The sequence below is a fragment of the uncultured Microbacterium sp. genome, from assembly GCF_937927635.1.
In the GTDB taxonomy this organism is placed as follows: Bacteria; Actinomycetota; Actinomycetes; order Actinomycetales; family Microbacteriaceae; genus Microbacterium.
In genome coordinates this window covers 56049-112401 of record NZ_CALBRW010000013.1, presented here as the reverse complement: position 1 = coordinate 112401, position 56353 = coordinate 56049, and the positions used below count along the sequence as shown (strand labels likewise).

The 56353-nt window shown below is 67.0% G+C and carries 47 protein-coding genes (1 of these 47 running past the window's edge); 35 read left to right on the top strand and 12 right to left on the bottom strand.

The window, feature by feature from the left end:
• Positions 1 to 494 precede the first annotated feature (494 nt).
• Positions 495 to 1418: a hypothetical protein gene (locus Q0568_RS04280; protein WP_298862776.1), complete on the top strand. Its 924-nt coding sequence runs from the start codon at positions 495 to 497 to the stop codon at positions 1416 to 1418.
• Positions 1419 to 1737: 319 nt separating this feature from the next.
• On the opposite strand, the gene Q0568_RS04275 is transcribed toward Q0568_RS04280, so the two are convergent.
• Positions 1738 to 2841 carry an LLM class flavin-dependent oxidoreductase gene (locus Q0568_RS04275; RefSeq protein ID WP_298862773.1) on the bottom strand — a complete coding sequence of 368 codons (1104 nt, stop codon included), beginning with the start codon at positions 2839 to 2841 and terminating at the stop codon, positions 1738 to 1740.
• Between the two features lie 83 nt (positions 2842 to 2924).
• Here Q0568_RS04275 and Q0568_RS04270 point away from each other — a divergent pair, with 83 nt between their 5' ends.
• The 7 genes from Q0568_RS04270 to Q0568_RS04240 all read left to right on the top strand — a co-directional run bounded on the left by Q0568_RS04270 (position 2925) and on the right by Q0568_RS04240 (position 10234).
• Positions 2925 to 4100, top strand: a complete 1176-nt coding sequence (locus Q0568_RS04270; RefSeq protein WP_298862771.1) for an ROK family transcriptional regulator — start codon at positions 2925 to 2927, stop codon at positions 4098 to 4100.
• Between the two features lie 116 nt (positions 4101 to 4216).
• Positions 4217 to 5329, top strand: coding sequence for a sugar ABC transporter substrate-binding protein (locus tag Q0568_RS04265; RefSeq protein ID WP_298862767.1), 1113 nt, complete (start codon positions 4217 to 4219; stop codon positions 5327 to 5329).
• Between the two features lie 59 nt (positions 5330 to 5388).
• Positions 5389 to 6207, top strand: a complete 819-nt coding sequence (locus Q0568_RS04260) for an ATP-binding cassette domain-containing protein (protein ID WP_298862765.1) — start codon at positions 5389 to 5391, stop codon at positions 6205 to 6207.
• Entirely contained in the window at positions 6204 to 7466 is a 1263-nt protein-coding gene (locus tag Q0568_RS04255; RefSeq protein ID WP_298862762.1) for a sugar ABC transporter permease, read from the top strand. Before Q0568_RS04260 ends, Q0568_RS04255 begins: the two co-directional genes overlap by 4 nt.
• An 88-nt stretch (positions 7467 to 7554) precedes the next feature.
• The gene (locus Q0568_RS04250; RefSeq protein WP_298862759.1) at positions 7555 to 8043 is read left to right on the top strand and encodes a nucleotidyltransferase domain-containing protein; all 489 of its coding nucleotides are present in this window, start codon (positions 7555 to 7557) and stop codon (positions 8041 to 8043) included.
• Positions 8040 to 8393: a HepT-like ribonuclease domain-containing protein gene (locus tag Q0568_RS04245; RefSeq protein WP_298862755.1), complete on the top strand. Its 354-nt coding sequence runs from the start codon at positions 8040 to 8042 to the stop codon at positions 8391 to 8393. Before Q0568_RS04250 ends, Q0568_RS04245 begins: the two co-directional genes overlap by 4 nt.
• A 128-nt stretch (positions 8394 to 8521) precedes the next feature.
• Positions 8522 to 10234, top strand: coding sequence for a cation:proton antiporter (locus Q0568_RS04240; RefSeq protein WP_298862752.1), 1713 nt, complete (start codon positions 8522 to 8524; stop codon positions 10232 to 10234).
• Between the two features lie 54 nt (positions 10235 to 10288).
• On the opposite strand, the gene Q0568_RS04235 is transcribed toward Q0568_RS04240, so the two are convergent.
• The 4 genes from Q0568_RS04235 to Q0568_RS04220 form a co-directional block, all read right to left on the bottom strand.
• Positions 10289 to 11695: a dicarboxylate/amino acid:cation symporter gene (locus tag Q0568_RS04235; RefSeq protein ID WP_298862749.1), complete on the bottom strand. Its 1407-nt coding sequence runs from the start codon at positions 11693 to 11695 to the stop codon at positions 10289 to 10291.
• A gap of 255 nt (positions 11696 to 11950) precedes the next feature.
• Entirely contained in the window at positions 11951 to 12361 is a 411-nt protein-coding gene (locus Q0568_RS04230; protein WP_298862746.1) for a type II toxin-antitoxin system VapC family toxin, read from the bottom strand.
• On the bottom strand, positions 12354 to 12590 hold the full coding sequence (locus Q0568_RS04225) for an AbrB/MazE/SpoVT family DNA-binding domain-containing protein (RefSeq protein ID WP_298862743.1): 237 nt from the start codon (positions 12588 to 12590) through the stop codon (positions 12354 to 12356). The genes Q0568_RS04230 and Q0568_RS04225 overlap by 8 nt, the downstream gene beginning before the upstream one ends.
• Before the next feature lie 56 nt (positions 12591 to 12646).
• Complete coding sequence (locus Q0568_RS04220; protein WP_298862740.1) at positions 12647 to 12880, bottom strand: helix-turn-helix transcriptional regulator; 234 nt, start codon at positions 12878 to 12880, stop codon at positions 12647 to 12649.
• 141 nt (positions 12881 to 13021) lie between these two features.
• Between Q0568_RS04220 and Q0568_RS04215 the strand changes: the two genes are divergently transcribed.
• The 7 genes from Q0568_RS04215 to brxL are packed head-to-tail and all read left to right on the top strand — an operon-like array spanning position 13022 to position 25366.
• Entirely contained in the window at positions 13022 to 13771 is a 750-nt protein-coding gene (locus tag Q0568_RS04215) for a hypothetical protein (RefSeq protein ID WP_298862736.1), read from the top strand.
• Positions 13768 to 14325 (top strand): BREX protein BrxB domain-containing protein, encoded by a 558-nt coding sequence (locus Q0568_RS04210; protein ID WP_298862733.1) that lies wholly within the window; start codon positions 13768 to 13770, stop codon positions 14323 to 14325. Before Q0568_RS04215 ends, Q0568_RS04210 begins: the two co-directional genes overlap by 4 nt.
• Positions 14322 to 14678, top strand: coding sequence for a hypothetical protein (locus tag Q0568_RS04205; protein WP_298862730.1), 357 nt, complete (start codon positions 14322 to 14324; stop codon positions 14676 to 14678). The genes Q0568_RS04210 and Q0568_RS04205 overlap by 4 nt, the downstream gene beginning before the upstream one ends.
• Positions 14675 to 17779 (top strand): BREX system P-loop protein BrxC, encoded by a 3105-nt coding sequence (gene brxC / locus Q0568_RS04200; RefSeq protein ID WP_298862727.1) that lies wholly within the window; start codon positions 14675 to 14677, stop codon positions 17777 to 17779. Before Q0568_RS04205 ends, brxC begins: the two co-directional genes overlap by 4 nt.
• Before the next feature lie 2 nt (positions 17780 to 17781).
• Entirely contained in the window at positions 17782 to 20982 is a 3201-nt protein-coding gene (locus Q0568_RS04195) for a hypothetical protein (RefSeq protein ID WP_298862724.1), read from the top strand.
• Positions 20979 to 23312: a BREX-1 system phosphatase PglZ type B gene (pglZ, locus tag Q0568_RS04190; RefSeq protein ID WP_298862719.1), complete on the top strand. Its 2334-nt coding sequence runs from the start codon at positions 20979 to 20981 to the stop codon at positions 23310 to 23312. Before Q0568_RS04195 ends, pglZ begins: the two co-directional genes overlap by 4 nt.
• A complete protein-coding gene (brxL, locus tag Q0568_RS04185; RefSeq protein WP_298862716.1) occupies positions 23309 to 25366 on the top strand; it encodes a protease Lon-related BREX system protein BrxL in 2058 nt (685 codons plus the stop codon). Before pglZ ends, brxL begins: the two co-directional genes overlap by 4 nt.
• A gap of 58 nt (positions 25367 to 25424) precedes the next feature.
• On the opposite strand, the gene Q0568_RS04180 is transcribed toward brxL, so the two are convergent.
• Together Q0568_RS04180 and Q0568_RS04175 are read right to left on the bottom strand one after the other, a co-directional pair.
• Positions 25425 to 25829, bottom strand: a complete 405-nt coding sequence (locus tag Q0568_RS04180; RefSeq protein ID WP_298862711.1) for a hypothetical protein — start codon at positions 25827 to 25829, stop codon at positions 25425 to 25427.
• A gap of 4 nt (positions 25830 to 25833) precedes the next feature.
• Positions 25834 to 26508, bottom strand: a complete 675-nt coding sequence (locus Q0568_RS04175; protein ID WP_298862708.1) for a DUF433 domain-containing protein — start codon at positions 26506 to 26508, stop codon at positions 25834 to 25836.
• A 113-nt stretch (positions 26509 to 26621) separates the two neighbouring features.
• On the opposite strand from Q0568_RS04175, the gene Q0568_RS17170 reads away from it, so the two are divergent.
• On the top strand, positions 26622 to 26834 hold the full coding sequence (locus Q0568_RS17170) for a type II toxin-antitoxin system VapB family antitoxin (protein WP_366941342.1): 213 nt from the start codon (positions 26622 to 26624) through the stop codon (positions 26832 to 26834).
• Here the strand turns inward: Q0568_RS17170 and Q0568_RS04170 are convergent.
• Entirely contained in the window at positions 26806 to 28584 is a 1779-nt protein-coding gene (locus tag Q0568_RS04170; protein WP_298862704.1) for a hypothetical protein, read from the bottom strand. The two genes, Q0568_RS17170 and Q0568_RS04170, sit on opposite strands and share 29 nt — an antisense overlap.
• Positions 28585 to 28690: 106 nt before the next feature.
• Here Q0568_RS04170 and Q0568_RS04165 point away from each other — a divergent pair, with 106 nt between their 5' ends.
• Entirely contained in the window at positions 28691 to 29599 is a 909-nt protein-coding gene (locus Q0568_RS04165; protein ID WP_298862701.1) for a virulence RhuM family protein, read from the top strand.
• A gap of 105 nt (positions 29600 to 29704) precedes the next feature.
• Here Q0568_RS04165 and Q0568_RS04160 read toward each other — a convergent pair whose 3' ends face one another.
• Both Q0568_RS04160 and Q0568_RS04155 read right to left on the bottom strand, forming a co-directional pair.
• Positions 29705 to 29944, bottom strand: a complete 240-nt coding sequence (locus tag Q0568_RS04160; RefSeq protein WP_298862698.1) for a helix-turn-helix domain-containing protein — start codon at positions 29942 to 29944, stop codon at positions 29705 to 29707.
• Complete coding sequence (locus tag Q0568_RS04155) at positions 29941 to 30705, bottom strand: hypothetical protein (RefSeq protein ID WP_298862694.1); 765 nt, start codon at positions 30703 to 30705, stop codon at positions 29941 to 29943. The genes Q0568_RS04160 and Q0568_RS04155 overlap by 4 nt, the downstream gene beginning before the upstream one ends.
• Before the next feature lie 509 nt (positions 30706 to 31214).
• On the opposite strand from Q0568_RS04155, the gene Q0568_RS04150 reads away from it, so the two are divergent.
• The 4 genes from Q0568_RS04150 (at position 31215) to Q0568_RS04135 (ending at position 35905) form a co-directional block, all read left to right on the top strand.
• Complete coding sequence (locus Q0568_RS04150) at positions 31215 to 33737, top strand: ATP-dependent Clp protease ATP-binding subunit (RefSeq protein ID WP_298862692.1); 2523 nt, start codon at positions 31215 to 31217, stop codon at positions 33735 to 33737.
• A gap of 318 nt (positions 33738 to 34055) precedes the next feature.
• Positions 34056 to 34574 carry an amino-acid N-acetyltransferase gene (locus tag Q0568_RS04145; protein ID WP_298862690.1) on the top strand — a complete coding sequence of 173 codons (519 nt, stop codon included), beginning with the start codon at positions 34056 to 34058 and terminating at the stop codon, positions 34572 to 34574.
• Between the two features lie 9 nt (positions 34575 to 34583).
• On the top strand, positions 34584 to 35258 hold the full coding sequence (locus Q0568_RS04140) for a hypothetical protein (protein ID WP_298862688.1): 675 nt from the start codon (positions 34584 to 34586) through the stop codon (positions 35256 to 35258).
• 236 nt (positions 35259 to 35494) lie between these two features.
• A complete protein-coding gene (locus tag Q0568_RS04135; protein WP_298862686.1) occupies positions 35495 to 35905 on the top strand; it encodes a dehydrogenase in 411 nt (136 codons plus the stop codon).
• 1 nt (position 35906) lies between these two features.
• On the opposite strand, the gene radA is transcribed toward Q0568_RS04135, so the two are convergent.
• Together radA and Q0568_RS04125 are read right to left on the bottom strand one after the other, a co-directional pair.
• Complete coding sequence (gene radA / locus Q0568_RS04130) at positions 35907 to 37274, bottom strand: DNA repair protein RadA (RefSeq protein WP_298862683.1); 1368 nt, start codon at positions 37272 to 37274, stop codon at positions 35907 to 35909.
• A 94-nt stretch (positions 37275 to 37368) separates the two neighbouring features.
• The gene (locus Q0568_RS04125; RefSeq protein ID WP_298862680.1) at positions 37369 to 38592 is read right to left on the bottom strand and encodes an MFS transporter; all 1224 of its coding nucleotides are present in this window, start codon (positions 38590 to 38592) and stop codon (positions 37369 to 37371) included.
• Positions 38593 to 38764: 172 nt separating this feature from the next.
• On the opposite strand from Q0568_RS04125, the gene Q0568_RS04120 reads away from it, so the two are divergent.
• From Q0568_RS04120 to Q0568_RS04055, 14 genes are all read left to right on the top strand, one after another.
• Entirely contained in the window at positions 38765 to 42487 is a 3723-nt protein-coding gene (locus Q0568_RS04120) for a nitrate reductase subunit alpha (protein ID WP_298862678.1), read from the top strand.
• A gap of 13 nt (positions 42488 to 42500) precedes the next feature.
• Positions 42501 to 44171 (top strand): nitrate reductase subunit beta, encoded by a 1671-nt coding sequence (narH, locus tag Q0568_RS04115; protein ID WP_298862675.1) that lies wholly within the window; start codon positions 42501 to 42503, stop codon positions 44169 to 44171.
• Positions 44168 to 44902: a nitrate reductase molybdenum cofactor assembly chaperone gene (narJ, locus tag Q0568_RS04110; protein WP_298862672.1), complete on the top strand. Its 735-nt coding sequence runs from the start codon at positions 44168 to 44170 to the stop codon at positions 44900 to 44902. The genes narH and narJ overlap by 4 nt, the downstream gene beginning before the upstream one ends.
• 5 nt (positions 44903 to 44907) lie before the next feature.
• On the top strand, positions 44908 to 45660 hold the full coding sequence (gene narI / locus Q0568_RS04105; RefSeq protein ID WP_298862782.1) for a respiratory nitrate reductase subunit gamma: 753 nt from the start codon (positions 44908 to 44910) through the stop codon (positions 45658 to 45660).
• A 54-nt stretch (positions 45661 to 45714) separates the two neighbouring features.
• Positions 45715 to 46365, top strand: a complete 651-nt coding sequence (locus tag Q0568_RS04100) for a helix-turn-helix domain-containing protein (protein WP_298862669.1) — start codon at positions 45715 to 45717, stop codon at positions 46363 to 46365.
• Between the two features lie 179 nt (positions 46366 to 46544).
• Positions 46545 to 47291: an IclR family transcriptional regulator gene (locus tag Q0568_RS04095; RefSeq protein ID WP_298862666.1), complete on the top strand. Its 747-nt coding sequence runs from the start codon at positions 46545 to 46547 to the stop codon at positions 47289 to 47291.
• 240 nt (positions 47292 to 47531) lie between these two features.
• Positions 47532 to 48428 (top strand): ABC transporter substrate-binding protein, encoded by an 897-nt coding sequence (locus Q0568_RS04090; RefSeq protein ID WP_298862663.1) that lies wholly within the window; start codon positions 47532 to 47534, stop codon positions 48426 to 48428.
• On the top strand, positions 48428 to 49345 hold the full coding sequence (locus Q0568_RS04085) for an amino acid ABC transporter permease (protein WP_298862660.1): 918 nt from the start codon (positions 48428 to 48430) through the stop codon (positions 49343 to 49345). The genes Q0568_RS04090 and Q0568_RS04085 overlap by 1 nt, the downstream gene beginning before the upstream one ends.
• A complete protein-coding gene (locus Q0568_RS04080) occupies positions 49342 to 50115 on the top strand; it encodes an amino acid ABC transporter ATP-binding protein (RefSeq protein WP_298862657.1) in 774 nt (257 codons plus the stop codon). Before Q0568_RS04085 ends, Q0568_RS04080 begins: the two co-directional genes overlap by 4 nt.
• A 76-nt stretch (positions 50116 to 50191) precedes the next feature.
• Positions 50192 to 51859, top strand: a complete 1668-nt coding sequence (locus Q0568_RS04075) for a histidine ammonia-lyase (RefSeq protein WP_298862654.1) — start codon at positions 50192 to 50194, stop codon at positions 51857 to 51859.
• Entirely contained in the window at positions 51856 to 53637 is a 1782-nt protein-coding gene (locus Q0568_RS04070) for a urocanate hydratase (protein WP_298862651.1), read from the top strand. The genes Q0568_RS04075 and Q0568_RS04070 overlap by 4 nt, the downstream gene beginning before the upstream one ends.
• Positions 53624 to 54841, top strand: a complete 1218-nt coding sequence (hutI, locus tag Q0568_RS04065) for an imidazolonepropionase (RefSeq protein ID WP_298862648.1) — start codon at positions 53624 to 53626, stop codon at positions 54839 to 54841. The genes Q0568_RS04070 and hutI overlap by 14 nt, the downstream gene beginning before the upstream one ends.
• A 1-nt stretch (position 54842) precedes the next feature.
• Positions 54843 to 56174: a formimidoylglutamate deiminase gene (locus Q0568_RS04060; protein WP_298862645.1), complete on the top strand. Its 1332-nt coding sequence runs from the start codon at positions 54843 to 54845 to the stop codon at positions 56172 to 56174.
• On the top strand, positions 56171 to 56353 hold the beginning of the coding sequence (locus tag Q0568_RS04055; RefSeq protein ID WP_298862642.1) for a M20/M25/M40 family metallo-hydrolase. The gene runs 936 nt beyond the window's last position; 183 of the gene's 1119 nt are visible here — the first part of the coding sequence; it begins with the start codon at positions 56171 to 56173; its stop codon lies beyond the right edge, outside the window. Before Q0568_RS04060 ends, Q0568_RS04055 begins: the two co-directional genes overlap by 4 nt.

The window sequence follows — 56353 nt, the reverse complement described above, 5'->3', positions numbered from 1 at the left end:
GCTCCCGTGCTCCCGTGCTCCCGTGCTCCCGTGCTCCCGTGCTCCCGTGCTCCCGCGCTCTCGCGCTCCCGCGCTCCCGCGCTCTCGCGTCCCCGTGCGCCCGTGCGCCCGTGCGCCCGTGCTCCCGTGCTCCCGTGCTTCCGTGCTCAGGCGCTCTCGTGCTCCGGCGCTCAGGCGCTCTCGTGCTCCCGCGTACTCCGCGCTTCGTCCCCGGTGCATTTGTGATCCACTCCGCAACCTGGATCGAAACTGCAGCCGCCTCCGCGCTGCGCGGTGCTTTTGTGATCCAGCCCGATGCGCGCGGGTGCGTTTGTGATCCAGTCCGATGCGGGCGGGTGCGTTTGTGATCCAGTCTGATGCGAGTGGGGGCGGGTGGATGAGGCGGGCGGATGCGGGGTGCGAGTCCTCCTGCACAATCGGGCAGATCGACGAGTTGTCCACGGATGCTGGGTTTCCGGGGATCACGGGATGCGCGCGTCGGCGAGCATGGGCGGATGCGACACAGAGTCACACTCCCGGAGCAGTTGGGCCGGCACTTCAGCGTCAGGCAGGCGGCGTCCGCCGGCGTCGGTCGGGGCAGAGCGGATGCCCGTGACCTGGCGCGCCCGTTCCACGGCATCCGCTCTCTGAAGGAGCCGGAGACGTTCCACGATCGGGTGCGCAGCTATGCGCCGCGGATGCGCCCGGGGCAGGTGCTGGTCGGGCGCAGCGCGGTGCGCTGGTGGCGGATGCCCTGCCCTCGCGGATGGGATGCAGATGCGGACCTGGAGATCGCCGTGCCGCAGCAGCTGAGTCCGCCGCGCACCGCCGGTGTCGCCGGCCGCCATCTTCAGGCGTCGCGGGCTCAGCCCTGGACCGTCGGATCGGTCGCGGTGGTCGATCCTGTCGCGGCGGTGTTCAGCTCTGCCGGGCACCTGAGCGTGGCCGACGCCGTGATCCTGCTGGATGCCCTGCTGACCGACGCCGACAACTATCCGGGGCTGGTGGACAAGCATCCGATCTGCACCGTCGCCGAGATCGAGGAGCGCCTTCGCTCGTGGAATCGGTTCAAGGGCAGCGCGACCATCCGCGAGGCGCTGCCGAGGGCACGGGCGCATGTGGAGTCGCCCAAGGAGACCGAGACTCGCCTGGCGATCGTCGATGCCGATCTGCCTGAGCCGGTCGTGCAGTTCGAGGTGAATGACGGTGACCGTCTGATCGCCCGCGTGGATCTGGCGTATCCGCAGTGGAGGATCGCCATCGAGTACGAGGGCGACGGCCATCGCACCGACAAGGAGCAGTGGCGGCGCGACATCCAGCGTCAGCGCGAGCTCGAGGACCGCGGCTGGATCGTCATCCGCCTCACCCAGGCCGATCTGAACGCTCCCGCGACATTCCTCGCCCGCATCCGCCGTGCGATCGCCTCACGCACGGTCTGATGCACGGCATCCGCCCCGCATGCTGGTGCGGGCTGGATCAGAAGTGCATCTCACTGCCTTGGGCTGGATCGAATCCGCACCCCGCAGCGCGGTGCGCGGTGGGTTTTTGATCCAGGTTGCGGAGTGGATCGAAAGTGCACGCGCGTTGTGGCGAGGTGCCAATGCGGGCTGCGGAGGGCTGCCACCAGGTGCCGGTGCGGGCTGGATCAGAAGTGCATCTCACCGACTCGGGCTGGATCGATTCCGCACCGCGCAGCGCGGTGCTGGGTGGGTTTTTGATCCAGACCGCGGAGTGGATCGAAAGTGCACGCGCGTGCTCTCAGCGGGCGAGCAGCTCCAGGGTCTGGATGCGGCCGGGGGCGGTGTCCAGGGGCTCGGAGTCGAAGGCGCCGGCGACCGGGGAGATCATGATCTCGTCGACCTCGTGCTGGGCGGCGAACGCCTCCAGCCGCGCGCGCACGTCGTCACCGGTTCCGATGAACCAGTTCGCGCGCATGCCGTCGATGAGAGCCTGCTCAGAGCCCGGAGCATCCGAACCGGCCTCCGCCAGCCCCGCCTGAGCGTGCTCGACGGTCTCCAGCGGGGTGAGCGGCCGATTCGAGCGCAGCCGCGCCATCATGCGCAGCTGCGGCAGGGCCCGCGCCGACGCCTCCTCGGCAGTCGGGGCGGCCACGACGTTCGCCGTCAGGAACGTCCGGGGCTCCGAAAGCGTCTCCGACGGCTGGAACTGCGAGCGGTACAGGTCGAGCGCGCGCTCCAGCCCGTGACCCGAGAAGTGGTTCGCGAACACGTACGGCAGACCACGGGATGCCGCCAACTGCGCCGAGTAGTCGCTGGAGCCCAGCAGCCAGAGCTCAGGAGAGCCGGATGCCGCGGGCGTGGCCCGCACGGTGTACTCGCCGCCGCTGGTGAACTGCAGCGTCGCGCCCTCGGCGTGCAGCATCAGGCCGATGTCGTGCACGTGCTGCGGGAAGCGCTCCACGTCGCCGGAGGTGCCGGACTGCCGCAGCAGCTGCGTGATCACCGGGTCGCTGCCGGGCGCGCGTCCGATGCCCAGGTCGATGCGCCCGGGAGCGAGCGCCTCCAGGGCGGCGAACTGCTCGGCGACGATCAGCGCGGCGTGGTTGGGCAGCATCACCCCGCCCGAGCCCACCCGGATGCGCGAGGTGCGGGCGGCCGCCGCGGCGATCAGCACCGGGGGAGTGGTGGAGGCCACCGACGGCATGTTGTGGTGCTCGGCGAACCAGTACCGCCGGTACCCGAGCTCATCCGCGCGCTGCGCGAGCGCCATCGAGGCGTTCACCGCCTGCCCGCTGGATTGCACGACGCCAGTTTCAGAAGCAGCGCCGGTTCCAGGATCACCACCGGAAGAGGCAGCGCGAACGGGAACGAGGTCGAGGACAGACAGCGCGAGAGAAGACATCATCCAGCCCAACGCGCGACGCGCACAGCGCATTCCAAGCGACGAGCGGATGCGCAGAACCCGTCCGTCTGTACAGTGTCCTTGTGTCATCACAACGACGTCCTCCAGGCTCACAGGCTTCATTGCGTGAAGCCAACCGGCGTCGTGTGGTGGCTGCGATCAAGAAGCAGGGCAGCCTCACCCAGGTGGAGCTGGCGGGTGCGACGGGCCTGTCTCCTGCATCCGTCTCCAACATCGTGAAGGAGCTCGCCGCGGCCGGCGTGCTGCGCACCACACCCAGCACCCGCAGCGGTCGGCGGGCCACCCTCGTGTCGTTCGCACGGGCGGTGGGCCTCGTCGCCGGCATCCACGTCTCCGCCCGTCATCTGCGCGTGATGGTGGCCGATGTCAACGGCACCGTGCTGGGCGAGAACCACATGCCGCTGGCGCGCGATCACCGCGCCGACAACGAGCTGGACCGCGCGTCGCTGCTGCTCTCCGACATCCTCGGGGGTCTGGAATCCGGTATCGACGAGCTGCGCGGCGTCGGCGTCGCGCTGTCGGCGCCCATCGATCGCGACACCGGTCGCGTGGCCGGCCGAGGGATGCTGCGGGGCTGGACCGGCGTGGACATCGTGGATGTCGTGCACCGGCGGCTGCGGCAGCCGATCTTCCTCGACAACGCGTCCAACCTCGCCGCGCTCGCCGAGTCCAGGCTGGGGGCGGCGCGCGGCCAGCAGAACGTGGTGTTCCTCGACGTCGGCGACGGCGTGGGCTCCGGTCTGCTGCTGGAGGGTCGGGTGCTCCGCGGGCACAACGGCATGGCCGGCGAGCTGGGGCACACCGTCATCGACGAGGACGGCCCGGTGTGCAGGTGCGGCAACCGCGGATGCCTGGAGGCGGTGGCCGGCGGCCCCGCCATCCTCGAGCGGCTCCGCGACGAGGGCGGGGTCACCAAGATCGGCGACATCGTGGTGCGCGCGATGGGCAACGACCCGGCGTGCCTGCGTGCGCTGGCGGAGGCCGGCAAGCACATCGGCGTGGCCACGGGCAACCTCTGCAACCTCTTCGATCCCGAGCGCGTGGTGGTCGGCGGCGACCTCGCCAGGGCCGGCGAGCTGCTGCTGGGGCCGATCCGCCAGGCGATGGAGGCCACGACGCTCGCGGGCGGCGACCTGGTGCCCGACGTGGTGCAGGGCCAACTGGGGCTGAGCGCCTCGGCGATGGGTGCCGTGGTACGCGCGATCGACGAGACGAATGTGAGCGGCGCAGTGCTCTGATCACAGTCCGGACACGATGTGTGCAAATCCTTGAGTTCAAGTCTTGACGTCAAAGTGTGAATGCTGTCATGCTCAGGATGTCGCCACAGTGGTCGGCACAGCAACGGAGGTTTTCGATGAAGATCACACCCATGCGGGCGCTCGTCGCGACGACGACGATCGCCCTCTCGCTCGGAATGCTCTCGGGGTGTTCCAACGGCACCCAGACCGGCGGTGACCAGCCCGCCGCCAGCGCGAAGGACGGCGCGGCCACGATCGGCCTGCTCCTGCCCGACAACGTCACCGAGCGCTACGCCAGTGCGGACAAGCCGTACTTCGAGAAGAAGGTCAAGGAGCTGTGCGCGGACTGCACGGTGCTCTACGCGAACGCTGACGGCGATGCCGCCAAGCAGCAGCAGCAGGCCGAGTCGATGCTCACGCAGGGCGTCGACGTGCTGGTCCTCGACCCGTTCGATGGCAAGGCTGCGGCGGCCGTCGTCAACCAGGCCAAGGCCAAGAACGTGCCGGTCATCTCCTACGACCGCCTGATCGACAGCGCCGACGTCTCCTACTACGTCTCGTTCGACAACGAGAAGGTCGGCGAGCTGCAGGCGCAGGCCCTGGTCGACCAGATGAAGAAGCTCGGCCTTCCCGCCGATTCCGGCATCATCATGGTGAACGGCTCGCCGACCGACCCGAACGCCGCCCAGTTCAAGAAGGGCGCGCACAGCGTCATCGACGCCTCCGGCCTGACGGTGCTCAGCGAGTTCGACACACCCGGATGGGAGCCGCCGAAGGCTCAGGACTGGGTGTCCGGCCAGGTGACCAAGTTCGGCAACAAGATCACCGGCGTGTACGACGCCAATGACGACACCGCCGGCGGTGCGATCGCCGCCCTGAAGGCCGGCGGCATCACTCCGCTGCCGCCCGTCACCGGTCAGGATGCCTCGCTCGCCGGCATCCAGCGCATTCTCGCCGGCGACCAGTTCATGACGGTCTACAAGGCGTTCCTGCCCGAGGCCAACCAGGCCGCCGAGCTGGCCGTCGCCCTGGCCAAGGGCGAGAAGCCCAAGGCCGACACCACGGCCGACACCGCCAGCGGCGCGTCCATCCCGTCGTTCCTGCTGAAGCCGGTCGCGGTGACCGTCGACAACATCAAGGACACTGTGGTGAAGGACGGTCTGTACACGATCGACCAGATCTGCACGGCAGCGTACGCCGACGCGTGCGCCGCGCACGGCCTGAAGTGACCAACCCCGCGGTGCCGGCTCCGGCCGGCACCGCGGTCTCACAGCGAAAGGGAGCCGCAGTGGCTTTAGCATCCGATCTCGATGAGCAGCACGACGCGGTGCGTGAGCCCGTGCTGTCCATCCGAAGCATCTCGAAGGGCTTCGGCGCCGTCCGGGCGCTGACCGACATCGACCTCGACGTCTATCCCGGCGAGGTCGTCGCGCTGGTCGGCGACAACGGCGCCGGCAAGTCCACGCTGGTGAAGATCCTCGCCGGCGTGCACCCCGCCGACAGCGGTGTGATCACCTTCAACGGCGCACAGGTCTCGATCCCGTCCCCGACCGCATCGCGCGAGCTCGGCATCGCCACGGTCTTCCAGGACCTTGCGCTCTGCGACAACCTCGACGTGGTGGCCAACCTGTTCCTGGGTCGCGAGCGCGGCGGGGTGCTCGTCGACGAGGAGCTCATGGAGGAGCAGGCCTGGACCCTGCTGCGCCAGCTCTCGGCGAAGATCCCCTCGGTGCGGATCGCGGTGGCGTCCCTCTCCGGCGGCCAGCGCCAGACGGTCGCCATCGCCCGTTCGCTGATCGGCGAGCCCCGCGTGGTGATCCTCGACGAGCCCACCGCGGCGCTCGGCGTCGCGCAGACCGCGGAGGTGCTGAACCTCATCGAGCGGCTGCGCGAGCGCGGGCTCGGCGTCATCCTGATCAGCCACAACATGGCCGACGTGCAGGCCGTCGCCGACCGCGTGGTGGTGCTGCGGCTCGGTCGCAACAACGGCGTGTTCCGCACGGCCGATGTCACCTACGAGGACATCGTCGCGGCGATCACCGGCGCCACCGACAACCCCGTCAGCAGCCGCAGTGCCGCCAACTCGGCCGGGAAGGACGCAGAATGAGCGAGCACACGAAGGACAACTCCGCGCCCACGACCATCGCCGTCGATCTGCAGGACGAGCGGGTCATGCGCGGCGAGGGGCTGGGCGGCGTGGTGCGCGGCTTCGGCACGCGTGTGCGCACGGGGGATCTCGGCTCGCTGCCGGTGTTCCTGGGGCTGATCGTCATCTGGGTCGTGTTCCAGATCCTCAACCCGCGGTTCCTATCGGCGACGAACCTCGTCGACCTCACGCTGCAGTGCGCGGCGCTGGGCGTGATCGCCCTCGGCGTGGTGGTCGTGCTGCTGGTCGCGCAGATCGACCTGTCGATCGGCTCGCTGGCGGGCCTGTCGTCGGCGATCCTGGGCGTGGCGTTCATCAGCTGGCAATGGCCGATCTGGGCTGCGGTCGTGGTCGCCCTGCTGGTCGGCGCCGCGATCGGATACGTCTACGGGTTCCTGTTCACGCGGTTCGGGGTGCCCACCTTCGTGGTGACTCTGGCAGGTCTCATGGGCTTCCTCGGCCTGCAGCTGTGGGTGCTGGGGCCCACCGGCACCATCAACCTGCCGTACAACTCGTGGATCGTGCAGTTCGCGACCACGTGGTTCCTGCCGCCGTGGCTCGCGTACACGGTCGCCGGGCTCGTCGTGCTGGCGATCGTCTTCACGGACGTGTCGAAGGCCCGTCGCCGTGCGAAGTCGGGGCTGTCCACCGGGCCGGTGTCGCTCATCGTGATCAAGGCCGTCGTCATCGCCGTCGTGGCCGCAGCCGCGATCACGTGGCTGGCCACCAACCGCGGCGTCGCGGTGTCGTTCCTGCTGTTCATCGTGCTCGTCGCCGTCATGGCGCTGCTGCTGACCCGCACGCGCTGGGGGCGCTGGGTCTACGCGGTCGGCGGCAACGAGGAGGCCGCGCGTCGCGCGGGCATCAACGTGAAGGGGATCTACATCTCGGCGCTGATGGTCGGCACCGTGCTGGCGACTCTCGGCGGCCTGATGCTGGCGGCGCGTCTGACGGCGGCGAGCATCTCGACCGGCGGCGGCACGACCAACCTCGTCGCCATCGCCGCCGCGGTGATCGGCGGAACCAGCCTGTTCGGCGGGCGCGGATCGGCCTGGTCGGCACTGCTGGGCATCTTCGTCATCCAGTCCATCGACAACGGATTGACGCTGCTGAGCCTCGACTCGTCCGTGCGGTTCATGGTCACCGGCGCGGTGCTGCTGCTGGCCGTGATCATCGACTCGCTCTCGAGGAGGTCCCGCGCGCAGCACGGTCAAGCCTGACCTGCTGACCCGGAGGGATGCCCCGCCACACCCGTCTCGGTGTGTGGCGGGGCTTCTGCATGCCGGTGGTGGTGATAGCATTTGCTATATGTCAATCGGCGGGGGAGTTCTCGAGGGCATCCGTGCGCAGTCGGTGGAGGCGGATGCCCTTCAGCGGCGTGCTCGGGATCTGCTGCTGGATGCCGTCCATCGAGCCGCTGCGGAGGGGCTCTCGCAGAGGGAGATCGCGCAGGTCGTGCGTCGAAGCCAGCCCGAGGTCTCGCGGCTGCTTCGGCAGAAGCCCCCGGGGCCGTTGGCGCTTCGAGTGTGGGATGAGCGTCGCGCGATGTCCACGGCACTGGCGAGGTACGGCATCACGAACGCGAGGATCTTCGGCAGCGTCGCCACGCGGTCGGAGCGGGAAGGATCGGATCTGGACGTACTGGTCGACACTCCGCAGGTGCTCAGCCTCGGGACGCTGTCTCGCCTCGAGCAGGAACTGTCAGCGATGGTCCACGCGTCTGTCGACGTGGTTCCCGTACGATCGCTCCCCGAGCATCTGCGTGACCGCGTGCTTGCTGAGGCCGTGCCACTGTGAGTCGCACCATCGACGAACTGGTGCGCGAGGCACTCTCGCATCTCGAAGCGGTGCACCGACACTTGGCCCGAGGGTCGGTGGAAGACGAGACCGTCGCATACGCCGTTTCGCTGCGCATCGCGGCGATGATCGAGACGCTCCATCGGGGCGCACCGGATCTGACGGACGGCTTCTTCGGCGATGAATGGGCGGTGATCTGGGGGATGCGCAACCGCATTGCGCACGGTTATGCGTGGGTCGACATCGAGACTGTGCGGGCGACCGTGGAGGAGGATCTTCCCGGTGTCGAGGCGAAGCTGAGGGCCTTGTCTGGAATGTCTGCCGACGCAGAGGCTGATCCGGAGGTCTGACCCTGCCCTCGTCGCCGAGAGCACGGTACCTCGCCGAGCGCACGGGTCGTTCGCGCGGATTTCCCGTGCGCTCGCCGAGATCCCGTGCTGTCGACGTCCAGCAAGGGTGCGCGCATTAGCCTCTTCTCATGGACGCGAGCATCTTCTTCGTCATCGTCGGAGCCGTCGCGGTGGCGGCGGTCGCACGATGGCGGGGCTGGCCCGCGCCCCTGCTGGTCACGGTGGTCGCGCTCGCGGCATCCTTCATCCCGATCGTGCCGAACATCTCGATCGACGGGCACGTGCTGCTGAACCTCGTGCTGCCGCCGCTGCTGTACTCGGCGGCGCTGGATGTCTCGTTCGTCAGCTTCGCGCGCGCGATGCCGCAGATCCGCCGGCTCGGGATAGGCCTGGTCGTGGCCACCACGATGATCGTCGGCCTGGTCGCCTACCTGCTGCTGCCGGAGCTCGGCGTGTTCGGCGCGCTGCTGCTGGGCGCGATCGTCGCGCCGCCGGATGCCGTGTCGGCCGCCGCCATCGGCCGCAAGCTCGGGCTGCCTCGGCGCATCATGACGGTGCTGTCGGGGGAGAGCCTGATCAACGACGCGACTTCCCTGACGCTGTACCGCGTGTTCGCGGCGGCGGTCGTCGCAGGGCCGGCGGCGTTCCACATCTGGTCGACGGTCTGGCAGTTCGTGCTGGCGGTGGTCGTGGGTGTGCTGATCGGCGTGGTGTTCGGCCTGGGCATGCACCAGCTGCGCATGCGCAGCGACGACGCCGTGATCAACGGAACCGTGGGGCTGCTGGCGCCGTTCGGGGCGTACGCGATCGCCGAGCAGCTGGGCGGCTCCGGCGTGATCTCGGTGGTGGCCATGGGGCTGTTCGTCGGGTTCAACGCCCCGCGCACGAGCTACACGACCAGGCAGCAGGAGGCGCCGCTGTGGCTGAGCGCCGACTTCCTGCTGGAGTCGTTCGTGTTCGCGTACATCGGCCTGCAGCTGCCGCGGGTGATCGGCGACCTGGCCGACGGCGAGGTTGGACCCGTGATCGTGCTGTCGATCGTGGTGCTGCTGGTGGTGCTGGTCGTGCGCCCCCTGTTCGTCTACCCCGCGAGCGTGTGGGGGCAGTGGTGGACGCGTCTCAAGCTGCGCAGGTGGCAGCGGATGCGGGAGTCCGGCGTCTCCGAGGCCATCGCGGAACGCCGCGGCCGGCATCCGCTCACCGAGGAGCAGTTGAGGCAGCAACTGGCCGAGACGAAACTGTCCTGGCGCGACAATGCGGTGATCTCGTGGGCCGGGATGCGCGGCGTGGTCACACTGGCGACCGCGCTGGCCGCGGCCGACCTCGCCCGGATCGGCGACCAGGCGTCGCATGCGATCGTCGTCGTCGCGTTCGTCGTGACGGTGGGAACGCTGCTGCTGCAGGGGCTGACGCTGCCGTGGCTGATCAAGGCGCTCGGGGTGGTGGACGGGCGGGAGGCCGCCCAGGATGCCAGGCAGCTGGCGGCCGTGCGCGTGCGCAGCCGTGAGGTGGGCAAGGCGTACCTGCGCGACATGCGCAAGCAGTGGGCGACACAGCACGGCGAGGAGTCGCTGAAGACGTTCGACGCGTTCGCGAAGCGGCTGATCCGGGTGGAGACGGATGCCGAGACCAGCCAGATCGACCTGACGCCGCGGCCGTCGTACGAGCAGTTCATGACCATGTCGAAGGGCTGGCTGTCGGTGCGCCGTCAGCTGCTGCTGACCGAGCGCGATGCCGGCAACCTCAGCGAGGAGGTCATGCACGAGCTGGTCACGGCGATGGATGCCGAGGAGCTCGCGCTCGACACCCGCGCCGCGACGAGGCCCCAGTCGCGGGTGTAGAAGCCCCCGGAGCGCCCCGCCCCTCGTGAGGGCAGGGCGCTTCGGCGAAGAAGGTCAGCGCGTGGCGGCCGGCTCGCCGGCATCCACGTCATCCGCCTCTTCGATGTCCTCCGCGAACGGAAGGCCGTTGCGGCGAGCGTTGTACAGGTCGAGGTCGAGGATGCCCTCGCGCTTGGCCACGATGGTCGGGACCAGCGCCTGGCCCGCGACGTTGACGGCGGTGCGGCCCATGTCGAGGATCGGGTCGATGGCCAGCAGCAGGCCGACGCCTTCCAGGGGCAGGCCCAGGGTCGAGAGCGTGAGGGTCAGCATGACGATCGCGCCGGTGGTTCCTGCGGTGGCGGCGGAGCCGAACACCGAGACGATGACGATCAGCAGGTACTGCAGCGGGCTCAGCGTGATCTCGAAGAACTGGGCGACGAAGATCGCGGCGATGGCCGGGTAGATGGCGGCGCAGCCGTCCATCTTGGTGGTGGCGCCCAGCGGCACGGCGAACGAGGCGTAGCCGGAGGGGACGCCGAGGTTGCGCTCGGTGACGCGCTCGGTCAGCGGCAGGGTGCCGATGGAGGAGCGGCTGACGAAGCCCAGCTGCACGGCCGGCCACACGCCGGAGAAGTACTGCTTGATGGAGAGTCCGTGGGTCTTCACGAGGATCGGGTAGACGACGAAGATCACCAGGGCCAGGCCGATGTAGATGGCGCCGGCGAACCAGGCCAGCGCGGTGAGCTTGTCCCAGCCGTACTTGATCACGGCGGAGCCGATCAGGCCGAAGGTGCCGATCGGGGCGATGCGGATGATCCACCACAGCACGCGCTGGATGATCTTCAGCAGCGACTCGGTGAAGGCCAGGAACGGCTCGGCTTTCTTGCCGGCCTTGAGGGCGGCGATGCCGACGACCGCGGCCACGACGATCACCTGCAGGATGTTGAATCCGACGTTGGAGGTGAGCGCGCCGGTCTCATCGGCGGAGGTCGAGACGGAAAGGCCCAGGAAGTTCTGCGGGATGAGTCCGAGCAGGAAGTTCCACCAGGTGCCGACGGTGTACGGATCGCCGGTCTTCAGGCCCGCGCCGGCCTTGCTGCCCGGCTGGATGACCAGGCCCAGCACGATGCCGATCGACACGGCGATGAACGCGGTGATCGCGAACCAGAGGAGGGTCTGACCGGCCAGGCGGGCGGCGTTCTGCACGCGGCGCAGGTTTGAGATGCTGGCGACGATGGCCGTGAAGATCAGCGGCACGACGGCAGCCTTCAGCAGGGTGACGTACGAGCTGCCGATGCGGTCGAGGGTGTCGGAGAGGATCGTGTGGTTCTCTCCGGTGGCTCCGGCGGCAGCGCCGATGAGCCCTGTGGCGATGCCGAGGACGAGGGCGGCCAGGATCTGGAACCCGAACGAGGTCAGCAGCTTGCGGACCGGTCCTCGGGTGTCGGGCGCCTTGGGAGCGCGTGCGGTGGTGGTCATCAGTTCTCCATGTTCAGGGAGTGGGGCACGCCAACGTTAGGAGCTTCCACAGCGCCCCGGGCGAGATGTGTCACCGCGTGACGTCACATTTCAGGCTGGATGCCGGGGACCGCCGCTCATTGAGCGAGCGCAGCGAGACGAAATGCGACCGATGCGGGCAGCTGCGTCGCTGACCCTGTCGCCAGTACTGAGCGATCTCAGCGAGCCGAAGTGAAGCGTTGTCCCGTCGTCCGGAGCACCCATCACTGGGTGAGGTCACGGCGTGACGAGCTGCAGCTTCGGGAAATACGTCGAGTAGCGGTTCCTGTCGCGCGTGAGCAGGGTGTAGCCGTGAACCAGCGCATGCGCACCGATGTAGAAGTCCGCGATCGGAGTCGGACGTGTCCCACCATTGCGTCGGTAGCGTTCGAATGCCTTGCCGGCGAGGAAGCCCGCGGGGTAGGAGAGCGGCTCTCGATGGAAGTACCGTTCGGGCAGCGCGTCATCGAGTTCTTCTGCACGCTCGAACCCGACGGACACCTCGGCATACACGATGGGATTGATCAGCACTCGACCGCGTTCGAACGCTGCTGTGAGTTGCTCCGTCGACCATTCGACCCAGCGCGGATCCTCATCGAAGACGTCCAGAAGCACATTCGTGTCGACGAGAGTGCCGTTGTCACTCATCGCGGAGCAGCGCCATGATCTCGTCGGTGCTCATGCGGCGCGTCTGGCTGGTCGCGCGCCCGCGCATTCGGGCCACCACTCGTTCTGCCGGGCTGAGGTCGGACTGCGTGTGGACGATTCGAAGGGTCGCGCCATCTTCGACGACCTCGATCTCGTCGCCCTCGACGAGTCCGTGACGGTGGCGCAGTTCGGCCGGGATCGTGACCTGTCCCTTGCTGTTGAGCTTCATGGCGGCTCCTTCTGGATGTAACACCATGATACGTCTACCACGTATTACAACGGAGTTCACCACCCGCTGCGCCGACGCCCATCCGTCGCCGACGTGATGAACATCTCCACGGTCACCTCGTTGAGCAGTTCTCCCGGATGCACGTTCAGCGCGTCCGCGACGCGGACCAACGTCTGCACGCTCATCATCGCGCGGCCCTTCTCGTAGCCGCGGATGTTCGACGAGTCGATCTGCGTGCGCGCCGCCAGCTCGTCCTGCGTGATGCCGCGGTGCTTCCGTGCTGCGGTCATCAGCTCTCCCATGCGAACAGCAGCAGGAGACGAGACGCGGGGCACCCCTCAAGCGTCGGCAATGTCCGTGACTTGTGCCAGGGTTAACAAACTCGGGTACTTGTACCTATTCGGTGAGATTGAAAGGCAGCGACGTGGCAAATGGTTGATGGATCGAACATTGATTCGCCACTTGCTGCGTTGCGGACCACAGCAAGCCACACCATCGCGGTTCCGCACCTGGTCGAGCTTCTCAGAGTCGTACCCGCGGGTGCGTCGTTGGAGGAATACCGCTCTGCGGTGGTGGACGAGAACGTGTTGGCACGCCCGACGCTGGCAGGCCGTCAGCGCAGCTTTCGACATCTCCGCGAGCTGTATCTTCTCGACCCGCGGCGGCGGTCCTTCGCTGCCTTGCGACGGGTTTGGGATGTGGATGTTGACGCACAGCCGTTGCTGGCCGGTGTCTTTGCGGTTACACGTGATGAGATCCTTCGTGCTTCCTACGCCGCCGTCGTTCGAACCCCGATCGGCGCAGTGGTGACGTCTGCCGCTCTGACCGAAGCAGTGCGGATGCAGATCGGCGACAGTCTGTCTGACTCGACCCTGAACAAGACCGGTCGGAACACGGCCGCTTGTTGGACGCAGACCGGCCACCTCATTGGTCGCACCAACAAGGTGCGTGCCGCAGTCGAGAGTCGCCCAGTTGCTATCGCGCTGGCGGCGTACCTCGGCCACCTCTCCGGAGGCCGCGGAGTGGGTGTCCTAGAGAGCCCGTCCTCACTCGTCCTAGACCTCCCTTCCGGAAGGCCGCTTGAAGTGCTGCGTCAAGCTCACGCCCAGGGGCTCCTTGACCTCCTTGTGGCAGGGAATGTCGTGGATGTGAGCTTCTCGATGCTGGAAGGCTCGCTATGAGTCGCGTCTCCGATCTCGTCTATGCCTACAAGGCTGAGTTGTCTCTGACCTGGAAGAGCAAGGTCTCGGGTGGCGAACGGGTTTGGATGCTTGTCTATCCACCAGGCCTGGAACGCCAGATGCGGCACGCTCAACCGGACATCGAGTTGGCGACTGCCCAGGCCGGCCGCGTCTGGGCTGTACTCGACGTCAGCGACGACTTCGGGCTTTGGCTGTCTGCTCACCGGCATGCGGAAGCGTTCTACGAGGACCCAAGCGACCTCACTCCGTCGATCCTGGATCAGTTTGAGACAACACTTGTCGCGCGCATCCGTCAGGCTCTCGAAGCGGCACCTGAGAACGCTGTCGTGGCACTCGTTGGCATCGGCTCGATCTTCCCGTTCCTACGTGCATCGAGCGTGATCAAGTCCATCGAGTCCGCGGTCACCGGTCGCCTTCTCGTCCTTTTCCCCGGGATTCATGACCCGGAAACTCATTCATTCCGCTTGCTCGACGCACGCGATGGGTTCAACTACCGCGCTCGTGTCATCGATCCACAGAAGGACATCGCGTGACGACCAACAATGACCTCTTCGTCCGGCCTCCACTCAGCTTCGAGATCCCGAATGACGGCGTAACCAATGTGGACCGTCCCGAGGACTCCAACCAGTGGGACGTCCTCAAGTACGAGCTGGAGAGCTTCGTCTGCGAGGGCGAGTATGAGCACGGCCTCCAACGCATTCTTGACTCCTACACCGGGCACCGGAATCGGACGACGCAACCTGCCGTGTGGGTGTCGGGTTTCTACGGCAGCGGCAAGTCCCACCTCGTCCGCGTCCTCCAGCATCTGTGGGCCGATACGAAGTTTCCGAACGGTGCGACCGCGCGCGGTCTGACGAGCATCCCCCAGGACATCAGGACCAGTTGACAGAGCTGACAACTCTCGGACGACGTGACGGCGCCGCACCGTGGGCGGCAGCAGGCGCACTCGATCGCAGCGGCGACACCCTCAACTCGGTGTTCCTTTCGATCGTCCTCGGGGCGGCAGGACTGCCCACGCGCGTCGCCCCCGCGCAGGTTGCTCTGTGGCTCGCGGGCAATGGGCACCTCAACGCCGTTCGTGATCACGTTGCGGCCAACGGCGGCGACCTCGTCGAAGAGCTGGGCGAGTACAACCTCAGCACGCTGCTCGCGAACGCGATCCTCGTTGCCGACCCGCAGTTTGCCGCGACGGCCAAGGACGTGCGCGCCGCGCTGCGCAGCCAGTTTCCGCCGGGCACCCGTTCGTTCTCCACGGACGAGACGATCGCGCTGCTCAAGAAGATTCTTGAGTACGTCGGCGGTGGCCAGATTCCGCCGTCGCTGATCGTCCTCGACGAGGTGCAGCAGTACATCAGCGGCGATGGCGGCCGAGCGATGGAGGTGCAGAACCTCGTCGAGTCCGTGTCGCGCGAGCTGAACGGTCGTGTGCTGCTTGTAGCCACTGGCCAGCAAGAGTTGACTGCTGATTCGACGCTTCAGAAGATTCAGGACCGTTTCACCGTCAAGGTCGTGCTCAAGAACCAGGACGTCGACGCCGTTGTCCGCCGTGTGCTCCTCAGCAAGGAACTCGCCGAGAAGCCCGGTCTTGACACCACATTGGCGTCAGTTGCGGGGCAGATTTCCCGCCAGCTCATCGGCAGCAGGATTCAGCACACCGCGGCGGACGACAAGGACCTCATCGAGGACTACCCGCTGCTTCCGTTGCGCCGTCGTTTCTGGGAGAGCGTGCTCCGCCAAGCCGACGCCGGCCGCGCTGGTCAGCTGCGTTCCCAGCTTCGAATCGTGCACGAGGCGAACCGCCATGTCGCTCCCGAGCCGGTGGGCACTGTGGTCGGCGCCGACTTCCTGTACTCGCAGAAGAACGAAGACCTCAACGGCGCGGGCCTTCTTCTTAAGGAGACGCAGACGCTGATTCACGAGCAGGGGCAGAAGGACCCCTTGCGCGGCCGCATCCTCGGCCTCATCCACCTCATCGGTCTGCTCCCGACATCGGGTCATGGCGACATCGGCGTCCGCGCGACGGCAGACCATCTCGTCGACCTCCTCGTCGAGGACCTCGCCCACGATGGGGACCGGCTCCGGCAGCAGGTGCCTGCGGTGCTCGAAGCGCTCGCCGAAGAGGGCGTCATTCAGCAGGATGGCGAGGAGTTCCGCCTTCAAACTAAGGCGGGCCGCGAGTGGGACGAGGCATTCCGCAGGCACCACGCTCAAGTCACGGACAGCGAGGTAAGCACAGATCGTGATTCGCTGTTGCTCACTGAGGTCGGACGGTCGATACCCGCTTCGATCCAGCAGGGTCGTGCCAAGGAATCCCGCAAGCTCGCGCTGCACGCCGACGCCTCGCTTCCGCCGGAGTCCGATGCGATCTCGGTGTGGTTGCGCTCCGAGTGGGACGAGGGCATCACGGCGAAGCAGTTCGACGAGGACGCGCGCAGCCTCGGAGTTGACTCGCCGATCGTTCTCATCCACCTTCCTCGACTCCAGGCTCCCGCGTTCGTAGCGGCAGTCCGTAACAAGCTCGCCGCGCACCGAGTGATCGACCAACAGGGAATCCCGCGGGACGACGAGGGGAAGCAGGCGCGAAGCGCGATGCAAACCCGCCTCGACCGTGCGACGGACCAGGTGAATGCCCACGTTCGTGACGTAATCTCCAAGGCAAACGTACTCCTCGGGGGCGGGACTTCGCCGAGCGGCGTCAGCCTGCGCGAGCGGATCGAGGCGGGCGCACAGTCCGCCGCGACCCGCCTATTCCCGCGGTTCTCCGAAGCTGACGACGACCGGTGGTCGATGGTTAGGGACCGAGTGAAGAACGGGTCGGCAGCTGACGCGCTGAAGGTGCTCCAGTTCGATGCCGACCCAGAGCAGCATCCTGTTGTCAAAGAGATTCTCGGCCACGTCGGCCCGGCGGGCACGTCCGCGAGTGAGGTCGAGAAGGCCCTGACATCGAAACCGCTCGGCTGGCCGCGCGACGCGCTCATGGCCGCCCTCGGCGTTCTCCTCGACACAGGAGTGATCTGTGCGACGCTCAACGGGAGCGACGCGACCACGGCCGATGTACTCAAGCAGACCCGCCTCGGCAACGTGCAACTCCGCCGCGAGGTCACGGTGCTCAAGCCCGCCGAGAGAATCCAGGCACGACAGGTGCTGAGCAACCTCGGCTTCCCAACCGACAACGACGGGCTCGTCTCGGCCGTCGAACGGGTCGTCCAGTCGCTCGTCGACCGCGCGAAAGGCGTCAGCGGCCATGCTCCGCTCCCTGACATCACAGTGCCAGGCAGCATCCAGGTGATCGTGAGCGCGTCAGGAAACGATCGCGTGCACGCCCTGCTGGCAGCAAAGAGTGCCCTCACGAGCTTCAGCGACCAACTCGGAGACCTGGAACGCAGGCTCAAGAGTCGCACGCCTTCGCTCGAACTGGCGCGTTCGCTTGCGTCCTCGGCCGCGGGGCTGGAGCCCGCGTCGGCAGCCCGTGAGCGGCTCTGCGTGCTGACTGCGAGCCGTGATCTCCTTACCGAGGCCGATCCAGTCGCCCCGATCGTGAAGGAACTTGCCGAGGCGCTCCGCGATGCGATCCACGAAGCCGCAGTGGCGTTGCGCGACGCCCGAGCAACGGCCGTAGCAGGCCTCGAACAGCAGCCGGCATGGACGGCTCTCGACGATGCGCAGCGCGAGGCTCTCCTCATGGAGCATCACCTCAGCACCGAAGTGGAGCCAAACCTCGCAGATGCAACTGCCGTCCTGACTGCGGCACAGGCTCGGCCGCTCCAGGGATGGACCGCTGAACTCGACGCCATCCCACAGCGGGCTTCGCGGGCACTGGAAGCCGCTATTCAGTTCGCGACACCTGTGGCCAAGGTGACAACGGTGCGCGTTTCAGCGGCGAGCCTGAGAAGCGCCGAAGAAGTAGAGCGATACGTCGAGGCACTGCGGGTAGAACTTCTCGACGCCCTGAATAGCGGTAATGACGCCGTGGTGGTGAAAGGCTGACCATGACGACGGCAACAACCAAGGTCCTCAACTCCGACCAACGACGATTTCTCGACGCCCAGACGCAGCGCGCTCGCGAGGCTGCACAGCGGGCTGCCGAGGATGCTCTGCGCGCTCTCGCTGTCGCCGAGCCGAGCCGTCCGAACTACTTGAGTGACGAGCAGAACAACCTCCGGCTTGCGCTACGCGACAAAGCACGGCAGCTCGGCGATGACACCGCACGCACGGGTGCACTCACCAACCTCGTGCACGACATCGCCTACGAGCAGTGGCATCGCCTGCTGTTCGCTCGCTTCCTGGAAGTCAACGGTCTATTGCGGCATCCGGACTACCGCGATATTCCGTTGTCATTGGACGACTGCGGCGATCTCGCGCCTGACCTTGGCGAACCGGACGCCTGGGCCGTTGCCGCACGGTTCGCCTCGGAGATCTTGCCCGGTGTGTTCCGCCTCACCGACCCCTCGGTACAAGTCCGGTTCGCCGCCGAGCACCGCGACGCGCTGGAACACCTGCTTATCGACATCCCATCCGAGGTGTTCACAACCGAGGATGCGCTCGGCTGGGTGTATCAGTTCTGGCAGACAGCCGAGAAGAAGCGCGTCAACGACTCAGGCGTCAAAATCGGCGGGGCCGACCTCTCTCCCGTCACGCAGCTGTTCACCGAAAACTACATGGTTCGGTTCCTGCTGGAGAACTCACTCGGTGCATGGTGGGCTGCACTTCACCCCGAGTCCTCGCTCGTTGACGGCTGGGAGTATTTGCGTCGCAACGAGGACGGCACACCCACGGCGGGCGCGTTCAGTGCGTGGCCCGAGCGTGCTGCCGAAGTTACGGTAATAGACCCCTGCTGCGGCTCCGGTCATTTTCTCGTTGCAATGTTCGGAATGCTCTGGCGTATGCGTGCCGAGGAAGAGGGCCTCACGCCGGACGAAGCGCAGGATGCCGTCCTCCGGGACAACCTCCACGGGCTCGAACTCGATCCGCGCTGCACCCAGATCGCGACTTTCAACGTGGCGCTGGAGGCATGGAAGCAGGGTGGGTTCCGTGAGCTTCCCGCCCCGCATATTGCTTGCTCTGGTGTTCCCGTGCGGGGCACTAGAGAGGAGTGGCTTGAGTTTGCCGCTCACGATGAGGAGCTTGCGAAGGTGCTCGGGCGCCTTCACTCGTTGTTCCGCAGCGCTGACACCCTTGGGTCGTTGATCACGCCGCAAATCAGTGACCTGGAGGGAACACTCTTCGGCTCTGATATGAGCATTGGTGCAACCTGGGATGATGTCGGTGCTGCTCTTGGCCGGCTACTTGCACGCGAGCGGCAAGAGGCGACAGTATTGGGTCACGTTGCTTCGGACGTAGTGGAGGCAGCGAGCCTGCTGTCCCGCAACTACACTTTGGTGGCCACCAATCCGCCGTACTTGCAGCGGCAGTCGATGGATGCCCGGCTTGTCAGCTACGTGGACCTGCATCACCCGGCGGCCAAGGCAGACATCTCGACCGCATTTATTGAGCGAGCACTGAATTTCGCGTCGGCGGGCGGTTCGGTTGCTGTCGTGTCGCCACAGAACTGGGGGCTCGTGAAGAGCTACACCAAGTTTCGAAAGGCTCTTCTGGCTAAGGAGTCGTTCGCGATCGCGGCGCGACTGGGGGCTGGTGCCTTTCGTCAGATTTCCGGGGAGGTCGTTAAGGTTACTCTCACGGTCATGTCGCGGAGGGTGCCGGAGGCCTCCCACCAAATATCTGCGTTGCTTGCGCACAAGGAGCGTGGGGTTGAGGCCAAAGCTGCTCTCTTAAGGAGCGGACCAGTCTCGCGAGTTGGTCAAGCGGACCAAGTGAGGAACCCCGACTCACGCATCACGCTTACACGGGTGGACGCGGCGACACTGCTCGAGTTTCGTGCAAGCGGCCTCAACGGAACCACTACAGGCGACTATGCGCGGTACGGCCGTTGTTTCTGGGAAGTTAACGACTTCACCCGCTGGGAGTATCAGCAGAGCACGGTGCGTTCGACGCGCCCGTTCGGGGGGCGGGAGCACGTAATTCTCTGGTGCAATGGCAATGGCCCACTTCAGGACGATCCTGGAGCAACAATTCGTGGTAAAGCGGCGCTTGGAAAAAGTGGCGTTGCTGTCTCCCAGATGGGGATGCTTCCCGTCACGCTCTATTCGGGAAATCACTTCGACAATAACACCGCGGTGATTCTTCCTCGCGACCCTGCTGATCTTCCGGCGATCTGGGCATATTGTTCAAGCGACGAGTTTGGCGAAGATGTCCGCGATATCGACGACACACTTAAGGTCACCAATGCAACAGTAGTCAAGGTCGCGTTTGACAAGGAGCGATGGCAGAAGGTCGCGGAGCAGGTTGGGTCGCTGCCGAGTCCTGCTTCGGACGATCCGACGCAGTGGCTGTTTCGAGGTGACGTGGCATCGTCAGATCATCCGCTTCAGGTGGCCGTCGCACGGCTCCTTGGGTACATGTGGCCTGAGCCCCACGGAGACTCACTGGACGACCTGTCCGACTCAGATGGCATCGCAGCGTTGATGGCACTCCCCGGCGAACCAGACCTTGCTACGCGGCTCCGCGAACTTCTCGCTCGTGCGTACGGCACGGAGTGGTCCAGTGCGCTTGAACGGAAGCTAGTGATCGAGGCCGGCGGCAAGAACGGGCGACTGGAAGACTGGCTTCGCGACTCGTTCTTCACCCAGCATGTGAAGGTCTTCGACAACCGACCGTTCCTGTGGCACATCTGGGATGGGCGGAAGGACGGATTCTCGGCAATCGTCAACTACCACCGCCTTGATCGGCGGACCCTTGAGAAGCTCACTTTTACTGCGCTCGGCGCATGGATTGACCGGCAGAAGCATGAGGTGCGGGCGGAGCGAGCCGGTGCCGATGCCCGACTTGCCTCGGCTGAGGAACTTCAGCGCAAACTCAAGCTGATCCTCGAAGGCGCGCCGCCGTACGACATCTACGTGCGATGGAAGTCGATGGCTGAGCAGCCAATCGGCTGGGCGCCTGACCTCGACGACGGTGTCCGTCTCAACATTCGGCCGTTTATCACTGCTGGCGTGCTGCGCTCCAAGGTCAACGTGCACTGGAAGAAAGACCGCGGGACGAATCCCGACGGGTCGGAACGGCACAACGATTTGCACCCGACGCTTGAGGAGCGCCGTGCCGCCCGGCGCGAGGCGGGAGGTGCCGAATGACGCTCGTCCGCGCCGTCGTCGCCAAAGCCCTCCGTGACGCTGCTGCCTTCAACGCGGGGGCGAACTCGGCCCCAGCGGCTGTTCTGTGGGCCGACCCTGAGCACACCTGGGAGCCAGTGATAGGCCTCCTCCAGGAGGCAGTGCCCATCTTGGTGCTCGGAGAGTACGACCCCGCAGCCGCACGAGGTCCCGCGCTTTGGCTTCGAGCCGTTCTTGCCTCACCCGAGTCAGCGGAACTGCCAACCCATCTCGCCGAACGGGATGAGCGCAATCCGTGGGTGATCTACCTGCCTGGTGTCAGCCGAGGTTCCGTCGACGAGGCAGCGGTCCTCGATGACTCGCTCGCGCCACTGGCCGAGGTTGCGATCCGCTCGAACTGGTGGCCCTCCGCCCATGGCCAGACGCCATGGACGCCGCACTCGTTCCTCGCGTCGAAGCAGGGCGCCGGGCTCGACATCGCGAGCGACAGTGCAACGAAGGCGGCCCTCGCTCAGGTGCTGGACAAGTTCCTCTTCGAGGACATCGACGACCTCAGGCGTATGGGGCGCCTCGATTCCTCTCGCCTGCACCACCTCGTGCTCGATGACACGGTTCGCACCCTCCTCGAATGGATGAACGACCCGGATGAGGTGAGGGCTTCGCTCGAAGGTGCGCAGTGGCAGGCCCTTGTCGCCTCCTGCAAGTCCGTTTACGGCTTTGGCCCTGAGAAGGACGGCGCGCTCACCGCAGCCAGCAAGCTCGGCGGCCGAAGGGGCGAGTGGGGAGCTGTCTGGCAACGGTTTGCGGAGAACCCAAGCCGTTACCCGCACCTTCCTGCTTTGCTCGATCAGGCGCGGCCCTCTGTGGTGCCGCTCTTTGGAGACGCCGACCCACACCCTGACTCGTGGCCCTCATGGAACCGCGACGAGGAGGACGCGCTTAGGTCGGCGCTCGATGCATTGGGAACTCATCCCGACCCACGTGGTCGCGTTCAGGAGCTCGCTGCCGAACACACGTCGCGCGAAGAAAGCGTCTGGGCTGCTCTCGGACAGGCGCCCCTTGCGCGGGCAGTTGGCCACCTCGCGGAACTGGCAGACCGTGTCGCGACCGCTTCGAAAGCAACAGACCTCAAGACTCAGATTGCCTGGTTTAGCGACGAAGGCCACGTGATCGATGGCCTCGCGCTGCGGACGATCGCGACGGCCAAGACCGCGCAGGATAGGTCCGCTGTCACTCACGCGCTCGCCGCGATCTACGACCCCTGGGTCGATCAGTCGGCACGAGCATTCCAAAAGGCCGCAGTTGGCAGGTACAGCGGCCAGACGGGCCTCGACATAGTCGCCGGAACGTGCGTGGTCTATGTCGATGCACTGCGGTACGACCTGGCCGCCCGTGTTGCTCGCCGGCTGTCAGATCTCGCGGTAGTTGTGGAGCCGCGCCAGGCAGCATTCCCCAGCGTCACGCCAACCGGCCAGCCGGCGGTGGCACCGATCAAAATCAGCATCGCTGGCGGCGCTGCTTTCGACGCGGCCGATGATCAGGGGCGATCTGTGAAGGGTGCAGTGCTGCGGTCGGCCCTCGCCGCAGCAGAGGTGCAGTTCCTCGACTGGGACACCGCTCAGGTCGGAGACCCGGCCGGAAAGGCCTGGACGCAGACGAACATGATCGACTCGCTGGGCCACTCGCACGGGCACCAGATGGCGGACCTCGTCGACCACCACCTCGACCTCGTCGCCGAGCGGGTTCGTGCACTGCTCGACGCAGGCTGGCGCAAGGTTGTCGTGGTCACCGATCACGGCTTCCTCTTGCCCGGCCGAGCAGCGCAGAAGGTCAACCTCCCGATACAAGTCACGGAAGGCGATGCTGCTCGTAAGCCGCGTGTGGCGCGGTTGAAGGCTACCGCGGCGCGCCCGGACTTTCCGATCCTGGCCTGGACTTGGGACTCGTCCGTTGACATGGTCAGCGCACCGGGAACTGCTGCATTCGAGTCGGGCCGCCTGTACGAGCACGGCGGTTTGAGTCCCCAGGAGTGCGTGATTCCCGTCGTCACCGTGACGCGTGGTCGTTCGGCCGCTGCACCCGTCCAGATTGAAGCTGTTCGATGGACCGGACAGCGATGCCGCATCGACTACGGCCCTGCCGAGGCCGAAGTGGTTGCCGAAGTTCGGCTTCGCCCCGCCGACGCATCGAGCGCCGTCGGCGGTCCGAAGCCGCCCACCGAACCGGGCGAGGTCAAGGTGCTGGTCGACGAGGAACAGGCCCCTGCCGGGGCGAACGCATGGGTCGTACTACTCGACTCGAGCGGTGGAGTTCTAGCGCAAGCGCCAACCACGGTAGGAGGCGTCGAATGACCGAAGCAGTCACACTCGACGAGATCGACACGACCGCAGCGTCAGCCTTCGAGGGGTACGTCGTTCGCAAGGATCTGGCTCAGCAATTCAAGGGTGCGTATCCCGTCCCGACTTACGTCGGAGAGTTCCTCATCGGACGCTACTGCGCCACGACCGACCCGGAGGAGATCGAAGAAGGGCTTCAGGTCGTGCGGCGGCTGCTCGCCGACCGCACTGTGCGGGCTGGTGAAGAGGAGCTCTTCAAGTCGCGCGCGCGTGAGCGCATGACTGTCAAGCTCATCGATCTCGTCAAGGCCCGTCTCGATGCGAAGTCGAACGCTTATGTCGCCGAGCTGCCGAGCCTTGGACTCCGAGACGTGCGTATCGACGATGCCGTTGTCCGCGAGAACGAGCGCATGCTGACTGGTGGCTTCTACGCCGAGGTCGACCTGGTCTACGACGCCGCGATCGCTGACGAGAACAACGGCAAGCCTTTCGCTGTCGGGTCGCTTCGCCCCATTCAGCTGTCAACCCGCGACTCGCTCTCGCGTTTGGCCGAAGGTCGCTCACGGTTCACTACAGAGCAGTGGAAGCACCTCCTGCTTCGGTCAGTGGGCTTCGAACCTGCGCAACTCACCGAGCGCGAACAAGACGTGCTGCTGCTGCGCATGGTCCCGTTCGTGCAGCGGAACTTCAACATGGTCGAACTAGGACCTCGTGGCACCGGCAAGTCCCACCTGTTCCAGCAAGTCTCGCCCTACGCGCACTTGATCTCCGGCGGCAAGGCGACCGTTGCCCGGATGTTCGTCAACAACGCCACTGGACAACGCGGCCTCGTCGCACAGTACGACGTCGTCTGCTTCGACGAGGTCTCCGGCGTCTCTTTCGACCAAAAGGACGGCGTCAACATCATGAAGGGCTACATGGAGTCGGGTGAGTTCTCTCGCGGCCGTGAGTCCATCCGGGCTGACGGTTCGATCATGTTGGTCGGGAACTTCGACGTGGACGTCGCCCACCAGCAGCGGATCGGCCACCTGCTCTCGCCGCTGCCCCCGGAGATGCGCGATGATACGGCCTTCATGGACCGCATCCATGCCTACCTACCCGGCTGGGATGTTCCCAAGCTCAACCCGACCTACTTCACCCAGCACTTCGGGCTCGTGAGCGACTTCCTCTCCGAGTGCTGGTCGCGCCTTCGTGACCAGTCGCGCCTTACCTCGATCCAGGGCCGGGTCAACTATTCCGATGCGCTGTCTGGCCGAGACCTGTCGGCCGTCAACAAGACGGTCGATGGCCTGCTCAAGCTCGTGTATCCCGACGCTGAAGCCGCGATCTCCGATGAGGACCTCGAATGGGCGGTGCGTATCGCTCTGGAGTGCCGCCGTCGCGTCAAGGAACAGCAGCGCCGCATTGGCGCAGCAGAGTTCCGCAACACCCAGTTCGGCTACCGCCTCGGCGAGGGAGTCGAGCAGTTCGTCTCGACTCCCGAGCTCGCGAGCCCCGACTCGATCGGCCTTGATCCACTGCCCCCTGGCCAGGTGTGGGCGATCTCTGAGGGTGGCGGCGACGTTGGCCCGGGACTCTACCGAATCGAGGCGGCGGACACGCCCGGCTCTGGCGCACGCGGTCTCCTCAACCAGGCCGCACCCGCCACGCTCCGGGAGAGCTTCAAGGTCGCGGAGCAGAACCTCATCGCCCAGGCGAGACAACTCGTGGGCGACCGCGACCCGCGCGAGCATAACCTCACTGCTCAGATACGCGCGCTCGACGCAGCCAAGACTGGCGCCGGGCTCGGACTGCCGATCCTTCTCTCGCTGGCCTCGGCGATGCTCCAGCGGTCTATCCGTGGCGGCCTGATCGCTGTCGGCAACCTGTCGCTCGGCGGTGGCGTCGAGACGATCCTCAACGCAGCGCAACTCGCCGAGCACGCGATGGAAAAGGGAGCGACGGCCCTTTTGCTCCCGGTGTCAGCTCGCCGCCAACTCCTCGACGTCAGCGACGAGGTCGCTACAAAAGTCTCGTTCATTTTCTACAACGACGCACAGGATGCCCTCGTGAAAGCGCTCGACGAATAGGTTCACCGCGCTCAAGGACCCGACGGCCCTGGTCCGATCAGATGCCCGAAGCAGTGCGTTACGGGAAGTTCAGGTTCTTGCGCCTCAACCCACCTTTGCCCTGCGACATGACGAACGGCGGGTGAGCTGACGACATCCGATGGATGGCCTTCTCGTACTGCAAGCACAGGTCGCCCATCTCTGTCGCTGTCAGGTTGCCGTTCGCGAATGCGATCGCACGCGCGTCATGCATATAGATCGCCCGAGCTTCGAGCGGACGGGACGCGATCCGGTGATCCTTCGCCAGCAGGATGAATCCGGATGCTGTTCCGGATGCGATCCACTCGTCGTCCGACATCGCCTGGGCGCGCGCATCGCCATATTCTTCTGCGAGGGTGCGAGCATTCCACCCGGCACCACGCAACCGCGCGATCAGCAGCTTCCCGCCCAGTGAGCGGTCGAGCAGGAAGCGGGCGTCGGCCATGGTCTCAGGCGGCCTGAACCCAGAGCGATCGCATCTCGGCATCCGACAGTCCGAAGTCGTCTCCGACCTCCATCATCGACTCACCGGCACGCACCCGGCTGACCACATCTTCCACGCGTACCCCCAGCTTCGCGATGGTCGGCTGGCCGGAGTTCCGCAGCGGGTCGACGACGACTGCGGCACCCTCGTACGTCGGAAGCTGCACGGACTGGACCAGTCCGTTGCTGTACGTGATCGTCTGCAGGTACTGTTCGACCACGTCGCGGAACACGCCCTGATGGTTGCGGACGACCACGAGGTCGCGATCACCGTTCTCGAACAGGATCTCGGCGCCGTCGGTCTTGAGACGATCGCTGAGCAGCGCGTGCTCCAGGCCCAGCTCATCGCGCAGGATCTGAACCGCGGGTCGGATGCGTGCCATGGGCAAGCCGGCCCGGCGGAACGCTTCGACGACGTATCCCTCGGCGAGAGCGTCGAACGGAACGGTGAATCCTCGGCCGTTGCCGACGCCCGTCAGAATCGGCTCGCTCCAGCCCCACTTGCCCTCGCTCCGCTGGCGAAAACGGTGCCCGTGGGCCCACCGTGCGAACGACGAAGCAGGCGCGCGGATGATCTGCGCCGCCTCGTTCAGCGAGTAGATCGGCGTCGTGTAAGCCGTCTCGGTTGCTCGTGTTTGCATGCAAACAGTGTACTTCTCATCGCATGGTGATAGGCGGCATTTCGGCGACTGACTCGCGGCTGACGTAGCCGGTAGCGATTGACGTGTTCTCCTGACACGATCGATGTAGGCGTATGGCCGGAGGCGGAACTCGGATGACTGTTGCAACGATCGAAGTCGATACAGATGCACTCCGAATGGCGAAGGAACTCACCGGGAGCTCCTCGGATCGAGAGACCGTTGAGCTCGCTCTGCGAACGCTTATCGCCGTTCGGAATCAGCCCGCTGCGGTCGAGCGAATCATCGGCCGGACGTCCGTCACTCCGCCCCACCCAGCTCGTCCATGAACCCGTCGACCACGCCTGGCACCAGGTGCGTGGAGATGACCATCGTCACGGCGCGGGCGACGGTCGAGCGCAGCGCGTCGGGCACCGTATGAATGCCTGATGCCGAGCGCGTCACGAACCCGGTGCGCTCGAGGTTCAGCATCCGCAGGCCGGGCTCGTCGGCGATGAAGTCGGAACCGTTGCCCAGCGCCGCGACCACGCGGGAGACGGTGTCCGTGACAGTGAAGCGCTCGCGGTCGTCGTCCAGGCCGATGTACGCGTTGGCGATCACCTGCGCGGCGACCAGTGCGGCCAGGAACTCGGTCAGCTCGAGGGGCATCCGGTCGTGCCACGCGTCGGCAGTCACGCCCGGCCGCACGCGGGTCGGGCTCAGCTCGATCACCTCGGCGATGATCAGCGCCTGCCACCAGGCCGACAGCAGCGGCAGCTGGTTCATCGACGTGACGTGCTCCACGCCGTCCGCCGCCGGCATCCGCCTGCTCACGCCGACAGCGGAGACGCCGATCATCGCTGCGACCCGCTGGATGTCGGCACGGCGCAACGCGCCCGTCGACGAGACTGGCCGCCCCGCCCCGATCCACTCCAGCAGCCTGCCGACGCTGAAGACGACCGGCAGTCGCCGCAGCACCCGGTGCCTCTCCTCCTCGGGAATGTCCTGCCCGCCGGCCAGCGCATCCTGCAGCAGCGCGCCGCCATCGCCCTCCGACCCATCGAGCAGCACATCCTCGAGCGCATCGTGCGCGTCGGCCCAGCCGGCACGATCTGAGGCCAGGCGCATGTGCACGTAGTCGTGCAGCGTGTCCAGCGCGTCGAACAGCGCACCTTCGGCGTCGTCGGGCTCCTCGCCCAGCATCTCCGCGAACGTCTCGACATCGTCCGGATCGTCGAGGTCGATCACCCACTCACGCGCCAGCTTCTGCAGCGAGCGGAACATGCGGAGCTCGGTGCCCACGTCGGGTGCAGCGATCTCGTCCTGCTCGTCCAACCACGCTTGGAAACTCAGTGCCAGCGCCTCGTCTGCCCTACGGGGGGCGGCAGCGCGGCCGCCCGCGCCGTTCGCGGCCGGCGGCAGCACGGCATCCGCCTCTCCATCCGTCAGAGCGGATGCCGCCACCTCGACCACATCGCGACCCCTCACCCGAGCCTCGGCCAGCACCGACGCCGCGACGGCCAGCGCTGCGCCGACCATCACGTTCTGCCCGTTGTGACGCACGATCAGGGAGTCCAGCGAGTCGAAGGCGCGCCCCCTGTTCGACAGCGGCACGATGTCGCGCGACGCCGCCACCGCCTCCTTCGAGGGCCAGGCGGGCACGCGCATCCGCTGCCGGACGGACGCCAGAGCCGGGTCGGTGTGCCGGGAGTCGAGCAGGCCCAGCGCTGCGCCGATCACGTGCGAGACCGCCGGCATGCTGTCGGTCTCCTCGATGGGGACGTCGTCCAGGATCTTCTGCGCCGCGCGCAGATCGTCGTCGCCGATCGCCATCGTGAACCTGCGCAGCACCGACAGCGCCAGCGCCCGATGCTTCCCGACCGGCGTGAACAGCATGAGATTGTGGCGCTCCGTCGCGCGCGCCAGCGCCGCGTTGACGGCATCCAGATCCGACCCGTCCAGGTTCTCGAGGTCGATGCCCTCGTCGGCCAGCAGCGGAGCGATCTGGTCCAGCATCCGCTTGGCCATGCCGGGCTGACGCCGCACGCCCATCGCGGCCATCTGCCTGCGGAACTCGGGATCGTCGAAGGGGGAGGTCACCCGGTCAGCGTACGGAAGCGGATGCCGGAATGCACGCGGTGGGGATGTCGGTGCCGCCAGATACCTTGGTAGCGATTCAGTTCGCCGATCAAGTGGAGGGCACGAAATGACTGCAGAGCCATCCGGGGAGGTGATCCTCTACCAGCGTGAGGATGGCGCTCCCGCGTTGGAAGTGCGGCTGGATGGCGACACTGTGTGGCTGACGCAAGCTCAGCTTGTCGACCTCTTTGGGTCGTCCAAAGCGAATATCAGCGAGCACATCGCGAATGTCTTCGAGGAGGGTGAGCTGTCCGCGGGGGCAACTGTTCGGGAATTCCGAACAGTTCGAACCGAAGGATCTCGTGAGGTTGCGCGAAGCATCACTCACTACAACCTCGACGTCGTCATATCTGTCGGCTACCGAGTCAAGAGCCGGACTGCCACACGGTTCCGCATCTGGGCCACCGAACGTCTACGGGAGTACCTCGTCAAGGGCTTCACGATGGACGACGAGAACCTGAAGAACCTGGGCGGCGGTCGCTATTGGCGTGAACTGCTTGATCGCATCCGCGACATCCGAAGCAGCGAGAAGGTGCTGTATCGGCAAGTGCTGGATCTGTACGCCACGAGTGTCGATTACGACGCGAGTGCTGAAGAGTCCAAGCAGTTCTTCGCAGTCGTTCAGAACAAGCTCCACTTCGCGGCGCGCGGACACACAGCAGCAGAAGTCATCGCGGCCCGGACGGATGCCTCGAAACCTGAGATGGGCCTGACCTCGTTCGCTGGAACGAGACCACGAAAGTCTGATGTGTCCGTTGCCAAGAACTATCTGGACGAGGGCGAGTTGAGGAAGCTCAACACGCTTGTCTCCGCGTACTTCGATGCGGCTGAGTTCCGTGCGCAGAGTCACGAAGCGACGTACATGAAGGACTGGATCGGCCACCTGGACCGCCTGATATCGGCGATGGATGCTCCGGTGCTGGACACGCGCGCAACGCGAGATCGAGGGGAAGGGCTGACACGCTCGCCTTCCTGATCGGTCTCGAATGCTCTGAAGTCAGGTGGAGGCCGCGACCACTGCATCCCTTCAATGTCAGGGCATCAAGGTAATGACCGGGTATCGGGGTATCCCGATGCCTGCTCAGCCCCGCTCCGCCAGCACAAGCAGCTCGCCGACCTCGCAGCGCAGGGCATCGCAGATCGCGCGCAGCGTGGAGTAGCGGATCGCCCGTGCCCGGTCGTTCTTCAGCACCGACAGGTTCACGATGCTCACGCCCACCCGTGCGCTCAACTCGGTCAGCGTCATGTTCCGCTCGGCAAGCAGCTCGTCGAGCCGACAGTGGATGCCGGTGAACTCGTCGTCCGCGTCGGCGGGGCTCATACCAGGCCGTCCGTCTCGCGCTGCAGGCGCTCCTTCTCGAGCTGCAGTTGCCTGCCGTAGCGGAAGATCGCCGACAGGGCGAACAGGCCGACCGCCACCGCGAAGGGCCAGAGCGGGATGCTGAGCTCGAACGGCACGGTCATCTCCGGCTCCCACTTCAGCGATCGCGCGGCCAGCGTCATGCCGATCGAGGTGACCAGAGTGCTCAGAGCGCCGCCGACCATGACCGCGATCGATGCGAACCCGAACGTGCGGGACACAGCGGGGTGGAATGGGTCTCGCATCCCCGCCCGTCGGGTCGCGGTGTAGATCGCCCAAGCGATCGCGGCGGAGGCGAGGATGCCCATCAGCGTCCCCAGATATACCGTGAGTCGCGGGCCCACGGGCACGTTCTCGAGCCAGTTCTGGCAGTACGAGATCGGTGCAGGTCCCTGAGCGGGGGAGAGTTCGACGTGGAAGGTGCCGGTCGCGTCACAGGTGGGGCTGTGCAGCGCATCCTGCTGCTCGGCGACCCATTGCCCGGCCGCTCCCTCCAGTGCGATTGAGCCGGAGCCGAGGCGCTGGAGGCCGGACATCACGATGCCGAAGGCCGCGACACCCAGGTATGCGAGCGACGCGTTGCGCGTCACGTCGAGTGCGAGCGTGGTGCTGCCGCGCCGGCGCGCGCGCCAGATCGAGAAGGCCACGATCACCCCGGTGATCGCCAGCCACAGGGCCAGCCAGCCGAGCCCTTGAAGCAGGTCCGTCGATGTCAGCTGCATCAGACCAGCCCCTCCGTGTCGCGCGTCAGCGCGGCGACCGCGATGCTCACCGCGCCCGTCGCGACCAGGCCCAGCGTGATCGCCTCGGCCAACGGCATCCTTCTCGCCCTGTCCATGTCCCCACCCTCCGTAGCGATGGCTGTTGTTATCGACTTTCGTTAACATAACGACAATCGATATGGAGGTCAATCGTCTTCTGCGTTTCGTCTCGCTTCGCTCGCTCAACGACCGGGAACGGGACACCTCCATGAAGCTGAGGGCGCAGGGACGTTCCGGAGTGAGCATCGGGGAGGAGCGTTCTTCGACTCGCTGCGCTCGCTCAGTAACCGGGGGTCCCCGCTCTGCGAACGAAGGAAGCTTCGCGCAGCCCGTCCCACCACGATCCGGAGCCCGTCCCGGAACGAGAGGTATGCCGACGGCGAACACGGCCGTTCGGGCCTCGCGCTCTCGTTACTCTCGATGTACAAGGCACCACTGCCGCTTCGCCGCGTGCGAAAGGAAGTCACAGCATGTTCGAGAGATTCACGGACCGAGCCCGTCGAGTGGTCGTCCTCGCCCAAGAAGAGGCGAAGATGCTCAACCACAACTACATCGGCACCGAGCACATCCTGCTCGGCCTCATCCACGAGGGCGAGGGTGTCGCTGCGAAGGCGCTCGAGAGCCTGGGCATCTCCCTCGACGCCGTGCGCGAGCAGGTGCAGGACATCATCGGCCAGGGTCAGCAGCAGCCGACCGGGCACATCCCCTTCACCCCGCGCGCCAAGAAGGTGCTCGAGCTGTCGCTGCGCGAGGCGCTGCAGCTCGGCCACAACTACATCGGCACCGAGCACATCCTGCTCGGCCTCATCCGCGAGGGCGAGGGCGTCGCCGCCCAGGTGCTCGTCAAGCTCGGCGCCGACCTGAACAAGGTGCGCCAGCAGGTCATCCAGCTGCTCTCCGGCGCCCCGGGCGGCCGCGAGACGGCATCCGTCGGCGCCCAGACCAACGACGGCCAGTCGGCCGCCCAGGGCGGGTCGCAGGTGCTCGACCAGTTCGGCCGCAACCTCACCCAGGCCGCCCGCGAGGGCAAGCTCGACCCGGTGATCGGCCGCGAGAAGGAGGCCGAGCGGGTCATGCAGATCCTCTCGCGCCGCTCCAAGAACAACCCCGTCCTGATCGGAGAGCCCGGCGTCGGCAAGACCGCCGTCGTCGAGGGCCTCGCGCAGGCCATCGTCAAGGGCGACGTGCCCGAGACGCTGAAGGACAAGCAGCTCTACTCGCTCGACCTCGGCTCGCTCATCGCCGGCTCCCGCTACCGCGGCGACTTCGAGGAGCGCCTGAAGAAGGTCACCAAGGAGATCCGCACCCGCGGCGACATCATCGTCTTCATCGACGAGATCCACACCCTGGTGGGTGCGGGCGCCGCCGAGGGCGCGATCGACGCCGCCAGCATCCTCAAGCCGCTGCTGGCACGCGGCGAACTGCAGACGATCGGCGCGACCACGCTCGACGAGTACCGCAAGTACTTCGAGAAGGATGCTGCGCTCGAGCGCCGCTTCCAGCCGGTGCAGGTCAACGAGCCCACGCTGCCGCACGCCATCAACATCCTGAAGGGCCTGCGCGATCGCTACGAGGCGCACCACAAGGTGCAGATCACCGACGGCGCCCTGGTCGCCGCGGCGAACCTCGCCGATCGGTACATCAGCGACCGCTTCCTGCCCGACAAGGCCATCGACCTGATCGACGAGGCAGGGGCCCGCCTGCGCCTGTCGATCCTGTCCTCCCCGCCGGAGCTGCGCGAGTTCGACGAGAAGATCGCCAAGGTCCGCGAGGAGAAGGAGGCCGCCTCCGAGGAGCAGGACTTCGAGAAGGCCGCTGCTCTCCGTGACCAGGAGAAGGAGCTGCTCGGCGAGCGGCTGCGCCTGGAGAAGCAGTGGAAGAGCGGCGACGTGTCCTCTCCCGCCGTCGTCGACGAGGGCCTGATCGCCGAGGTGCTCGCGCAGGCCACCGGCATCCCCGTCTTCAAGCTCACAGAGGAGGAGTCCAGCCGCCTCGTGTTCATGGAGAAGGCGCTGCACCAGCGCGTCATCGGTCAGGAAGAGGCCATCGCGGCGCTCTCCCGCACGATCCGCCGCCAGCGCGCCGGCCTCAAGGACCCGAAGCGCCCCTCGGGCTCGTTCATCTTCGCCGGCCCGACCGGCGTCGGAAAGACCGAGCTCGCCAAGGCGCTCGCCGAGTTCCTGTTCGACGACGAGGCAGCCCTGATCTCCCTCGACATGTCGGAGTTCGGCGAGAAGCACACCGTCTCGCGGCTGTTCGGAGCCCCTCCGGGATTCGTCGGCTTCGAAGAGGGCGGCCAGCTCACCGAGAAGGTGCGCCGCAAGCCGTTCTCCGTGGTGCTGTTCGACGAGATCGAGAAGGCCCACCCGGACATCTTCAACTCGCTGCTGCAGATCCTCGAAGAGGGTCGTCTGACCGACGGTCAGGGCCGCGTGGTCGACTTCAAGAACACCGTGATCATCATGACGACCAACCTCGGCTCGTCGGCGATCGCCGGTGGCCCGGTCGGCTTCCAGGTGGAGGGCAACTCGCAGACCACCTACGAGCGGATGAAGGGCAAGGTCGACGAGGAGCTCAAGCGCCACTTCAAGCCCGAGTTCCTGAACCGCCTCGACGACATCATCGTGTTCCCGCAGCTGAACAAGGACGAGCTGCGTCAGATCGTCGGCCTGTTCGTCAAGCAGCTGGGCGACCGCCTGCTGGACCGCGACATGACCGTCGAGCTGTCGGATGCCGCCAAGGACAAGCTCATCGACATCGGCTTCGACCCGACGCTGGGCGCCCGCCCGCTGCGCCGCGCCATGCAGCGCGAGATCGAGGACCAGCTGTCCGAGAACATCCTGCACGGCGAGCTCAACACCGGCGACCACGTGAAGGTCGACGTCGTCGACGGCAAGTTCACCTTCCACTCCGCTCCGCGCGGCGAGAAGGTCGCGGTCGGCGTCAGCACCACGCCGTCGATCTCGGCCACCCCGGACCTCGCCGCCGGCTGACGCCCTGCGACTCGCGCACAGGGGGGGCGGATGCTGCACAGCATCCGCCCCTCGGTCTGTCTGCGCTGCGCACGCGGCATCTGCTCGGGCTTGCTTTCGCGGGGTCCGAATGGCTGGCTCACGCGAGGTGAGGCCGCCATCTGGGACCCGCGAATCGGGGCCCGCGGAGTTCGGGCGTGTCGCGGGGTCCGAATGGCTGGCTCGCGCGTGGGGAGGCAGCCAAGTGGGACCCGCGAATCGGGGCCCGCGAACGGTGATCTCGTCGAGCGGGAGCGGTGCGCCGCACGACCACGACCTCGCGGGTTCTAGTCTTGATGCGTGACAGAGTTCTCCCTCCGGCCCGCGCGCACGTCCGACATCACCGGCATCCATCGCCTGCTGGAACCGCTCGTCGAGCGCCGCATCCTGCTCGGCAAGGATCTGGCGATCCTGTACGGCGCCGCGCAGGAGTTCATCGTCGCCGAGGTCGGCGGCGAGCTGATCGGCTGCGGCGCACTGCACGTCATGTGGGAGGACCTGGGCGAGGTGCGCACCCTGCTGGTGCGCGAGGACTTCCTGCATCTGGGGATCGGCCGTGCGATCGTCGAGGCGCTCGAGCGCCGCGCGCTCGACCTCGGGCTCAGCAGGCTGTTCTGCCTGACCTTCGAGACCGGCTTCTTCACGCGGCGCGGGTTCGAGCCCATCGGCGAGCACATCGTCGATCCCGACGTGTACTCGCAGCTGCTGCGCAGCGGCGACGCCGGCGTGGAGGAGTTCCTCGACCTCGCGCACGTCAAGCCCAACACTCTCGGCAACACCAGGATGCTCAAGCACCTGGCGTCCAGCAGCGCCGGATAGCCTGGACGCATGGCCCGCCAATCCGCCGCAGTGTACCGACGTCGGCGGCTCGTGGTCCTCGTCGCACTGATCCTGCTGATCGCGGCTCTGGCAGGCGGGATCTGGTTCGTCATGACGCAGCCGTGGAGGACGGATGCCGCACCGGCGTCCACCCAGTCGTCCGCACCGGCGACGGATGCCGAGACCCCGTTCGCCACGGATCCGGCCTCGCCGCCGGCATCCGCCGACCCGGCAGTCGACGCACCCAGCCCGGATCCCTCCGAGACGCCCGGCGTCGTCGCCTGCGTGGCCGCGGATGTCGAGGTGAAGGCTGTGACGGATGCCGTGACCTACGCTGCCGGCGTGATGCCGAAGATCTCGATCTCGCTGACCAACAAGACCGACAAGGACTGCACGCTGAACGTCGGCTCCAACATGCAGAGGTTCACGGTCACCAGCGGTCAGGACGTGTGGTGGCGCTCCACCGACTGCCAGACCGACCCGAGCGCCCAGATCGCCACCCTCGCGGCCGGTGCGACGGTCAGCACCAAGATCCCGGTGGTCTGGGACCGCACCCGCTCAGCGGTCAACACCTGCGACAAGCCGAACCGGCCCCGCGCACCCGGCGGCGGTGCCTCGTACCACGTCACGGTGTCCATCGGCGGTTTCGACAGCGCGGGGTCGCAGCAGATTTTCCTGCGCTGAGCTGCATCCCGTCCAAGTTCGATGCGCGCCAACCGGAATTTTGGGATACCATAGGGGAGTGGTTCTCCGAACTGAGCGGTGAAACCATCCCCAGTGGTGTCGTCTTCAGCGTCCCCAGCGCTTCGACACTCATCGCTGCGAGAGCCAGAGGGCCCCCTCGAACATCCCCAGTCCCCAATGGTGGAGTCGAAGGGGCCCCACTCCTTACTCCGGGCAGGCTCTTCTAAGCTGGATTCATGGCGAAGAAGAGGTCCGGCGCGAAGCGGCCCGCCCCCCAGGATTTCCGCTCCGAGGCTCTCGCCCAGGCGCTGGAGAAGCAGGACATGGCAGCAGTCGCCCTCGCGCTCCGCAATGGCAACACCGTCGTCCCGCTGATCAAGCCCGGTCCGCGCGACCGGCCGCTGGACGGCGGCGAAGTGTGGACGTACCGCGATGCGAACACCGGTGAGGTGGCGCTGCTGCTGTTCAGCGACGCCAAGAACAAGCCCGACAACCTGCCGCCCGGCGTGGGAATCTACTCGCCGGCCTGGCTGAAGAGGTTCCTCACCGTGCACCGCGAAAAGATCACCACGGTGTTCCTCGACATCGCCGGCCCCCACCCCATGCAGGCTCACCCCGAGGAGCTGCTGAAGGCCCTGCAGGCGTAGCTCAGAACGGCGGGATGGCGGCATCTGGCCTGCGCTGGGTCATCCGCTGGCGGATGTCGTTCAGCGCCGACCGCAGGGTCTGGGAACGATCGTCGATCACCTGCTGATAGCCCAGCCGCGCGGCCTCGCTGCGGCGGTGTGCCGCCTGCGTGACGGGCCGGATCTCGCCGGCGAGCGACAGCTCGCCCACGGCGGCCACCGTGCGCGGCACGGACTGCTGCCGGATGGCACCCGCCACGGCCACGGCGATGGCCAGATCTGCGGCGGGCTCGGTGAACCGCACCCCGCCCACGGTGGACACGTACACGTCGAGCTTGGACGTCTCGATGCCGGCCCGGCGCTCCAGGATCGCCAGCACCATGGCCACGCGCGACGAATCCAGACCGTGCACCACGCGCCGTGGGTTGGGGGCGTTGGTCTCGATGGTGAGCGCCTGCACCTCCACCGGCAGCACGCGACGGCCCTCCATGGCGATGGCCACGCAGGTGCCCGGTTCGGCGGCGCCCTGCGAGAGGAACAACCCGCTGGGGTCGGGGACCTCGGCGATGCCGTCGCCGGTCATCTCGAAGCATCCGACCTCGTCGGTGGGGCCGAAGCGGTTCTTCAGCGCGCGGATGAACCGCAGCGCGGTCTGCCGGTCGCCCTCGAAGTGGCAGACCACGTCGACCAGGTGCTCCAGCACACGGGGACCTGCGACCGTGCCGTCCTTGGTGACGTGCCCCACGATGATCACCGGCAGTCCGCGGTCCTTCGCGATGCGGATGAGGGATGCTGCCACCTCGCGCACCTGGCTGGGCTGCCCGGCCGCGCCGTCGATCAGCCCGCTGGCGACGGTCTGCACGGAGTCGACGATCACCAGGTCGGGCTTCACCTCGTCGATGTGCCCGAGGATCGTGCCCAGGTCGGTCTCGCTGGCCAGGTACAGCTCGTCGTGCAGGGCGTTGGTGCGCTCGGCGCGCAACCGCACCTGCGCGGGTGACTCCTCGGCGCTGGCGTACAGCACGCGCCTGCCCGAGCGAGCCGTGGCCGCCGCCACCTCCAGAAGCAGCGTGGACTTGCCGACGCCCGGCTCACCACTGAGCAGGATGGCGGCGCCCGGAACGATGCCGCCGCCCAGCACCCGGTCGAACTCGCCCACACCACTCGAGCGACGCGGTGCGTCGGCGGTGGTGATCTGGGTGATGGGGCGCGCGGCGCGCTCGGCGGATGGAGCCACGGCATCCGTCTGCCGAACGATCCCGGTCTTCGCGCCCTGCTCCTGCACGGTGCCCCACTGCTGGCACTCGCCGCACCGGCCCACCCACTTGGCCGTCGTCCAGCCGCACTCCGTGCAGACGTAGGCGGGCGGCGCGGGCTTCCGGGTGACCATGCAGCAAGGCTATCCGCGGGGCGGACATTGGGCGGGGCGACGCTTCGACAGGCTCAGCGACCCAGGTGGGGTGGGCTCAGCGACGGTAGGTCCCTCAGGCCTTGCGCCCGACGTCCTTCAGCATCCCGGCCACGACCAGCGCGAACGCGCCGACCAGCACCAGCAGCCACAGGCCCAGCGAGTACGAGTTGGACTCCGCGTGGTACGTCGCACCCATCACCAGCGGGGGGAAGTAGCCGCCCAGGCCGCCGGCCGCGGCCACCACGCCGCTGACCGCGCCGACCTTCTCCTTCGGCGTGGACGGGCCGATCCAGGCGAACACCCCGCCCATCCCGAGCCCCATCGCCGAGGCCATCAGGAGGAACGTCACCCCGGTCAGGATGCCCTCGGCCGGCTGCTGTCCGACGATGTACGCCAGCGCGACGATGCCGCCCAGCGAGATCAGCGAGATGATCTTCGGGCCGAACCGGTCGGCCAGCACGCCGCCGACGGGCCGCGCCACCACGGCCGCCGCCGCGAACAGCGCGGTGCGCATGCCGGCGCCCAGCACGTCGACCTCGTTCGGGTAGATGGTGGTGAGGTACTTGGGCAGGAAGTTCGAGAACGCCACGAAACCGCCGAACACGATGCCGTACAGGAACGCCATCTCCCAGGTGACCGGCAGCTTGAGCGCACCAGTCACCTTGGGCACGAGCTTCTCGCGGTTGGGCTCCCACAGCGGCGACTCGCGCATGAATAACCACACGATCACGGCCATCACCACCAGCGCGCCCGCGATGATCAGGTGCGTGGGGAGGTAGCCGATGTCCTCGGCCAGGCGCGGGGTGGCCAGCGCCGAGACCGCCGTGCCGATCATCCCCATGCCGAAGACGCCGTTCGCGAAGCCGCGGCGATGCGGCGGAAACCAGGCGCTGGAGAACGGCACGCCGGCGGCGAAGATCGTGCCCGCCACGCCCAGGTAGAACCCGGCGATGATCAGCAGCGGAAAGCTGCGGATGCTGCCGGCCAGCGCCACCAGCAGCACCGCCGGCGCCGACAGCAGCAGCACGGCGGTGAACATCTTCCGCCCGCCGAAGCGGTCTGTCATCGCGCCGATGACCACGCGCCCCATTGCGCCGACCAGCACCGGGGTGGCCAGCATGAGTGAGATCTGGCCCTCATCCAGGCCCATCTCCGTGGCGTAGGTCTTCTGCAGCGGGGATATCGACATCCAGGCCCAGAACGCGATCGTGGAGGCGATGGTGGCCAGCAGCACCTGGGCGAATCCGCCCTTGAGACCGGTGGCCTGCGGAGCGGCGGCGGTGATCGGAGCAGTCATCAGGCGTCCCTTCGATAACGGCGACCGTAGCCTGCTTCAGCCCTGATCACCATAGGTATCGCCGGAGAAAATCGGATCATCGCCCGGATGAATAAACACGGCCCGCCCTTGTTTACGTCCGGGACCGAAGGCAGGATGCTGAAGTACCACGTGCACTCCGGAAGGAGCAGAGATGACCCCCGGCATCACCACTCGAAGGGCTCCGGCCAACGACGGCCTGCTGGCCGAGACGCTGCTCACGATGGGGCGCTTCGTGCGTCCAGGAGAGTTCTCGCCGGACCTGCGGTCGGTGTTCCTGCAGGGCGGTCGCGCGGGCGACGCGTTCTACCGCGACCGCTGGTCGCACGACAAGGTGGTCCGCTCCACGCACGGCGTGAACTGCACCGGATCGTGCTCGTGGAAGGTGTACGTCAAGGACGGCATCATCACCTGGGAGGCGCAGCAGACCGACTACCCGTCGGTCGGCCCCGACTCCCCGGAGTACGAGCCTCGCGGCTGCCCGCGCGGCGCAGCCTTCAGTTGGTACACCTACTCGCCCACGCGCGTGCGCTATCCGTACATCCGCGACACACTGGCCCAGCTGTACCGGCAGGCCAAGGCGCAGCATCCGGATCCTGTCGACGCCTGGGCGTCGATCGTGGAGGATCCCGAGAAGGCCACGTCGTACAAGCGCGTCCGCGGCAAGGGCGGCCTGGTGCGCACCAGCTGGGACGAGGTGATGGAGATCGCTGCGGCAGCGCACGTGCACACCGTGAAGACCTACGGCCCCGACCGCATCGCCGGGTTCTCGCCCATCCCGGCCATGTCGATGGTGTCGCACGGCGCCGGCTCCCGGTTCATGAACCTGATCGGCGGCACCATGCTGTCGTTCTACGACTGGTACGCCGACCTGCCGGTCGCCAGTCCCCAGGTGTTCGGCGACCAGACCGACGTGCCCGAGTCCGCGGACTGGTGGAACGCCGGATACCTGATCATGTGGGGCTCGAACGTGCCGGTCACCCGCACCCCCGACGCGCATTTCATGACCGAGGCCCGCTACCGCGGCCAGAAGGTCATCACGGTCTCTCCCGACTACACCGACAACACCAAGTTCGCCGACGAGTGGGTCTCGCCGCATCCGGGAACGGATGCCGCGCTGGCGCTGGCCATGGGCCACGTCATCCTGCGCGAGCACTTCGTCGAGAAGCGCACCGAGCGGTTCCAGGACTACATGCGCCGTTACACCGACGCGCCGTTCCTCGTCGAACTCGAGGAGCGCGACGGCTCTCTCGTGCCGGGCAAGTTCGTCACGGCATCCGATCTGTCCGGAGCGGATGCCGCCCAGCCGCGCGCCGACTTCAAGCCGGTGCTGATGGACCAGGACGGCACCCCGGTCGTGCCGAACGGTTCGCTGGGCCACCGGTTCAGCCCCGAGGACGAGGGCCGCTGGAACCTGGACCTGGGCGACGTCGTGCCGCCGCTCTCGGTGGCCGACCTTGCGAGCTGGGACGGGACGGCGGCGGAGATCCTGCTGCCGCGCTTCGACCTGGACCCCGAGCCCGGCCAGGAGCACGCCGGCGGCTCCGGTGTGATCGCCCGCGGCGTGCCCGTGCGCACCGTCGCCGGTAAGACCGTCACCACGGTGTTCGATCTGATGCTGGCCCGCTACGGTGTCGGCCGCGACGGGATGCCCGGCGAGTGGCCGACCGGCTATGACGACGCCACCAGCCCCGGCACCCCGGCGTGGCAGGAGGAGCACACCTCGGTGCCCGCCGAGCAGGCCATCCGCATCGGGCGCGAGTTCGCCGACAACGCCGAGCGGTCGGGTGGCCGCTCGATGATCCTGATGGGCGCCGGCACCAACCACTGGTTCCACTCCGACACCATCTACCGCACCTTCCTCGCGCTGACGACGATGACCGGATGCCAGGGCGTGAACGGCGGGGGATGGGCGCACTACGTGGGCCAGGAGAAGGTGCGCCCGCTCACCGGCTACCAGCAGTACGCCGGTGCCTCCGACTGGGTGCGCCCGCCGCGCTACACGATCGGCACCGCCTTCTTCTACCTGTCCACCGACCAGTGGCGCTACGACGGGCTGCCCGCCGACCAGCTCTCCTCGCCGCTGGGCCGCGGCACCTTCCACGGCCGCACCACCGCCGACTGCCTGGTCGAGTCCGTGCAGCGGGGGTGGATGCCGAGCTACCCCACCTTCGACCGCAACCCGCTCGACCTGGTGGCCGAAGCCGAGGCGGCGGGCAAGGATCCCGCGCAGCACGTCGTGGACAGCCTGGATGACGGCTCGCTGCACTTCGCCGTGGAGGACCCGGACGACCCGGCCAACTTCCCGCGCGTGATGACCATGTGGCGCGCCAACGTGCTGGGCTCCTCGGGCAAGGGCAACGAGTACTTCCTCAAGCACCTGTTGGGCACGGATGCCGCCGTGCGCGCTCCCGAGGCGGCCGAGGGCTCCCGTCCGGTGTCGATGACGTGGCACGAGAAGGCGCCCGAGGGCAAGCTCGACCTGCTGATGACGGCGGATTTCCGCATGACCAGCACCACGCTGTTCAGCGACATCGTGCTGCCGGCGGCCACCTGGTACGAGAAGTACGACCTGTCCTCCACGGACATGCATCCGTTCGTCCACGCGTTCAACCCGGCCATCGCACCGCCCTGGCAGACGAAGACCGACTTCGAGACGTTCCGCATCCTCGCCGAGCGCTTCAGCGAGATGGCCCGCACCCACCTGGGCGTGCGGCGCGACGTGGTGGCCACGCCGCTGCAGCACGACACCCCCGATGCGATGGCCACCCCACACGGCCGCGTGCAGGACCTGCCGCGGGTGCCCGGCGTCACCATGCCGAAGCTGAAAGTGGTCGAGCGGGACTACCCGAACCTCGCCGAGCAGTGGAAATCGCTGGGCCCGCTGAGCGGCGAACTGGGCATGACCACCAAGGGCGTCACGTACCACCCCGAGCCCGAGATCGCGTGGCTGGCCGAGAAGAACGGGCAGGTCGCCGCGGGCCCGTACGCCGGCAGCGTGCGACTGGACTCCGACCAGCGCGCCTGCGAGATGATCCTGGCGTTCTCCGGCACCAGCAACGGCCGCCTGGCCGTGCAGGGCTTCCGGCAGTTGGAGAAGCACACCGGGCAGCAGCTGGCGTTCCTCGCCGACGAGCACGAGGGCACGCACCTGTCGTTCCAGGACGTGTCGGTGCAGCCGCGCAGCGTGATCACCTCGCCGGAGTGGTCGGGCTCCGAGCACGGCGGCCGGCGGTACACGGCCTTCGCGATCAACGTCGAGCACCTCAAGCCCTGGCACACGCTCACCGGCCGGCAGCACTTCTACCTCGACCACGACTGGATGGACGAGCTGGGCGAGGCGCTGCCGATCTACCGCCCGCCGCTGGACATGGCGCGCCTGTTCGGCGATGTGGTGCCGGGCACGGCATCCGGTGCCGAGGTCAACGTGCGCTACCTGACCCCGCACTCCAAGTGGTCGATCCACTCGGAGTACCAGGACAACCTGTTCATGCTCTCGCTCTCGCGAGGCGGCCCCACGATCTGGATGAGTCCGCAGGATGCCGAGAAGATCGGCGTGCGCGACAACGACTGGATCGAGTCGTACAACCGCAACGGCGTGGTCGTCGCGCGGGCCAACGTGTCGCACCGGATGCCGGAGGGCACGGTGTACATGTACCACGCGAAGGACCGCACGGTCGACGTGCCGATCAGCGAGACCAGCGGGCTGCGCGGCGGCATCCACAACTCCCTCACGCGCATCCTGCTCAAGCCCAGTCACCTGATCGGCGGCTACGCGCAGTTGGCGTGGGCGTTCAACTATCTGGGGCCGACGGGGAACCAGCGCGACGAGGTCACCACGATCCGCCGCCGTTCGCAGGAAGTGCGATACCGATGAAGGGCGCAGTGTCATGAGAGTAATGGCTCAGATGTCGATGGTGATGAACCTCGACAAGTGCATCGGATGCCACACCTGCTCGGTCACGTGCAAGCAGGCGTGGACCAACCGCACCGGCGTGGAGTACGTGTGGTTCAACAACGTCGAGACCCGGCCGGGCGTCGGCTATCCGCGGGGCTACGAGGACCAGGAGAAGTGGCAGGGCGGCTGGGTGCGCGACAAGCGCGGGCGGCTGCGGCTGCGGGCCGGCGGAAGGCTGTCCAAGCTCGCGCGCATCTTCTCCAACCCCAAGCTGCCCGGCATCGACGACTATTACGAGCCGTGGACCTACGACTACGACATGCTCGTGAACGCTCCGGGTGGCGAGCACACCCCCGTCGCACGGCCGAAGAGCCTGATCACCGGCAAGGACATGAAGGTGTCCTGGTCGGCGAACTGGGATGACGACCTGGGCGGCTCCGTCGAGACCATGCAGCAGGACCCCGTCCTGCAGAAGATGAGCGGCGAGGTGAAGGCCGAGTTCGAGAAGGCCTTCATGTTCTACCTGCCGCGCATCTGCGAGCACTGCCTGAACCCGTCGTGCGTGGCATCCTGCCCCTCGGGCGCGATGTACAAGCGGCAGGAGGACGGCATCGTCCTGGTCGATCAGGACGCCTGCCGCGGCTGGCGGATGTGCATCTCCGGATGCCCGTACAAGAAGGTCTACTTCAACCACAAGACCGGCAAGGCCGAGAAGTGCACGTTCTGCTACCCGCGCATCGAGGTGGGCCTGCCTACCGTGTGCTCGGAGACCTGCGTGGGCCGGCTGCGGTACCTCGGTCTGGTGCTGTACGACGGGGATGCCGTGGCCGACGCCGCCGCGGTGGAGGACCCGAAGGAGCTGCTGAACGCGCAGCGCTCGGTGCTGCTGGATCCGCACGACCCCGCTGTGATCGAGGCGGCTCGGCGCGACGGCATCGCGGACGACTGGATCGAGGCCGCCCAGCGCAGCCCCGTCTGGCGGCTCATCCACGACTACGAGGTGGCGCTGCCGCTGCACCCGGAGTACCGCACCATGCCGATGGTCTGGTACATCCCGCCGCTCTCGCCCGTGGTCGACGTGGTCACAGGATCCGGCAACGACGGCGAGGATGCCCGCACGCTGTTCGCCGCCATCGACAAGCTGCGCATCCCCATCGAGTACCTGGCCGAGCTGTTCACGGCGGGGGAGGTGGCGCCGGTGGATGCCGCGCTGCGCAAGCTCGCCGCCATGCGTTCTTACATGCGCGGGGTCTCGATCGACGATGTGCGCGAGGAGTCCATCGCGGAGGCCGTCGGCATGACCGGTCGGGAGATCGAGGAGATGTACCGGCTGCTGGCCATCGCCAAGTACGAGGAGCGCTACGTCATCCCCGCCGCCCACCACGAGCAGGCGCACGACCTGGAGGAGATGGCCTGCTCGCTGGACTTCGAGGGCGGGCCGGGCATGGGCGGTGCCGGCGGGCCGTTCGGCGCGGCCAGCGGGCACGCGGTGCCGGTGGCGGTGGAGAACTTCCACGCGCTGTCGGACCGGCAGACCGCCGACCAGCCGTCCACTCCGGGGCGGATCAACCTGCTGAACTGGGACGGCAACGGCCGGCCGCAGGGACTGTTCCCGCCCGAGGGTGAACGGGCTGCCGAGCGGACGTACGAGGACGAGTCATGACCAGCCTGCTGCCGGGGCGGGTCACGCCTCGCCGCGCGCTGCCGGAGGCCCTGGCCCCGGCATCGCTCACGCGTGAGCAGCGCCGCACCGTGCACATGCTGGCCTCGCTGCTGCTGGACTATCCCGACGCGCAGTGGTTCGAGCGCCTGCCGGTCTTCGAAGCGCATGCGGCGGCTCTGCCGGCATCCGTCGGCGAACCGCTGGGCGAGCTGCTGCGCACGGCGCGCGAGAGCGGAGCATCCGCTCTGCAGAAGATGTACGTGACCACCTTCGATCTCAAGCGCAAGTGCTCGCTGTACCTCAGCTACTACGCCACCGGCGACACGCGTCGGCGCGGCACGGCGCTGGTGACGTTCCTCGACGCGTACCGCGCGGCAGGGTGGGAGTTCGACGCCGACGAGCTGCCGGACTACCTGCCGGCGGTGCTGGAGTTCTCGGCCCGGTCGCAATCCGATGTCGCGGATGCCGTGCTCTCGGCGCATCGTGACGGCATCGAGGTGCTGCGCGCGGCGCTGGAGGGCATGGACTCGCCGTGGGCGGGCGTGGTGCGCGCCGTCACGCTGTCGCTGCCGAAGGTGGATCAGCGCATCCGCGAGCGCGTCGCGGCGCTGGTGAACGAGGGGCCGCCGACCGAGACCGTGGGACTGAGCCTGCCCATGCCGACCTACCGGCCGATGGGGAACTCGATGCCGGTGAGCACCGGACTGATCGGAACGGGGGACCGGCCGTGAGCACCATGCAGATCCTGCTGTGGGTGGCGCTGCCGTACATGTGCGGGGCGATCTTCATCGTCGGGCACATCTGGCGCTACCGCTACGACAAGTTCGGGTGGACCACCCGCTCGTCGCAGACCTACGAGAACCGGCTGCTGCGGTGGGGCTCGCCGATGTTCCACTTCGGCATCCTGATGGTGATCGCAGGGCACGCGGTCGGCCTGTTCATCCCGCGCGAGTGGCTGTACGCCATCGGCATCAGCGAGGAGATCTACCACATCGGCGCCACCGTGCTCGGGTCGTTCGCGGCGGTCCTGACGCTGGCGGGGCTCGCGATCCTGATCTTCCGACGGCGCACGGTGCCGGCGGTGTTCCTCGCGACCACCGTGATGGACAAGGTGATGTACGTCTTCCTCGGCGCGACGCTGCTGTTCGGCACGGCGGCCACGGTCGTGTATCAGGTGTTCGGGCCGGGGTTCCGCTACCGCGAGACCATCTCGCCGTGGATCCGCGAGGCGCTGATCTTCCGTCCGCGGCCGGAGCTGATGGTCGACGTGCCGCTGCTGTTCCAGCTGCACGTGCTGACCGCCTGCATCCTTTTCGCGCTGTGGCCGTTCACACGCCTCGTGCACGTGTTCTCCGCGCCGGTCGGATACCTGTTCCGGCCCTACATCGTGTACCGGTCGCGGGACGAGCACCGCGGTTCTCAGTCGCCCAAGCGCGGCTGGGACCCCGTCGGCGCGGCGCCTGATCCTGCGCGGTTGCGGAGGCCGTGATTATTCACGGCCCGTTTCCGGCCGGGCGTGTCGGGTGTCTGTCATGATGAGTGCATGACAGGCGGAGGGGTCGCTTACGGGCCTATCTCGAGCTACTCGCGGGTGCAGATCCTGCATCTGCTCTTCGAGGCGGATGCCCAGCACGGGCGCGCGGAGCGCGGTCGCCCCGAGCTCACGATCGGCGAGCTGTGCGAGGCCACCGGCCTGCATGCCAACACTGTGCGCGAGCATCTGCAGCGGCTGATCGACGGCGGCTACGTCATCCCCTCCATCGAGCATCGCACGACGCGCGGCCGCCCGCGCACGTTGTACGCCGCGGCCACCGGTGAACCCGAGGCGTCCAGCCCCGTCGCCCGTGACAAGGTCGCCGCGGCTGCACGACGCGGCGACATGATCCGCCGGATCATGGACGAGGGTGAGTCGGAGCTGGGCCGGGATGCCACCTACCAGCTCGACGCCCTCATCGACCACCTCGAGGAGAGCGGCTTCGAGCCCGTCATCGACGAGGACGCGCTCACCGTCGAGCTGACGCCGTGCCCGCATGTCGCCAGCCGCCCCGAGCACCGGCCGGTCCTGTGCCAGGTGCACCTCGGGCTCATGCAGGGCGTGCTGACCCAGGCCGGAGGACCCCTGGCCGCGGACTGCGTGCGCGCCGCCGCCCGCCCCGATGAATGCACGGTGCAACTGCGCCGCACCGCGGCCTGATCCGGCCTCGGCGCCGTCCGCCCCGATACGCCCGCTTCGAGTGCTCGCTTCGAATACCGCGCTTCGCGGGTCGCAGATGTTCGCCTCGCGGGGTGAGAACGCGGCGTGTGCGCCACGGCGACGGGTGGGCAGCGATGCGCCGGACCGCAGCCGAGCGCACTCGCACTAGGGTCTTACCCATGGCAAAGGCGCACGCAGAAACCTCCACCTCGTTCGAGCGCGGGCTTGCCGTGATGATCCAGATCGCGTTGGCAGGGGAGACCAGCGTCGAGTCGGTCGCGGCGGACCTCGAAATCCCGGTGAGTACGGTCTATCGCTACATCCGGAGTCTGCGTGAACTCGACCTGGTCGAGGTGCGCAACGGGAACTACTTTCCCGGGTGGCGGCTGATCGAGCTGTCCGGCCAGTACCTGTCTCATGCCAGGCTGGCAGAGATCGGCGGCTCGATCCTCGAGTCCATCGTCGATGCGACATCCGAGACGGCCGTGCTGACCGTGCGCTCTGGCATCCACGCGATCTGCCTGCGCCAGGCGGTCTCTCCTCACCCCCTGCGCTACGCATTCAAAGTCAATCAGCTGCTGCCACTGCACGCGGGTGCCGGCCAGCGGGCGCTGCTCGCGTTCGCGCCCGAATCAGTGATTGACAACGTATTGGAGCACTCGATGCCGCGCTACACCCACAACACGCTGACTCGCCCCGACCTGCTGCGGCATCTCGACCAGATCCGCCAGAGCGGATATGCGATCTCTCGCGGCGAGCTGAACCAGGGCGCGGTCGCGGTCGCCCTTCCAGTCTTCTCCAAGGGTGAGATCATCTGTTCGCTCGCGGTCGCCGGCCCCGAGACGCGGTGCTCCAGCGCGGCCTGGCGCCAGCAGGCGATCACCGCGCTGCGCGCGGGGGTGAAGCTGCTGTCCGAGGCGGTGTAGCCAGCGGATGCGACGAGCATCCCGACCCCGCACGGCGCATCCCCGCGCGCCGCGTGACGTCGTCGACGACGGCTGAACGCGCGCGTTCTCAACATGTGGAAATCGCTCCTTCAGTGTGCCCCCGGGCACACCTACGGTTCCAGAACACCGCTGCATCGTCGCGCGGTGATCGTCGCCCGAACCGCAGTGATTCACGAACACTCGCTCCCGCTCAGGGGCTCCAACGAAGGAGATTTGCTCATGCTCAAGTCCACACTACGGCGGGGCGTCCTCGCGTCCGTCGCCGTCGCGGTACCCGCAGTTCTCGTGCTCGCAGGCTGCTCCGCCTCCGCCTCCGCCCCCGAGCCGACGGCGGCTGCCGGTGCCGAGGCGCCGCTGTTCAGCCAGCTGCCGACCGACGTGCAGAAGGCCGGCGTGATCGAAGTCGCCAGCAACGTCGAATACCCGCCGTTCGAGTCCTTCGACACCGACGGGAAGACCGTGATCGGGATCGACCGCGATATCGCTGATGAGCTGGAGAAGCAGCTCGGGGTGAAGCTGAACTTCAACCACATCTCGTTCGACGCGATCATCCCGGGACTGACCGGCGACCGCTACAAGCTGGCGATGTCGGCCATGTCCGACACGGTCGAGCGGCAGCAGCAGGTCGACTTCCTCGACTACTTCAATGCCGGCGGCTCGATCATGCTGCCTCCGAACACCGACGGGTCCGTGAAGACTCTCGCCGACCTGTGCGGCAAGGAAGCGGCCGTCGTGCAGGGCACCACGGAGGTCGATGACGCCGCGAGCGCCAGCGAGAAGTGCGTCGCGGACGGCAAGCAGCCCATCAAGAGCACCATCTACCCCGGCCAGAGCCAGGCTGTGCTCGCGGTGCAGAACGGTCGGGCAGACGCCGGACTTTTCGACTACACCGCCGCGTCCTACGTCGCAGCTCAGAGCAAGGCAGGTCTGACAGTGCTGCCGCCGTATCAGGCGGGTCCGTTCGGCATCGTGTTCCCCAAGAACAGCGCACTCATCCCGGTCTTCCAGAAGGCGCTCGTCGCTGTCGAGAAGAGCGGTCGCTACCTCGAGATCCTGAAGAAGTACCAGCAGGATGGCGGCGCCGTGACCGAGTTCGCCATCAATGGAACCAAGTAATGACCGACCTCGATCGGAGCCGGGACGACCTGACGGTCGTCCCGGCTCGTTACCCCGGACGCTGGGCGGCGGCCGTCGTGATGCTCGTGATCGCGGCGCTGATCGGAATCAGCATGGTCGCGAACGAACGCTTCGGCTGGGACGTGGTCGCGCAGTACCTCTTCGCTCCTCCCATCGTGGCCGGCCTGATGACCACACTGATGCTCACGGGTGCGTCGATGCTGATCGGCATCGTGCTCGGCATCCTGCTCGCGGTCGGGCGGCTGTCGCCGAACCCGATCGTCGCCGGCGCGGCCTGGCTGTACTCCTGGTTCTTCCGCGGCACTCCGCTGCTGGTGCAGCTGTTGTTCTGGTTCTTCCTGTCGGCGCTGTACCCGAAGATCGTGCTCGGAGTGCCGTTCGGACCCGAATGGCTCCACTTCGACACGAACTCATTGATCACGCCGCTCACAGCAGCCCTGCTGGGCCTCTCTCTGAATGAGGGCGCGTACATGAGCGAGATCGTTCGCGCCGGCATCATCGCCGTGCCCCGCGGACAGACCGAAGCGGCCGAGGCGATCGGCATGACCCGGATGCAGGCGATGTTCCGCGTCGTGCTGCCGCAGGCGATGCGAGTCATCATCCCGCCGACCGGGAACGAGGTGATCGGGATGCTGAAGAACACCTCGCTCGTTCTGGTGATCGGCTACTCGGAGCTGATGACCGCAACGCAGAGCATCTACGCACGGACCTTCGAGACCATTCCGATGCTCATCGTCGCGGCGATCTGGTATCTGGTGATGACAGCGGTGCTCTCCATCGCTCAGCACTACATCGAGAAGCGCGTCGGCCGCGGGTTCGAGCAGACGGTGCGCGTGCAGAAGCCTGCCATGACGGTCACCGAGGCCATCGCGACGCAAAGGAGAGTCAAGGCATGAACGCGTACGAACCCATGCTCCGCGCGATCGAAGTGAGGAAGAGCTACGGACATGTGGAGGTGCTCAAGGGCATCAGTCTCGACATCCCCCGCGGAAGCGTCGCGTGCCTGCTCGGGCCCTCCGGATCCGGCAAGAGCACCTTCCTGCGCTGCATCAACCACCTGGAGAAGATCGACGGCGGCGAGATGTGGGTGGCGGGTCAGCGCGTGGGCTACCGACGCGTCGGCAGCAGGCTGCATGAGCTCAAGGGCCGCGAGATCGCGAAGGCGCGCGCGGCGATCGGCATGGTCTTCCAGCAGTTCAACCTGTTCCCGCATCGCACCGTGCTCGAGAACGTCATCGAAGGGCCGCTCGTCACCAGGCGCGCCAACAAGGCGGACACCGTCCGCACGGCCCGTGAGCTGTTGAGCCGGGTCGGTCTGCTCGACAAGGTGGACCGCTACCCGGCTCAGCTGTCCGGGGGGCAGCAGCAGCGCGTCGCGATCGCTCGTGCGCTATGCATGGACCCCGAGCTGATGCTGTTCGACGAACCGACGTCGGCGCTGGATCCGGAGCTGGTCGGCGAAGTGCTCGACGTCATGAAGGATCTCGCCGGCAGGGGCATGTCGATGGTCGTCGTCACTCACGAGATGGGCTTCGCGCGCGACGTCGCAGACGTCGTCCATTTCATGGCCGATGGTCTCCTCGTCGAGAGCGGCCCGCCCAGCCAGGTCATCGACGACCCGCAGCACGAGAGGACCCGGTCCTTCCTAGCGAAGGTGCGGGAGTGACGCGTTATCAAAATATGAGAATCACCATTTGTACATGTCGAAAAGCCAATCTAGGTTCTCTTCTGAAAGGAGCGAAATGACTGCCATCACCATCGGGGCTCAGCCCATCACTCTCGAGCAATTCCTCGCCGTCGTGCGAGGTGACGCCGGGGTGCGCATCGCTCCCGAAGCCATCACGGCCATGGCCGGCAGTGAGAGCTGGCTCACCGACATCACCGACGCGATGCGCGCCGGTGAAGAGGTCGCGCCGGTGTACAGCATCAACACCGGTTTCGGCTCGCTCGCCGGCCGCCAGGCCTTCGGGGACATCGAGGATGCCTACGAGCTCTCCCGCCGGCTCATCCTGTCCAACGCCAGCGGCATCGGACGCTACCTCGATGAGGATGTGGTGCGCGGTTCCATGCTGGTCCGGGCCGTGAGCCTCACCCGCGGCTACTCGGCCGTCCGCCTCGTGGTGCCGCAGACGCTTCTCGACATGCTCGACAAGCACGTGCACCCGGCCGTCCCCGAATACGGCTCGCTCGGCGCCAGCGGCGACCTCATCCCGCTCGCCCACCTCGCGATCGTCATGTCCAAGGGCAAGGGGGAGGACGTCGAAGCCGACAGCGGCGAGGCGTTCCTCGACGGCGAGGTCGTCTCCGGCATCCGAGCGATGCAGCATGCGGGAATCGACCGCATCGTGCTCGGCCCGAAGGAGGGCCTCGCGCTCACGAACGGGACCTCGTTCTCGACTGCGCAGGCGGGGCTCGCGCTGGCCGACGCCATCAACGTGCTGGAGACCGCGCAGATCACTGCGGCCATGTCCATTGAAGCGCTCACCGGTTTCGGGGATGCATTCCTCCCGCAGATCCACGAGGCGCGGGGACACAAGGGGCAGATCGCGGTCGCAACCCGTATCCGCGAACTGCTCGACGGCAGCCGGCTCATCGACGGGTCCGAGCACGACGACCCGGTGGGACAGCCGCCGCAGGATGCCTACTCCCTGCGCTGCACGCCTCAGGTGCTCGGTCCGGTCAAAGACACTCTCGACTTCGCGCGCGGCATCATCGAGACCGAGATCAACGCGGCCACGGACAACCCGCTGATCTTCACCGACCTGCCGGCCACGCGCAGCCTCAAGGCGGTCTCGGGCGGGAACTTCCACGCCGAGTACGTCTCGTTCGCGTCGGACTTCATCTCGATCGTCACCACGGAGATCGGCAACATCGCCGAGCGGCGCATCTTCCGCCTCACCGACGGCACGCTCAACCGCGGCCTTCCCGATTATCTGATCGCGAGTGAGAAGGTCGGCATCGACTGCGGCTTCATGCTGCCGCAGTACTTGGCCGCAGCTCTCGTCTCCGACTGCAAGACCCTCGCGCACCCGGACAGCGTCGACTCGATCCCGACCAGTGCCAACCAGGAGGACCACGTGTCGATGGCGAACAACGCCGGCCGCCACGCGCGCCAGGTGGTCGCCAACATCGAGGGGGTCATCGGCATCGAACTGCTGATGGCGGCGCAGGCTCTGGAGCTGCGCCTGCAGGTGCTGGGCCTGACCACTGACGCGCTCGCCCCGGCCACTCGAGCGGTGCTCGAGCTCGTGCGCTCCACCCGGTCGGCCGATGGGCGTCCCCTCGACTTCATCACGCAGGACGTCGTCCTGTATCCGCGGGTTCGGGCCGCAATCGAACTCGTCCACAGTGGCGCCGTGCTCGAAGCAGTGCGCGGCGCGATCAACAACAAGCAAGGAGCAGCATCATGACCATCGCACAGGACGAAGTGGCAACGATCACCACGAAGCATCCGGGCGGGAACGCCACCGGTGTGAAGTTCGGTGAACCGCCCGCAGTGGCGCCGGAGATCCTCTACGAGGTCAAGGCGCAGCGCGGTGAGACCCTGCGTTGCAAGGGCTGGAAGCAGGAGACGATCCTGCGGATGCTCGAGAACAACATGGAGGTCGCGGAGCACCCCGAGCAGCTCGTGGTGTACGGCGGCATCGGCAAGGCCGCCCGCAACTGGGAGTCGTACCACGCCATCATCGATGCGCTCAAGAACCTCGAGGACGACGAGACCCTGGTGGTGCAGTCGGGCATGCCCGTGGCCGTCTTCGAGACGCACGAGCTGGCACCGCGCGTCGTCATGGCGACGACGAACTTCGTGCGTCCGGATTGGAAGACGTTCTACGAGCTGCACGACAAGAACCTGACGATCTTCGCGCAGTACACGGCCTCGCCGTGGGAGTACATCGGCACCCAGGGCGTGATCCAGGGGACGTTCGAGACGCTGCGCTCCGTCGCTAACATCCACCTCGACGGCACCTGGGAGGGCAAGGTCCTCGTCTGCGCCGGCATGGGCGGCATGGGCGGCAACCAGCCGCGCGCCATGACCATGCTGGGCGGCGTCGCCATCTGCGCCGACGTCGACAAGCGCATCATCGACAACCGCATCCGCGTCGGGTACGCCGACGTGCTCGCGGACTCGATCCCGCACGCGATCGAGCTCGCCAAGGAGGCGGCCGCGGCGAAGAAGCCGCTCGGCATCGCCGTCGTCGCCAACGCCACAGAGCTGTTCGAGTACTGCCTCGAGAACGACTTCCGGCCGGATGTCGTCACCGAGATGACCCCGGCGCACGACCCGGTCGCCTACGTGCCGATCGGTCACACCGTGCTCGAGGCCGAGGAGTACCGCAAGCGCGACCGAGACGCGTACTTCGCCGAATCGCGTCAGGCCATGGTGCGTCAGCTCACCGCCATGAACAGGTTCTTCGACATGGGCGTCCCGACGTTCGAGTACGGCAACCAGATCCGCCGCGAGAGCGAACTGGCCGGGTTCGATCAGGCATACAAGATCCCCGGATTCGTCTCGGCGTACCTGCGTCCCCTCTTCCTCGAAGGGCGCGGACCGTTCCGCTGGACCTGCACCTCAGGCGACCCTGAGGACCTGAAGCGGCTCGACGATCTGGCGCTGGAGATGTTCCCCGACGATGACATCGTCACCCGGTGGATCTCCCTCGCCCGTCAGCACGTTCCGATCGAGGGCCTGCCGGCTCGCGTCTGCTACCTCGGCTTCGGGCAGCGCAAGGCGTTCGGCCTCGCGGTCAACGAACTCATCAAGCGCGGCGAGGTCAAGGGGCCGGTGGCCTTCTCCCGCGACAACCTCGACTCCGGATCGATCATCAACCCCACCTTCGAGTCGGAGAAGATGCCCGACGAGTCCGACCTGATCTCGGACTGGCCGTACCTGAACGGCCTGCTCAACGCCTCCGGGATGTGCGATCTCATCGCCATCCAGGCCAACTACGCGATGGGCGACTCGGTGCACACCGGTGTCACCATGATCGCCGACGGCACGGATGTCGCGGCGTTCCGCCTCAAGGCCGCTCTCACGGTCGACAGCGGCATCGGTGTGGTTCGTCACGCGCAGTCCGGCTACGCCCGCGCGAAGCAGGTCGCCGACACGGTCGGCCCTTCGCAGGGACTCACCATTCCGCTGTGGTGGACGCCGACGGCGACCTTCGGACCTGACGGTGCCTCAGCCTGAGCGCATCGATGTCGATCTCGTCGTCACCGGCTCTGCGGAGCTGCTGACCATCGCCGAGGATGCGGCCGACCTCGTCGGCCGCATCCTCGGCGGCGGGGTCGCCATCGATGACGGGAGGATCGTCGCCGTGGGCGACGTGTCCGGCTACCGCGGGCGCCGGACGATCGATGCCGCCGGATGCGTGGTGATGCCCGGCTTCGTCGACGGTCACACCCACGTGGTCTTCGGTGGTGACCGAGTCGACGAGTACACGGCGAAGGTCGGCGGCACTCCGCTTCCCGCCGGGGCTCCGGCCGGTATCGCCGGAACGGTCGGTCAGACCAGGGCGGCGTCGGCGGCCGAGCTCATCGACGCGGCACGCACGCGCATCCACGACATGATCGCCGCCGGCACCACCACGATCGAGAGCAAGACCGGCTACGGACTCACCGCCGCTGATGAGCACCGGCTGCTGGAGGTCAACCGCCGCCTCGCGGAGACCCTCCCCATCGACCTCTCCTCGACATTCCTCGGCGCGCACGCCTTCCCGCCCGACGGCGGCGAGGAGGCCTACATCGACGACATCGTCGCCATGCTGCCGGGCATCGCCGAGCAGGGACTCGCCGATGCCTGCGATGTCTACTGCGACGACGGCTACTACACGTACGAGCAGACCGACCGGATCTTCGCGGCATCCGCCGCCGCCGGGCTGCCGGTCAAACTGCACCTCGACGCCTACGGACACACGGGTGCGGCCGAACTCGCGGTCGCGCACAGGGCGATCAGCGTCGACCACTTGAACTACACGACGGATGCCGAGCTGAGGGCCCTCGCCGAGGTGGGCGCGGTCGGCGTCTACATGCCGTGCCTGGAGTACTCCGTGCACCACCCCCAGCCTTTCGACCCGAAACGGGCGATCGAGGCCGGGATGGAACTCGCCCTCGCGACCGACATCTGCCCCGGATGCCATGTCGCCAGCATGCAGCTGGTCATCGCGATGGCGTGTCGTACCGGCGGGCTCACCCCTGCGCAGGCTGTTCGAGGCGCGACTTACGGTTCGGCACGCTCCCTGGGTCGCGCCGACCGGGTCGGATCGCTGCGACCGGGCATGCAGGCGGACGTCATCATCGTGGACATCCCGCGGTACGAGCATCTGGCGTACCGCATCGGGGCGAACTCCGTGCGCACCGTCATCGCACGCGGAGAAGTGATCAAGGAGAACTGACATGGGAAAGCAGTGGTTCGCGGAGTTCGCATGGCTGGGTGGCGATGGTGTCGAGCGCGACGTTCTGATCGAGACCGAGGGCGAGATCATCACCCGGGTCAGTCCGGATGCCGAACGCCCGCCAGGCGCCCGCGAACTGCGCGGGCTGGTGCTTCCGGGCTTCTCGAACACGCACTCGCACGTCTTCCACCGGGCGATCCGCGGGCAGAGTCAGACGGGTGTCGGCGACTTCTGGATGTGGCGCGACCTGATGTACGACGTCGCGAACAGACTCACGCCGGAGACGCTCTACGACCTGGCGTTCGCGACCTACGCCGAGATGGCGCTGAGCGGCATCACGCAGGTCGGCGAGTTCTTCTATGTGCACCATGATGCGGACGGCTCACCGTATGAGGATCCGAACGCCATGGGCCATGCGGTCGCCCGTGCGGCGGCGGACGCCGGGATCCGGATGACCCTGCTCGACACCTGCTACCTTCAGGCCGACGTGCACGGCGCGCCGCTCACCGGCACGCAGAAGCGCTTCGACGACCGTTCGGTCGACGCCTGGATCGACCGGGTGTCGAAGCTGGAGCCCACCCCCAGGCTGCGCGTGGGCGCCGCGATCCACAGTGTGCGCGCCGTTCCGCGCAGCGGTTTCGCGCCGATCGCCGCGTTCACCCGCGAACATGGCATCCCCCTGCATGTGCACCTGTCGGAGCAGCCGGCCGAGAACCAGGCCGCGGTCGACGCGTTCGGGCTCACACCGACCCAACTGCTGGCCGAAGCGGGCGTCTGGGGGCCGGGCACCACGGCGGTGCACGCCACGCACCTCACCGACGAGGACATCCAGACGCTCGGCTCGACCAGCACGCACATCTCGATGTGCTGCACGACGGAACGCGACCTGGGCGATGGCATCGGCCCGGCGAAGCGTCTGGCCGATGCAGGCTCGCCCATCGTGGTCGGAAGCGACGCGCACATGATCATCGACCTGCTCGAGGAGACGCGTGCGGTCGAGCTGGACCTCAGACTGATCACGCAGCACCGTGGCCACTTCTCCGTGCCGGCGCTCGCCCGGATGCTCACCGAAGCGGGCTCCGCCTCGCTCGGGTGGAACGCGGGCAGGATCGAAGCGGGCCGGCTCGCCGACTTCGTCGCGGTCGACCTTGGATCCCCGCGCACGGCGGGCGCTCGAGGCGCCGAACCGCTCGCCCACACGCTTTTCGCCGCCACCGGCTCCGACATCACCACGGTCGTCACCGGCGGCGATGTCATCGTCGACGATCGGGTGCACCTCGTCGCAGGCGACACGGGTGCGAGGCTGGAGCAGGCGATCAGGGCCCTTCGATGAGCGATGCCCTCCCCGAGGTGGCCACGACGTTCCTCGAACTCGTGGCGATCCCGTCGCCGTCGGGTCGGGAACGCGCCATGGCGGACGAGCTCATCACGCGGTTCGCCGCACTGGGGGTGCAGCTGATCGAGGACGACGTCGCCGCCAGGATCGAAGGCGACACCGGCAACCTCTACGGC

What these genes read in the sequence shown, in the direction of transcription:
- Q0568_RS04280 (WP_298862776.1), top strand. Translation starts at nt 495, where the DNA reads ATGCGACACAGAGTCACACTCCCGGAGCAGTTGGGCCGGCACTTCAGC.
- Q0568_RS04275 (WP_298862773.1), bottom strand. Translation starts at nt 2,841, where the DNA reads ATGTCTTCTCTCGCGCTGTCTGTCCTCGACCTCGTTCCCGTTCGCGCT.
- Q0568_RS04265 (WP_298862767.1), top strand. Translation starts at nt 4,217, where the DNA reads ATGAAGATCACACCCATGCGGGCGCTCGTCGCGACGACGACGATCGCC.
- Q0568_RS04255 (WP_298862762.1), top strand. Translation starts at nt 6,204, where the DNA reads ATGAGCGAGCACACGAAGGACAACTCCGCGCCCACGACCATCGCCGTC.
- Q0568_RS04250 (WP_298862759.1), top strand. Translation starts at nt 7,555, where the DNA reads ATGTCAATCGGCGGGGGAGTTCTCGAGGGCATCCGTGCGCAGTCGGTG.
- Q0568_RS04240 (WP_298862752.1), top strand. Translation starts at nt 8,522, where the DNA reads ATGGACGCGAGCATCTTCTTCGTCATCGTCGGAGCCGTCGCGGTGGCG.
- Q0568_RS04235 (WP_298862749.1), bottom strand. Translation starts at nt 11,695, where the DNA reads ATGACCACCACCGCACGCGCTCCCAAGGCGCCCGACACCCGAGGACCG.
- Q0568_RS04230 (WP_298862746.1), bottom strand. Translation starts at nt 12,361, where the DNA reads ATGAGTGACAACGGCACTCTCGTCGACACGAATGTGCTTCTGGACGTC.
- Q0568_RS04225 (WP_298862743.1), bottom strand. Translation starts at nt 12,590, where the DNA reads ATGAAGCTCAACAGCAAGGGACAGGTCACGATCCCGGCCGAACTGCGC.
- Q0568_RS04220 (WP_298862740.1), bottom strand. Translation starts at nt 12,880, where the DNA reads ATGACCGCAGCACGGAAGCACCGCGGCATCACGCAGGACGAGCTGGCG.
- Q0568_RS04215 (WP_298862736.1), top strand. Translation starts at nt 13,022, where the DNA reads ATGGTTGATGGATCGAACATTGATTCGCCACTTGCTGCGTTGCGGACC.
- Q0568_RS04210 (WP_298862733.1), top strand. Translation starts at nt 13,768, where the DNA reads ATGAGTCGCGTCTCCGATCTCGTCTATGCCTACAAGGCTGAGTTGTCT.
- Q0568_RS04195 (WP_298862724.1), top strand. Translation starts at nt 17,782, where the DNA reads ATGACGACGGCAACAACCAAGGTCCTCAACTCCGACCAACGACGATTT.
- pglZ (WP_298862719.1), top strand. Translation starts at nt 20,979, where the DNA reads ATGACGCTCGTCCGCGCCGTCGTCGCCAAAGCCCTCCGTGACGCTGCT.
- brxL (WP_298862716.1), top strand. Translation starts at nt 23,309, where the DNA reads ATGACCGAAGCAGTCACACTCGACGAGATCGACACGACCGCAGCGTCA.
- Q0568_RS04180 (WP_298862711.1), bottom strand. Translation starts at nt 25,829, where the DNA reads ATGGCCGACGCCCGCTTCCTGCTCGACCGCTCACTGGGCGGGAAGCTG.
- Q0568_RS04175 (WP_298862708.1), bottom strand. Translation starts at nt 26,508, where the DNA reads ATGCAAACACGAGCAACCGAGACGGCTTACACGACGCCGATCTACTCG.
- Q0568_RS17170 (WP_366941342.1), top strand. Translation starts at nt 26,622, where the DNA reads ATGGCCGGAGGCGGAACTCGGATGACTGTTGCAACGATCGAAGTCGAT.
- Q0568_RS04165 (WP_298862701.1), top strand. Translation starts at nt 28,691, where the DNA reads ATGACTGCAGAGCCATCCGGGGAGGTGATCCTCTACCAGCGTGAGGAT.
- Q0568_RS04160 (WP_298862698.1), bottom strand. Translation starts at nt 29,944, where the DNA reads ATGAGCCCCGCCGACGCGGACGACGAGTTCACCGGCATCCACTGTCGG.
- Q0568_RS04155 (WP_298862694.1), bottom strand. Translation starts at nt 30,705, where the DNA reads ATGCAGCTGACATCGACGGACCTGCTTCAAGGGCTCGGCTGGCTGGCC.
- Q0568_RS04150 (WP_298862692.1), top strand. Translation starts at nt 31,215, where the DNA reads ATGTTCGAGAGATTCACGGACCGAGCCCGTCGAGTGGTCGTCCTCGCC.
- Q0568_RS04140 (WP_298862688.1), top strand. Translation starts at nt 34,584, where the DNA reads ATGGCCCGCCAATCCGCCGCAGTGTACCGACGTCGGCGGCTCGTGGTC.
- Q0568_RS04135 (WP_298862686.1), top strand. Translation starts at nt 35,495, where the DNA reads ATGGCGAAGAAGAGGTCCGGCGCGAAGCGGCCCGCCCCCCAGGATTTC.
- radA (WP_298862683.1), bottom strand. Translation starts at nt 37,274, where the DNA reads ATGGTCACCCGGAAGCCCGCGCCGCCCGCCTACGTCTGCACGGAGTGC.
- Q0568_RS04125 (WP_298862680.1), bottom strand. Translation starts at nt 38,592, where the DNA reads ATGACTGCTCCGATCACCGCCGCCGCTCCGCAGGCCACCGGTCTCAAG.
- Q0568_RS04120 (WP_298862678.1), top strand. Translation starts at nt 38,765, where the DNA reads ATGACCCCCGGCATCACCACTCGAAGGGCTCCGGCCAACGACGGCCTG.
- narH (WP_298862675.1), top strand. Translation starts at nt 42,501, where the DNA reads ATGAGAGTAATGGCTCAGATGTCGATGGTGATGAACCTCGACAAGTGC.
- narJ (WP_298862672.1), top strand. Translation starts at nt 44,168, where the DNA reads ATGACCAGCCTGCTGCCGGGGCGGGTCACGCCTCGCCGCGCGCTGCCG.
- narI (WP_298862782.1), top strand. Translation starts at nt 44,908, where the DNA reads ATGCAGATCCTGCTGTGGGTGGCGCTGCCGTACATGTGCGGGGCGATC.
- Q0568_RS04100 (WP_298862669.1), top strand. Translation starts at nt 45,715, where the DNA reads ATGACAGGCGGAGGGGTCGCTTACGGGCCTATCTCGAGCTACTCGCGG.
- Q0568_RS04095 (WP_298862666.1), top strand. Translation starts at nt 46,545, where the DNA reads ATGGCAAAGGCGCACGCAGAAACCTCCACCTCGTTCGAGCGCGGGCTT.
- Q0568_RS04090 (WP_298862663.1), top strand. Translation starts at nt 47,532, where the DNA reads ATGCTCAAGTCCACACTACGGCGGGGCGTCCTCGCGTCCGTCGCCGTC.
- Q0568_RS04085 (WP_298862660.1), top strand. Translation starts at nt 48,428, where the DNA reads ATGACCGACCTCGATCGGAGCCGGGACGACCTGACGGTCGTCCCGGCT.
- Q0568_RS04080 (WP_298862657.1), top strand. Translation starts at nt 49,342, where the DNA reads ATGAACGCGTACGAACCCATGCTCCGCGCGATCGAAGTGAGGAAGAGC.
- Q0568_RS04075 (WP_298862654.1), top strand. Translation starts at nt 50,192, where the DNA reads ATGACTGCCATCACCATCGGGGCTCAGCCCATCACTCTCGAGCAATTC.
- Q0568_RS04070 (WP_298862651.1), top strand. Translation starts at nt 51,856, where the DNA reads ATGACCATCGCACAGGACGAAGTGGCAACGATCACCACGAAGCATCCG.
- Q0568_RS04060 (WP_298862645.1), top strand. Translation starts at nt 54,843, where the DNA reads ATGGGAAAGCAGTGGTTCGCGGAGTTCGCATGGCTGGGTGGCGATGGT.